The 56434-nt window shown below is 68.7% G+C and carries 49 protein-coding genes and 1 tRNA gene (2 of these 50 only partly in view); 10 read left to right on the top strand and 40 right to left on the bottom strand.

The genetic code is table 11. The features are described 5' to 3' along the window. The 4 genes from KF708C_RS22860 to ugpB form a co-directional block, all read right to left on the bottom strand. Positions 1 to 249 carry the 5' end (the start) of a sn-glycerol-3-phosphate import ATP-binding protein UgpC gene (locus tag KF708C_RS22860; RefSeq protein WP_020206344.1) on the bottom strand. 855 nt of this gene lie to the left of the window's left edge, so only the first 249 of its 1104 coding nucleotides appear in the window; the start codon lies at positions 247 to 249; the stop codon falls past the left edge of the window. A 118-nt stretch (positions 250 to 367) separates the two neighbouring features. Further along, positions 368 to 1216, bottom strand: a complete 849-nt coding sequence (ugpE, locus tag KF708C_RS22855; protein WP_029044306.1) for a sn-glycerol-3-phosphate ABC transporter permease UgpE — start codon at positions 1214 to 1216, stop codon at positions 368 to 370. Between the two features lie 12 nt (positions 1217 to 1228). Continuing rightward, complete coding sequence (gene ugpA, locus KF708C_RS22850) at positions 1229 to 2110, bottom strand: sn-glycerol-3-phosphate ABC transporter permease UgpA (protein WP_029044307.1); 882 nt, start codon at positions 2108 to 2110, stop codon at positions 1229 to 1231. A gap of 125 nt (positions 2111 to 2235) precedes the next feature. Next, a complete protein-coding gene (gene ugpB, locus KF708C_RS22845; protein WP_020206347.1) occupies positions 2236 to 3552 on the bottom strand; it encodes a sn-glycerol-3-phosphate ABC transporter substrate-binding protein UgpB in 1317 nt (438 codons plus the stop codon). Positions 3553 to 3729: 177 nt separating this feature from the next. On the opposite strand from ugpB, the gene KF708C_RS22840 reads away from it, so the two are divergent. Continuing rightward, a complete protein-coding gene (locus tag KF708C_RS22840; RefSeq protein WP_020206348.1) occupies positions 3730 to 4521 on the top strand; it encodes an HAD-IIB family hydrolase in 792 nt (263 codons plus the stop codon). Between the two features lie 141 nt (positions 4522 to 4662). On the opposite strand, the gene ntrC is transcribed toward KF708C_RS22840, so the two are convergent. The 4 genes from ntrC to KF708C_RS22820 all read right to left on the bottom strand — a co-directional run bounded on the left by ntrC (position 4663) and on the right by KF708C_RS22820 (position 9580). After that, the gene (ntrC, locus tag KF708C_RS22835) at positions 4663 to 6201 is read right to left on the bottom strand and encodes a nitrogen regulation protein NR(I) (RefSeq protein WP_029044308.1); all 1539 of its coding nucleotides are present in this window, start codon (positions 6199 to 6201) and stop codon (positions 4663 to 4665) included. A 110-nt stretch (positions 6202 to 6311) separates the two neighbouring features. Beyond that, complete coding sequence (gene glnL / locus KF708C_RS22830; protein WP_020206350.1) at positions 6312 to 7463, bottom strand: nitrogen regulation protein NR(II); 1152 nt, start codon at positions 7461 to 7463, stop codon at positions 6312 to 6314. A 4-nt stretch (positions 7464 to 7467) separates the two neighbouring features. Then, a complete protein-coding gene (locus tag KF708C_RS22825; protein ID WP_231401713.1) occupies positions 7468 to 7944 on the bottom strand; it encodes a DUF4124 domain-containing protein in 477 nt (158 codons plus the stop codon). A gap of 220 nt (positions 7945 to 8164) precedes the next feature. Further along, the gene (locus KF708C_RS22820; RefSeq protein WP_029044310.1) at positions 8165 to 9580 is read right to left on the bottom strand and encodes a 3-hydroxylaminophenol mutase; all 1416 of its coding nucleotides are present in this window, start codon (positions 9578 to 9580) and stop codon (positions 8165 to 8167) included. Positions 9581 to 10129: 549 nt separating this feature from the next. Between KF708C_RS22820 and KF708C_RS22815 the strand changes: the two genes are divergently transcribed. Beyond that, positions 10130 to 10594 (top strand): rhodanese-like domain-containing protein, encoded by a 465-nt coding sequence (locus tag KF708C_RS22815; RefSeq protein ID WP_020206353.1) that lies wholly within the window; start codon positions 10130 to 10132, stop codon positions 10592 to 10594. 297 nt (positions 10595 to 10891) lie between these two features. On the opposite strand, the gene KF708C_RS22810 is transcribed toward KF708C_RS22815, so the two are convergent. From KF708C_RS22810 to hrpA, 6 genes are all read right to left on the bottom strand, one after another. Beyond that, a complete protein-coding gene (locus KF708C_RS22810) occupies positions 10892 to 11725 on the bottom strand; it encodes a competence/damage-inducible protein A (RefSeq protein WP_059413370.1) in 834 nt (277 codons plus the stop codon). 12 nt (positions 11726 to 11737) lie between these two features. Beyond that, positions 11738 to 12610, bottom strand: coding sequence for an EI24 domain-containing protein (locus KF708C_RS22805; RefSeq protein WP_029044311.1), 873 nt, complete (start codon positions 12608 to 12610; stop codon positions 11738 to 11740). A gap of 94 nt (positions 12611 to 12704) precedes the next feature. Further along, positions 12705 to 13679: a sterol desaturase family protein gene (locus KF708C_RS22800; protein ID WP_059413369.1), complete on the bottom strand. Its 975-nt coding sequence runs from the start codon at positions 13677 to 13679 to the stop codon at positions 12705 to 12707. Then, a complete protein-coding gene (locus KF708C_RS22795; protein WP_059413368.1) occupies positions 13679 to 14560 on the bottom strand; it encodes a polysaccharide deacetylase family protein in 882 nt (293 codons plus the stop codon). The genes KF708C_RS22800 and KF708C_RS22795 overlap by 1 nt, the downstream gene beginning before the upstream one ends. Positions 14561 to 14651: 91 nt before the next feature. Continuing rightward, entirely contained in the window at positions 14652 to 15638 is a 987-nt protein-coding gene (locus KF708C_RS22790) for a YVTN family beta-propeller repeat protein (RefSeq protein WP_029044446.1), read from the bottom strand. A 163-nt stretch (positions 15639 to 15801) separates the two neighbouring features. Then, positions 15802 to 19782, bottom strand: coding sequence for an ATP-dependent RNA helicase HrpA (hrpA, locus tag KF708C_RS22785; RefSeq protein WP_059413367.1), 3981 nt, complete (start codon positions 19780 to 19782; stop codon positions 15802 to 15804). 197 nt (positions 19783 to 19979) lie between these two features. On the opposite strand from hrpA, the gene argA reads away from it, so the two are divergent. Together argA and KF708C_RS22775 are read left to right on the top strand one after the other, a co-directional pair. Beyond that, positions 19980 to 21425, top strand: a complete 1446-nt coding sequence (gene argA, locus KF708C_RS22780) for an amino-acid N-acetyltransferase (protein ID WP_059413366.1) — start codon at positions 19980 to 19982, stop codon at positions 21423 to 21425. A gap of 111 nt (positions 21426 to 21536) precedes the next feature. Further along, positions 21537 to 21812, top strand: a complete 276-nt coding sequence (locus KF708C_RS22775) for an oxidative damage protection protein (RefSeq protein ID WP_020205310.1) — start codon at positions 21537 to 21539, stop codon at positions 21810 to 21812. A gap of 97 nt (positions 21813 to 21909) precedes the next feature. On the opposite strand, the gene rpiA is transcribed toward KF708C_RS22775, so the two are convergent. Continuing rightward, positions 21910 to 22596, bottom strand: a complete 687-nt coding sequence (rpiA, locus tag KF708C_RS22770; protein WP_059413365.1) for a ribose-5-phosphate isomerase RpiA — start codon at positions 22594 to 22596, stop codon at positions 21910 to 21912. Positions 22597 to 22852: 256 nt separating this feature from the next. Here rpiA and tal point away from each other — a divergent pair, with 256 nt between their 5' ends. After that, positions 22853 to 23791, top strand: a complete 939-nt coding sequence (gene tal / locus KF708C_RS22765) for a transaldolase (RefSeq protein WP_020205307.1) — start codon at positions 22853 to 22855, stop codon at positions 23789 to 23791. A 10-nt stretch (positions 23792 to 23801) separates the two neighbouring features. On the opposite strand, the gene KF708C_RS22760 is transcribed toward tal, so the two are convergent. From KF708C_RS22760 to rnr, 5 genes are all read right to left on the bottom strand, one after another. Then, a complete protein-coding gene (locus KF708C_RS22760; RefSeq protein WP_059413364.1) occupies positions 23802 to 24212 on the bottom strand; it encodes a type II toxin-antitoxin system VapC family toxin in 411 nt (136 codons plus the stop codon). Beyond that, the gene (locus KF708C_RS22755) at positions 24212 to 24448 is read right to left on the bottom strand and encodes an antitoxin (RefSeq protein WP_020205305.1); all 237 of its coding nucleotides are present in this window, start codon (positions 24446 to 24448) and stop codon (positions 24212 to 24214) included. The genes KF708C_RS22760 and KF708C_RS22755 overlap by 1 nt, the downstream gene beginning before the upstream one ends. 111 nt (positions 24449 to 24559) lie before the next feature. Further along, positions 24560 to 25315 (bottom strand): SIR2 family NAD-dependent protein deacylase, encoded by a 756-nt coding sequence (locus tag KF708C_RS22750; protein ID WP_059413422.1) that lies wholly within the window; start codon positions 25313 to 25315, stop codon positions 24560 to 24562. A 4-nt stretch (positions 25316 to 25319) separates the two neighbouring features. Next, positions 25320 to 26063, bottom strand: a complete 744-nt coding sequence (gene rlmB / locus KF708C_RS22745) for a 23S rRNA (guanosine(2251)-2'-O)-methyltransferase RlmB (RefSeq protein ID WP_020205303.1) — start codon at positions 26061 to 26063, stop codon at positions 25320 to 25322. A gap of 73 nt (positions 26064 to 26136) precedes the next feature. After that, positions 26137 to 28725, bottom strand: coding sequence for a ribonuclease R (rnr, locus tag KF708C_RS22740; RefSeq protein WP_029044104.1), 2589 nt, complete (start codon positions 28723 to 28725; stop codon positions 26137 to 26139). A gap of 69 nt (positions 28726 to 28794) precedes the next feature. Between rnr and KF708C_RS22735 the strand changes: the two genes are divergently transcribed. From KF708C_RS22735 to KF708C_RS22725, 3 genes are all read left to right on the top strand, one after another. Next, a tRNA-Leu gene (locus KF708C_RS22735) sits at positions 28795 to 28881 on the top strand. 495 nt (positions 28882 to 29376) lie between these two features. After that, the gene (locus KF708C_RS22730) at positions 29377 to 29814 is read left to right on the top strand and encodes an Rrf2 family transcriptional regulator (protein WP_059413363.1); all 438 of its coding nucleotides are present in this window, start codon (positions 29377 to 29379) and stop codon (positions 29812 to 29814) included. A 145-nt stretch (positions 29815 to 29959) separates the two neighbouring features. Continuing rightward, positions 29960 to 30571 (top strand): NAD(P)-dependent oxidoreductase, encoded by a 612-nt coding sequence (locus KF708C_RS22725; RefSeq protein ID WP_020205300.1) that lies wholly within the window; start codon positions 29960 to 29962, stop codon positions 30569 to 30571. 44 nt (positions 30572 to 30615) lie between these two features. Here KF708C_RS22725 and oxlT read toward each other — a convergent pair whose 3' ends face one another. The 19 genes from oxlT to ndk form a co-directional block, all read right to left on the bottom strand. Then, positions 30616 to 31908: an oxalate/formate MFS antiporter gene (gene oxlT, locus KF708C_RS22720; RefSeq protein ID WP_059413362.1), complete on the bottom strand. Its 1293-nt coding sequence runs from the start codon at positions 31906 to 31908 to the stop codon at positions 30616 to 30618. Between the two features lie 162 nt (positions 31909 to 32070). Further along, the gene (locus KF708C_RS22715; protein ID WP_059413361.1) at positions 32071 to 33636 is read right to left on the bottom strand and encodes a gamma-glutamyltransferase family protein; all 1566 of its coding nucleotides are present in this window, start codon (positions 33634 to 33636) and stop codon (positions 32071 to 32073) included. A gap of 286 nt (positions 33637 to 33922) precedes the next feature. Beyond that, positions 33923 to 34672: a GntR family transcriptional regulator gene (locus KF708C_RS22710; protein WP_059413360.1), complete on the bottom strand. Its 750-nt coding sequence runs from the start codon at positions 34670 to 34672 to the stop codon at positions 33923 to 33925. Positions 34673 to 34690: 18 nt separating this feature from the next. Next, complete coding sequence (locus KF708C_RS22705; protein WP_059413359.1) at positions 34691 to 35254, bottom strand: phosphoribosyltransferase; 564 nt, start codon at positions 35252 to 35254, stop codon at positions 34691 to 34693. A gap of 142 nt (positions 35255 to 35396) precedes the next feature. Beyond that, positions 35397 to 36737, bottom strand: a complete 1341-nt coding sequence (locus KF708C_RS22700) for an adenylosuccinate synthase (RefSeq protein ID WP_029044102.1) — start codon at positions 36735 to 36737, stop codon at positions 35397 to 35399. Between the two features lie 154 nt (positions 36738 to 36891). Then, positions 36892 to 38055: an ATP phosphoribosyltransferase regulatory subunit gene (locus tag KF708C_RS22695; RefSeq protein ID WP_020205294.1), complete on the bottom strand. Its 1164-nt coding sequence runs from the start codon at positions 38053 to 38055 to the stop codon at positions 36892 to 36894. A 241-nt stretch (positions 38056 to 38296) separates the two neighbouring features. Continuing rightward, entirely contained in the window at positions 38297 to 39205 is a 909-nt protein-coding gene (hflC, locus tag KF708C_RS22690; protein WP_059413358.1) for a protease modulator HflC, read from the bottom strand. 11 nt (positions 39206 to 39216) lie between these two features. After that, positions 39217 to 40575, bottom strand: coding sequence for an FtsH protease activity modulator HflK (gene hflK / locus KF708C_RS22685; protein ID WP_059413421.1), 1359 nt, complete (start codon positions 40573 to 40575; stop codon positions 39217 to 39219). Positions 40576 to 40679: 104 nt separating this feature from the next. Further along, entirely contained in the window at positions 40680 to 41960 is a 1281-nt protein-coding gene (gene hflX / locus KF708C_RS22680; RefSeq protein WP_059413357.1) for a GTPase HflX, read from the bottom strand. A gap of 301 nt (positions 41961 to 42261) precedes the next feature. Then, the gene (gene hfq, locus KF708C_RS22675) at positions 42262 to 42501 is read right to left on the bottom strand and encodes an RNA chaperone Hfq (protein ID WP_017229727.1); all 240 of its coding nucleotides are present in this window, start codon (positions 42499 to 42501) and stop codon (positions 42262 to 42264) included. Between the two features lie 209 nt (positions 42502 to 42710). Next, positions 42711 to 44054, bottom strand: a complete 1344-nt coding sequence (gene der, locus KF708C_RS22670) for a ribosome biogenesis GTPase Der (protein WP_029044100.1) — start codon at positions 44052 to 44054, stop codon at positions 42711 to 42713. Positions 44055 to 44278: 224 nt separating this feature from the next. Further along, positions 44279 to 45457, bottom strand: a complete 1179-nt coding sequence (gene bamB / locus KF708C_RS22665) for an outer membrane protein assembly factor BamB (protein ID WP_020205289.1) — start codon at positions 45455 to 45457, stop codon at positions 44279 to 44281. Positions 45458 to 45554: 97 nt separating this feature from the next. Continuing rightward, on the bottom strand, positions 45555 to 46187 hold the full coding sequence (locus KF708C_RS22660; RefSeq protein WP_020205288.1) for a YfgM family protein: 633 nt from the start codon (positions 46185 to 46187) through the stop codon (positions 45555 to 45557). A 74-nt stretch (positions 46188 to 46261) separates the two neighbouring features. Beyond that, a complete protein-coding gene (gene hisS, locus KF708C_RS22655) occupies positions 46262 to 47548 on the bottom strand; it encodes a histidine--tRNA ligase (protein WP_231586560.1) in 1287 nt (428 codons plus the stop codon). A 151-nt stretch (positions 47549 to 47699) separates the two neighbouring features. Beyond that, entirely contained in the window at positions 47700 to 48992 is a 1293-nt protein-coding gene (ispG, locus tag KF708C_RS22650) for a flavodoxin-dependent (E)-4-hydroxy-3-methylbut-2-enyl-diphosphate synthase (protein ID WP_059413355.1), read from the bottom strand. Positions 48993 to 49053: 61 nt separating this feature from the next. Continuing rightward, the gene (locus KF708C_RS22645; protein WP_059413354.1) at positions 49054 to 50055 is read right to left on the bottom strand and encodes a RodZ domain-containing protein; all 1002 of its coding nucleotides are present in this window, start codon (positions 50053 to 50055) and stop codon (positions 49054 to 49056) included. After that, the gene (pilW, locus tag KF708C_RS22640; RefSeq protein WP_029044098.1) at positions 50048 to 50827 is read right to left on the bottom strand and encodes a type IV pilus biogenesis/stability protein PilW; all 780 of its coding nucleotides are present in this window, start codon (positions 50825 to 50827) and stop codon (positions 50048 to 50050) included. The genes KF708C_RS22645 and pilW overlap by 8 nt, the downstream gene beginning before the upstream one ends. Next, a complete protein-coding gene (rlmN, locus tag KF708C_RS22635) occupies positions 50824 to 51993 on the bottom strand; it encodes a 23S rRNA (adenine(2503)-C(2))-methyltransferase RlmN (protein WP_059413353.1) in 1170 nt (389 codons plus the stop codon). Before rlmN ends, pilW begins: the two co-directional genes overlap by 4 nt. 53 nt (positions 51994 to 52046) lie before the next feature. Beyond that, positions 52047 to 52472: a nucleoside-diphosphate kinase gene (ndk, locus tag KF708C_RS22630; protein ID WP_020205282.1), complete on the bottom strand. Its 426-nt coding sequence runs from the start codon at positions 52470 to 52472 to the stop codon at positions 52047 to 52049. 352 nt (positions 52473 to 52824) lie between these two features. Between ndk and KF708C_RS22625 the strand changes: the two genes are divergently transcribed. Further along, positions 52825 to 53526, top strand: a complete 702-nt coding sequence (locus tag KF708C_RS22625) for a Bax inhibitor-1/YccA family protein (protein WP_059413352.1) — start codon at positions 52825 to 52827, stop codon at positions 53524 to 53526. A gap of 884 nt (positions 53527 to 54410) precedes the next feature. Here KF708C_RS22625 and rlmD read toward each other — a convergent pair. Then, entirely contained in the window at positions 54411 to 55715 is a 1305-nt protein-coding gene (rlmD, locus tag KF708C_RS22620; protein WP_231401731.1) for a 23S rRNA (uracil(1939)-C(5))-methyltransferase RlmD, read from the bottom strand. A 356-nt stretch (positions 55716 to 56071) separates the two neighbouring features. Between rlmD and KF708C_RS22615 the strand changes: the two genes are divergently transcribed. After that, positions 56072 to 56434, top strand: partial view of an endonuclease/exonuclease/phosphatase family protein gene (locus KF708C_RS22615; protein WP_059413351.1) — the 5' end (the start) only. The gene runs 507 nt beyond the window's last position; 363 of the gene's 870 nt are visible here — the first part of the coding sequence; the start codon lies at positions 56072 to 56074; its stop codon lies beyond the right edge, outside the window.

Raw genomic sequence — 56434 nt, 5'->3', positions numbered from 1 at the left:
CTGGAACACCATCGCGATGTCCCGCTCGGCCGGCTCGAGCTTGTTGACGACCTTGTCGCCGATGTGGACCTCGCCGCCGCTGATGGCCTCGAGCCCGGCCACCATGCGCAGCAGGGTGGACTTGCCGCAGCCCGAGGGGCCGACGATGACGATGAACTCGCCGTCGGCGATCTCCATGTCGATGCCGTGCACGACCTTGACGTTGCCGGCGTAGGTTTTCTGTACGTTGCGAAGCGACAGTTTTGCCATTGCGATTCTTTCCTGCTGCGTGTGCGCTGCTTGTTCGCGGCGGCGCGCCGGTTGCGCGCCGCTCGTCCGCTATCGGGCATGGGCTGGCGCGTTCCCGCGCCCCGCCCTGCCCGCCCGCTTATTTCTCGGTCTCGACCAGGCCCTTGACGAACCACTTCTGCATCAGCATCACCACCAGCGCCGGCGGGATCATGGCCAGCATCACGGTGGCCATCACCAGGTTCCAGTCGGTGGCGGCGTCGCCCGAGCGCGAGATCATCTGCGTCACGCCCACCACCACCGGCGTCATCGACTTCTGCGTGGTGATCAGCAGCGGCCACAGGTACTGGTTCCAGCCGTAGATGAACTGGATCACGAACAGCGCCGCGATGCTGGTCCGGGACAGCGGCAGCACCACGTCCCGGAAGAAGCGCAGCGGCCCGGCGCCGTCGATGCGCGCGGCCTCGGCCAGCTCGTCCGGGATGGTCAGGAAGAACTGGCGGAACAGGAAGGTCGCGGTGGCCGAGGCGATGATCGGGATGGTCAGGCCGAAGTAGCTGTCGAGCATGCCGAGGTCCGACACCACCTTGTAGGTCGGCAGGATGCGCACCTCCACCGGCAGCATCAGCGTCATGAAGATCATCCAGAAGAACAGCTTGCGCAGCGGGAAGCGGAAGTACACCACCGCGAAGGCCGAGATGATGGAGATCGCGATCTTGCCCAGCGCGATGCCCAGCGCCATGATCAGGCTGTTGAGCATCATCGTCGAGACCGGCGAGGCGGCATTGCCCACGCCGTCGGCCAGCACCGTGCGGTAGTTCTCCAGCAGGTGGCTGCCCGGCAGCAGCGTCATGGGCGCCTGCAGCACCTCGTCGGCGGTCAGCGTCGAGGCGACGAAGGTCACGTAGACCGGAAAGGCCACCACCAGCACGCCGAGCACCAGCACGAGGTGCGAAAGAAAATCGAGAAAAGGGCGTCGTTCTACCATGTCAGCAATCCCTCAGTACTGCACCTTGCGTTCCACGTAGTGGAACTGCACCACCGTGAGGACCATCACGATCCCCATCAGCACGACGGACTGCGCGGCCGAGCCGCCGATGTCGAGCCCGCGGAAGCCGTCCTGGTAGACCTTGTACACCAGCGTGTTGGTGGCGTTCACGGGGCCGCCGTGCGTCACCGCGTCGATGATGGCGAAGGTGTCGAAGAACGCGTAGACCACGTTGATGACCATCAGGAAGAACGTGGTCGGCGACAGCAGCGGGAACACGATCGACCAGAAGCGCCGCCACGGGCCCGCGCCGTCGATGGCGGCGGCCTCGATCAGCGGCTTGGGGATGCTCTGCAGCCCCGCCAGGAAGAACAGGAAGTTGTAGCTGATCTGCTTCCACGCCGCGATCAGCACCACCAGCAGCATGGCCTGGTTGCTGTTGAGCAGGAAGTCCCAGTTCACGCCGAACGCGTGCAGGGCATAGGACACCACGCCCAGCGTCGGGTTGAACAGGAACATCCACAGCACCCCCGCCACCGCCGGCGCCACCGCATACGGCCAGATCAGCAGCAGCTTGTAGCCGCTCGCGCCGCGCACCACGCGGTCGGCGAAATACGCGAGCAGCAGCGACACCGACAGCCCGACCAGCGTCACGCCAACGGCGAACACCGCCGTCACGCGGAAGGAATTCAGGTACTGCGCGTCGCCGAACAGGTCCCTGAAGTTCTCCAGGCCGACGAACTGCAGGTCGATGCCGAACGCATCCTGCCGCAGCACCGACTGGTACAGGGCCTGCCCCGCGGGCCAGAAGAAGAACACCAGCGTGATCGCCATCTGCGGCAGCACCAGCAGATAAGGCAACCATGAAGATTGGAATACGACCCGTTTTTCCATCACGTATCCAGACCGCCGCCACGGGCGGGGAGTCATCCGTCGGGAACACCGCGGCCCTGGCGGGCCGCCCAAACCAAAGACGGAGGCAATGCCTCCGCCGTCCATCCACCCGATACCTCAGGCGCTCACTCGCGGGCCGTCTTCTGGAAGCGCTCGAGCAGTTCGTTGCCGCGCGCCACGGCCGAGTCCAGCGCCTCCTTGGGCTGCTTCTTGCCGGTCCACACGGCTTCGAGCTCTTCGTCGATCACGGTGCGGATCTGCGGGAAGTTGCCCAGGCGGATGCCGCGCGACTTGTCGGTGGTCTTGACGATCATCTGCTTGACCGCGACGTCGGCGCCCGGGTTCTTGTCGTAGAAGCCGGACTTCTTGGTCAGCTCGTAGGCCGCCGTGGTCACGGGCAGGTAGCCGGTCGACTGGTGCCAGTCGGCCTGCACCTCGGGGCGCGACAGGAACGTGAAGAACTTGGCCACGCCCTTGTATTCCGCGGGCTTCTTGCCGCCCATCACCCACAGCGACGCGCCGCCGATGATGGTGTTCTGCGGCGCGCCGGGCACGCCCTGCTCGTAGGGCAGCTGCGCCGCGGCGAAGTCGAACTTGGCGTTCTTGCGGATGTTGGCCAGCGCCGCCGAGGAGGCGGTCAGCATCGCGCACTGGCCGGCGATGAACTTGGCCTTGGGCTCGTCCTTGCGGCCGCCGTAGACGAAGTAGCCCTTCTGCTGCATGTCGAGCAGGTTGGCGATGTGCTTGACGTGCAGCGGCGAGTTGAACGTCAGGCGCGCGCCGGGGCCGCCGAAGCCGTTGTTCTCGGTGGCGAACAGCGTGTTGTGCCAGGCCGAGAAGCTCTCCAGGTGCACCCACGACTGCCAGTCGGTGGTGTAGCCGCAGGAGACGCCGGCGGCCTTGAGCTTGGCGGAGTCGGTCGCCACTTCCTGCCACGTCAGGGGCGGCTTGTTCGGATCCAGCCCGGCCTTCTTGAAGGCGTCCTTGTTATAGAACATGATCGTGGTCGAGCTATTGAACGGGAACGACAGCATCTCGCCCTTGTTCGACGTGTAGTAGCCGGCCACCGCGGGGATGTAGATCTTGGGGTCGAACTTCTCGCCGGCGTCCTTCATGACCGCCGCCACCGGCTTGATGGCGCCCTTGGCGCTCATCATGGTGGCCGTGCCCACCTCGAACACCTGCAGGATCGCCGGCGCGTTGCCCGAGCGGTAGGCCGCGATGCCCGCCGCCAGCGACTCGTCGTACTGGCCCTTGTAGACCGGCACGACCTTGTAGTCGGACTGGCTGTTGTTGAACTCGGTGGCGATCGCGTTCACCTTGTCGTTGAGCGCACCTTCCATCGAATGCCACCACTGGATCTCCACGGCAGCATGGGCGGAGCCCGCCACGGCCAGCATGGCGAAGGTGGCGAGGGTCAGCGCGGTACGTTTGATGGTCATGGGAAACTCTCCTGTTGTTCTATCGCGACGTGGGACAAAAATCGTCCGACTGTATGCAGTTTTTATGACAGCCGGATGTTACCCCGCCGGCCGCGATTGGAGAACCGGGCAATTCCACTAAATGACAATAATATGACAACGATTTGCCAATGCCTTGACAGGGTAGAATCCGGCACCATGCAAGCCATCCAGACCCTCTCCGCCCCGGCGCTGCGCCGGGTTCGCGGCGTGCTGACCGACATCGACGGCACCCTCACCACCGACGGCAGGCTGCCGGCGGCGACTTACCTGACACTGGACCGCCTCCGGCAGGCCGGCCTGCACGTGATCCCGGTCACGGGCCGCTGCATCGCCTGGGCCGAGATCCTCACGCGCCTGTGGCCGGTGGACGCCATCATCGGCGAGAACGGCGCGTTCTATTCCCACCTGCGCGCCGGCAAGCTGGCGACGCGCTACCTGGACGACGCCGCCACGCGCGCCGCCAACCTCGCGCGCATCCACGCGCTCGGCCAGCACATCGTGCAGGCGGTGCCGGGCTGCGCGCTGGCCTCCGACCAGGCCTGGCACGCCGCCGACCTCGCCATCGACCATGCCGAGGACGTCGCGCCGCTGCCCGCCTCGGAAGTGGCGCGGATCGTGGCGCTGATGCGCGCGGCCGGCATGACGGCCACGGTCAGCTCGATCCACGTCAACGGCTGGTTCGGCGCGCACGACAAGCTCAGCATGAGCCGGCTGTGCGCGGCCGAGCTGCTGGGCGCGGACCTCGACGCCGAGCGCGACCAGTGGCTGTTCATCGGCGACTCGGCCAACGACGCCACCATGTTCGCGCACTTCCCGCTGTCGGTCGGCGTGGCCAATATCCGCGACATCCTGCCGCAGCTGCCCGCCCTGCCCGCCTACGTGACCGCCGCCGCCGGCGGGGAAGGCTTCGCCGAGATGGCGGAGCTGCTGCTGGCCGCGCGCGGCTGACGCGCCGGCGCGGCAGACGAGACAAGCCAGGCGAAACAAGCAAGACAAGCGAAACGGGCGGGCCGGAGGCCGATCCTGTCGGATCGGCGCCCGGCCCGCCCGCCTCTTTTCCCGCGGCCCGGCGCGCAGCCGGCGCGCGGCTCAGTCGAAGCCCAGCTCCTGCAGCTTGCGCGTGATCGTATTGCGCCCGATGCCCAGGCGCGTGGCCGCCTCGACCCGGCGCCCGCGCGTCACGCCCAGCGCCGCCTCCAGCACCGCCTTCTCGAAGCGGCGCGTGAGCGCGTCCATCACCTCCGGCTGGCCCGATTCGAGCATCGCGCGCGCCTCGCCGGCCAGCAGGTTTTCCCAGCCCGCCATCGCGCCGGCCGACGCGACGCGGCCGGCAAAGGACAGCGCGCCGTCCGGCTCGGTGGTGATGACGCTCGGCGCGGCGCCGTAGTCCACCGCGTCGTGGCCGTCGGTGTCGTCGCGCGCCTCCGGCGCCCGCGCGATGCCGCTCGCCGTGCCGGTGCCGTTGCTGCCCGAGCCGCCGCCGATCATCTCGCGCGGCAGGTCCTTGACCTCGATGGTCTGGGCCGGCGCCATCACGGTCAGCCAGTTGCACAGGTTCTCGAGCTGGCGCACGTTGCCGGGGAACGGCAGCGTGCTGACGTAGGCCAGCGCCTCGTCCGACATGCGCTTGGGCTCCACGCCCAGTTCCTTGGCGCTCTTCTGCAGGAAATGGCGCGCCAGCAGCGTGATGTCCTCGGGCCGCTCGCGCAGCGGCGGCAGGCGCAGGCGGATCACGTTGAGGCGGTGGAACAAGTCCTCGCGGAACAGCCCTTCCTTGACGCGCGTCTCCAGGTTCTGGTGGGTGGCGGCGATCACGCGCACGTTGGCGCGCAGCGGATTGTGGCCGCCCACGCGGTAGAAATTGCCGTCGGACAGCACGCGCAGCAGGCGCGTCTGCAGGTCGAACGGCATGTCGCCGATTTCGTCGAGGAACAGCGTGCCGCCCTCGGCCTGCTCGAAGCGGCCGCGGCGCATGGTCTGCGCGCCGGTGAAGGCGCCGCGCTCGTGGCCGAACAGCTCGGATTCGAGCAGGTCCTTGGGGATGGCCGCGGTGTTCAGCGCGATGAACGGGCCGTTGGCGCGCGGGCTGTGCTTGTGCAGCGCCTGCGCCACCAGTTCCTTGCCGGTGCCGGACTCGCCGGTGATCAGCACGGTCACGTTGGACTGCGACAGGCGGCCGATGGCGCGGAACACGTCCTGCATGGCCGGCGCCTGGCCGAGAATCTCGGGCGCGTCGACCAGGCGGTCTTCCATCTCCTCCTCGCGCAGGCTTTCCTGCAGCGCGCGGCGGATCAGCTCGACCGCCTTGTCCACGTCGAACGGCTTGGCCAGGTATTCGAAGGCGCCGCCCTGGAACGCCGCCACCGCGCTGTCGAGGTCGGAGTAGGCCGTCATCACGATGACGGGCAGCCCCGGATGGCGCGCCTTGAGCGCCTGCAGCAGATCCAGGCCGGAACCGCCGGGCATGCGGATATCGGAGATCAGGACTTGCGGCTCGTCGTCTTCCAGCGCGGCGAGGACATCGCGCACGTTGGTAAAGCTGCGCGAGAGCAGGCTTTCACGGGCAAGGGCTTTCTCAAGAACCCAGCGGATTGATTGATCGTCGTCGACTATCCAGATCGGCTTCATGTGCGTCGCTTGTCTGCTCGGTGTCATTTGGTCTTCCGATCCTGCGTGCGCGCCGCCGGCGGGGCCGGTCGGCAGCAATCGTTGTGGCAAGGCCGCTTGCCGGCGCCGGGTCAATGCAGGGGCAGCAGGATACGGAAGTCGGTACAGCCAGGCCGGCTCTCGCATTCGATCAAGCCCTCGTGCTGCTGCACGAAGGTTTGAGCGAGTGTGAGACCGAGGCCGCTGCCGCCGTCCCTACCCGACACCAGCGGATAGAAGATGCGTTCGCGAATATCCTCGGGGATGCCCGGACCGTTGTCGATGACATGCAAGTCCAATGCCAGCTTGAACAAACGCTTGGCAATCGTCACCTGGCGGGCCACCCGCGTGCGCAGCACGATCTGCGCGTCGCCGCGCGCGATGCGCTCGGCGAGCGCCTGCGCGGCGTTGTGGACGATGTTGAGCACGGCCTGGATCAACTGCTCCATGTCGCCGCGCAGGTCGGGCAGGCTGGCGTCGTAGTCGCGCACGATGTCCAGCCCCGTGGGGAATTCGGCCAGCACCACCGAGCGCACGCGCTCCAGCACCTCGTGGATGTTGAGGTCGGACACGATATGCGGGTGGCGGTGCGGCTCCAGCAGCCGGTCCACCAGCGTCTGCAGGCGGTCCGACTCCTTGATGATGACCTGGGTGTACTCGCGCAGCGAGCGGTCCGGCAGCTCGAATTCCAGCAACTGCGCCGCGCCGCGGATGCCGCCCAGCGGGTTCTTGATCTCGTGGGCGAGATTGCGGATCAGCTCCTTGTTGGCCGAGGTCAGGTCGAGGATGCGCTCCTCGCGGTCGCTGCGCACCTTCTGCTCGTTGGGCAGCATCTCCACCAGCACGGTGTCGGGATTGGCTTCGAGCGCGCCGATCACCACGTGCACGTGCATCGGCTCCTGCAGCGGCGGGTGCAGCACCACGTCCTGCCGGCGCGCGTCGAACTGGCGCGACAGCACCGTGTCGATCATGCTGTCGAGCTCCTCCGAGGCGCCGAACAGGTCGCCCAGCGACAGCTCCAGCATCGCCTTGCGCGACAGCGCGAAGCTGGCCTCGGCGGCCGGATTGGCGTAGACCACGCGCATGCCCGGCTGGCGCACCAGCAACACCGGGTTGGCGATGACGTCGAGGCCCTGGTGGTAGGACACGTCGCCCAGGGGCAGCACCACGGCTTCGCCCTCGGGCGGGTTGCCGGCTCCGGCCGAAGCCACTTTGCGGGAGACGCTGCGGATCAGGCGACGCATGAGACTAGTCCTTCAGGTTGGAGAGTTCGCGCCGCAGCGATGCGGCGTTGGCCTCGCCGCGCGCGATGTCGTCGCGCAGCGTGGCGGTGCGGTCGAGATACTTCTGGTAGTTGCGCTCGTTGCCCTGGCGCTCCGGCTGGCCGTCGTTGTACTCGGCGCGCAGCGCGGCCAGCTTGGCTTCCTCGCTCTGCAGCTCCTGCTCGAGCACGGCGCGGCGCTCGCCGTCGCGGCTCTTCTGCGTGGCGCTGTCCACGCGCGGGAACGCCGCCGGCGCGGCGGCCGGCGCGCCGCCCCTGGCGCCGCCGCCGGACACGCGCGTGCCCGGCACGGTAGTGACCTCGGGCAGGCTGAGCCGCTTGCAGTTCTTGCCGCCGCTGCCGTTGCGGTACTCCGGCACGCCGTTGGCGCCGGTGCACAGGTAGATGTCGCCCGACTGCGCCGGCGCCGGCCGGCTCCAGCCGAGCAGCGCCAGCGCCAACATGGCGCACAACGCCGCCGATGCGTGCCAGCGAGCACCAAAGCGGGGCACGGGCCGGAGCGAGGAAAGCAGGGAATCGAGCGCGTCCATTGATTTCAGCAAGGGAGGTGGGAAAGGAGCCTCATTCTAGCCATCAATGCAGGCATCAAAACAAAAAGGGACAGCCGAGGCCGCCCCTTCCTGGTGCAACTGTTGCCCGGTCACAACCTGGCAACGTCCCGCCTTACAGCGAGTAGTACATCTCGAACTCGACCGGGTGCGTGGTCATGCGGAAGCGGGTGACTTCTTCCATCTTCAGCTCGATGTAGGCATCGATCATGGAGTTGGAGAACACGCCGCCGCGCGTCAGGAACTCGCGGTCGTTGTCGAGGTATTCCAGGGCCTGGTCGAGGCTCGAGCAGACGGTCGGGATCTTTGCATCCTCTTCCGGCGGCAGGTCGTACAGGTTCTTGTCGGCGGCTTCGCCCGGGTGGATCTTGTTCTGCACGCCGTCCAGGCCGGCCATCAGCAGCGCCGAGAAGCCCAGGTACGGGTTGCACAGGGGATCGGGGAAGCGCGTTTCGATGCGGCGGCCCTTCGGGTTCGCGACATACGGAATGCGGATCGAGGCCGAGCGGTTGCGGGCCGAGTAGGCCAGCTTCACCGGGGCTTCGAAGCCCGGCACCAGGCGCTTGTACGAGTTCGTGCCCGGGTTGGTGATGGCGTTCAGCGCGCGTGCGTGCTTGATGATGCCGCCGATGTAGTACAGCGCGAATTCCGACAGGCCGGCGTAGCCGTTGCCCGCGAACAGGTTCTGGCCGTCCTTCCACACGGACTGGTGCACGTGCATGCCCGAGCCGTTGTCGCCGACGACCGGCTTCGGCATGAAGGTGGCGGTCTTGCCGTAGGTGTGGGCGACGTTCTGGATCACGTACTTCTGCAGCTGGGTCCAGTCGGCGCGCTGCACCAGCGTGCTGAACCTGGTGCCGATCTCGTTCTGGCCCTGGCCGGCCACTTCGTGGTGGTGGACTTCCACGGGGATGCCGAGCGATTCGAGGATCAGGCACATTTCCGAACGGATGTCCTGGAAGGTGTCGATCGGGGCGACCGGGAAGTAGCCGCCCTTCTTGCCCGGACGGTGGCCGCTGTTGCCGTGCTCGAATTCCTTGCCCGACGACCACGGTGCTTCTTCCGAGTTGATCTTGACCGAACAACCCTGCATGTCGACGTTCCACGTCACGCCGTCGAAGATGAAGAATTCGGGTTCCGGACCGAAGTAGGCGGCGTCGCCCAGGCCGGTGCTCTTCAGGTAGGCCTCGGCGCGCTTGGCGATCGAACGCGGGTCGCGGTCGTAGCCCTTGCCGTCCGACGGCTCGATCACGTCGCAGGTCAGCACCAGCGTCGGCTCTTCGTAGAACGGATCGATGTTGGCGGTAACCGGATCCGGCATCAGCAGCATGTCCGAAGCCTCGATACCCTTCCAGCCGGCGATCGACGAGCCGTCGAAAGCGTGGCCGCTTTCGAACTTGTCTTCGTCAAAGTGCGACACGGGCACCGACACGTGTTGCTCCTTGCCTTTGGTATCGGTGAAGCGGAAATCGACGAACTTGACGTCGTTTTCCTTCACCAGCTTCATCACATCTGCAACGCTGTGGGCCATGCCTATCTCCTGGAAATTCGGCTGAAGTCTAGAAAGCCATTCTTGCGTCGATCTCCGCACCGGCCGCCCTGCTCGGGGGCATCGGCGCGGCACGAGGATCGCCGCGAAAGGGACGAGGAATGTTAGCAGAAAGCATGCCAAGGGAAGACCCCAATTCCACCCCCGTTCCCGAAAAAAGTGCAGCCCGGCAGCCGCATGCGTCTCTTCCGCCCGGCGATGGGTGCCGCATGTGGCATATGCGGAACGGCACCGCGGCGAACGGCGCGCACGCGCCCCGCGACTGCGCATGCGGGCCACGCGCCGGAAACACCAAAACAGTGCCACGCCTTTTCATTGCGCACTATTTTCGTGCCAATGCGGTGTCATGCATATTTTTGGTGCATTCCCGCCAGCACCACCTCTCCGCCCGCCTTCGTTCGCCGGCAGCACCGTCCGAACGCACCGGCGCCGGGCCGCGGCGCGCTAGAATAGTTGATGGCGTCCCCGCTGCGCGATGGGCGGACAGACGGACGCCATTCCCATCCCCCAAGATCCTGCCACCCACCCCCGATGACCACCCGAGACGATCTCCTCCAGGCCGCGCGCCAGCGCCAGCAGCAAGACCAGCTTCCCTATTTCGGCGCCCTCTCCCCGCAGGAAGCGTTCGCGCTGCTGCAGAACGACCCCCGCGCCGTGATGGTCGACGTGCGCACGCAGGCGGAGCTGGACTGGATCGGCGGCCCGGACCTGCCGGAAGCGCAGTCCGCGCACGTGGAATGGATGAGCTACCCGGGCGGCGCGCAGAACGCGGCCTTCCTCGAACAGCTCAAGGCGCGCGTGGCGCCCGACGTGCCGGTGCTGTTCCTGTGCCGCAGCGCGGCGCGCTCCAAGCATGCCGCGCGCGTGGCCACCCAGGCCGGCTACCAGTTCGCCATCGACGTGCTCGAAGGCTTCGAGGGCAACCGCGACGAGCACCATCACCGCAAGACGGTCGAAGGCTGGTGCGTGCGCGGCCTGCCGTGGCATGGGGCGTGAGGGTGGCGGGATAACCCGGCGCAAACAAGAAGGGACAGCGGCGCCGTCCCTTCGGATATTGGTGCCATGCCATCCGCTGCCAACGGTTTGCTCCCCTCTCCCATGAAATGGGAGAGGGGCCGGGGGAGAGGGCAAGCGCTGGCGAATGGCGAAGGCACTCACTTCGTGGAAACGCCGCCCCTCTCCCCCGCCCCTCTCCCGCAGGCGGGAGAGGGGAGACCACAAACGGCAAGCCGGCTTTGTCGGCAATTCCGCGGGACGACACCATCCCGCTTCAGTCCCTGAACGCGCCGCGCCCTAATCCCCCGCCGGATCCCCGGGCCGCCGCGAGCCCACTTCCACCAGCTCGAACCCCATCGCGCGCACGCCGTCGCGCAGCATCGCGTAGGCCGGCTCGACCAGATCGACCACGCCTTTCACGCCGAGGTCGATGTGCCGCCGCGCATAGAGCTCGCCGCGCGTGGCGTCGCCCACCGACGGCAGGCTGAACACGCGCACGCCGTCGAACGCCGCCTCGACCCGCTCCATCAGCGGGGTCAGCGTCGACTCGGGCGCCTCGAACACCAGGAACGAGCGCTCTTCCTGCACCGACATATGGAACAGGTGCGGGTAGTAGTGGTCGAGCACCCATTCCATCATCGGCCACGCCATCACCGGGAAGCCGGGCATGAAGTGGTGGTCGGCCACGGAGAAGCCGGGAATGCGGTTGTAGCTGTTGGGGATGATGCGCGCGCCGGCCGGGAATTCGCCCATCTTGAAGCGGTGCTGGTTCTCGGGCAGGTTCAGGTCGCCCTTGACCGGGTCGCCGGCGGCGGTCTCGGCGATGCGCTGGGCGATCAGCTCGCGCGCCTCGGGATGCAGTTCCAGCGGCACGCCGAGCGCGGCCGCCGCGCACTGGCGGGTGTGGTCGTCCGGCGTAGCGCCGATGCCGCCGGTGCAGAACACCACGTCGCTGCCGGCAAGCGTGCGGCGCAGCGTGGCGGTGATGCGCGCGCGCTCGTCGCCGACGTACTCGGCCCAGTCCAGCGCCAGCCCGCGCGCCGCCAGCAGCTCGATGGCACGGCGCATGTGCTTGTCCTCGCGCCGCCCAGACAGAATCTCGTCGCCAATGACGATCAGGCCGAAACCCATGATGCCCTCGCTTCAGGAATGTTCAATGCGCCGCACGTCGGACGGCGCGAGATCGATGACGTCCAGCGCCGGCGCTGCCGCCGCGGCGGCGGCGCGCTCGGCGCGCAATTGCTCCAGCGCGCGCAGGCAGAAATGCCCGAACCACAGCGCCGAGAAGATGAAGATCAGCACGTACAGCCACAGCGTGCCCGCCAGCACGAACGGGAACAGGAAGATCAGCGCCGCGGAGGAAACCCAGATCAGCGTCGGCGCCGAGCCCAGCAGGCCGACCACCACGCCGATGGCGAGCAGCGGCATGCGGTGGCGCTTCATCAGGGTCCGGCGCTCCTCGGCGGTGGCATGCTCGGCGAGCGCGTCGTAGGTCATGACGCGATAGGTCAGCCAGCCCCACAGCAGCGGCGGGATCAGCGCGAAGAACAGCGGGAACAGCCACAGCGGCAGGGTCACGATCACCAGCACCAGGAACAGGCAGGTGCTGCCCAGCGTCTGCAGCACGCTGCCGGCCACGCTGCCGCCCCGGGCCCGCTCCAGGCCGGGATAGCTGCGCTCGAGGTGCCGCACCACCGCCGGCACCGAGAACAGGCTGATGAAGATCAGCATGGAGGCGATCACCAGCGGCACCATCAGCGCGATCACGAACAGCGGCGCCACCACCGCGTGCAGCGACTGCATGCCCAGCCACGCCAGCCCGGCGTAGATCCAGCTGGTCAGCACCGAGGTCTCGAGCATGCCGCGCGCGGTCGCCATGATGGGTTCCCAGCCCCACAGCAGCAGGCCGCCCCACAGCGCCGTGGCGAGCACGAAGGGGATGACGGTGAGCATCAGCATGCGCGGATGCAACTGGCTCATCAGGGCACGGGCGAGCGCGCGGAAAATGTCGTTCATGCAGGCAAGAGGAGGATCGCGCGACTACCGCGCAAACGGGGACGGATAGACTAGCACACGTCACCGGAACGGGCTGCCGGGCCCGCGCGGGCGCTCATCCGCGCCGCAGCAGCCGCCGGATGCCGTACCACTGCTGCGACAGGAAGCCGGCGCCGTAGTCGCGCCCCTTGCCCGCCGGGGGCGGCATCTGGTCGCGGATGCCGGTGGGATGGTAGGCATCGGTAAACACGGCGGTGCGGAACAGCATGTCCCACCAGGGGAAGATCACGCCGTAGTTACAGCCGCCGAGCCGGCCCGGGCGGCCCTGCGTCTCGTGCCCCACGCCCACCGCGTGATGGGTGCGGTGAAAGCGCGGCGACACCAGCAGGCGCTCGCCGAGCGCGCCGAAATGCAGGCGCAGGTTGGCGTGCTGCAGGCTCTGCAGCAGTTGCGACAGCGCCACCAGCAGCACGTACTGCGACGGCTCCACGCCGACCGCCAGCGCGGCGGTGGCGAACACCAGGTCGCGCAGCATGTCGTCGAGCAGGTGGTTGCGGTTGTCGCTCCACAGCGTCATCTGGCGCTGGCTGTGATGCAGCGCATGCAGGCTCCACCACCAGCGGTAGCTGTGCGACAGCCGGTGGTACCAGTAGTCGAGCAGGTCGAACAGCAGCAGGTAGACCACGAAGCTCACCAGCGGGATCGAGGTCACGCCGGGCCACCAGTCCTCCACGTTGACGCGCTGCCAGCCGAGCAGCCGGAGGTGCCCTTCCAGCGCGTCCATGACCGGATCGAGCAGGAAGAACATGGCCAGGCGGAACAGGCCGAGCCGGTGGATGACCGTGTAGAGGATGTCGGTGCGGATCGCGGCGCGGTCGGTCACGGCCTCGACCGGGCGCAGCTTTTCCAGCGGGCCGAGGATCAGCACCATCACCACGATCTGCACCAGCCCCACCAGCAGCCATTCGGTGCCGGTGAAGGCGTCCTCGGCATAGCCGCCCAGACCGAGCTGGTACACCACCGGCAGGATCACGTCCTGGAACAGCGTCGCCTCGACCTGGCCGACCCAGGCATTGAAGGTGTCCAGCATCACGGCCTCCCCGCACCCCCGGCCGCGACCGTGGCCGCCTGCGCGCGGAACCACTCGCGGTAGGCCGGATGCTCGCGCAGCGTGGCGAAGCAGAAGCCCTTGCGCTCCAGGCCGCTGATGAGCGGCTCGAGCACGGCCGGCGCCCACGGATCCTTGCGCGACCAGATGCCGAGGTGCGCCATCGTGATGTCGCCGTCGCGCAGGTCGCGCAGCGCGCGCGCCAGCAGCGCCTTGTTCGGGAAGCGCTCGGACGACAGTTCGTCGCCGAGGAAACCGGCCGGCGCCCAGCCCACATGCTTGAAGCCGCACTGCTCGGCCCATTGCAGCGTCTGCGGCGCGGTATGGCCGCCCGGCGCGCGCCACAGCGGCGACATGGTGGCGCCGCTCAGGCTATGCAGCGCCTGCGCGCTGCGCTTGAGTTCGGCGCAGAAGCCCTGCTGGTCCATCGCCACGTCCTGCCCGGCCTGCGCGCCGAACTGCGGGCGCATCGTCACCTTGCCGTCGCGCGTGCCGCGCAGGTAGACGTGGTCGAAGGTATGGCTGCCGAACACGTGGCCGTCCGCCGCCAGCGTCTTCCAGTACGGCGCCCAGCCCGGGTCGAGCGAGCTGTCCTTGTTGACGGTGGGCTCGTTGGCGAGAAAGAAGGTGGCCTTGACGTGGTGGCGGCGCAGCGTGTCGGCGATCAGCGCGGCCTGGCTCATGCTGCCGGTGTCGAAGGTCAGGTAGAGCGTGCCGGCGCGGCACGACTGCGCGCCGGCACCGGCGGCGGCGGGCGCGGCGGCGCCGGCCAGCCCCGCGGCGAGCGCCAGCCCGGCCGCGGCAAGCCCCGCCGCCGCGCGGATCGCCGCGCGGGCCGGGCGGGGCCGCGAAATCTTGCTCATGATGCCTGTCCTGTTGACCTGTGACTGCATTGGAGTAGCGACAGCCATGCTAGTTCGATTGCCCTGTCCGCCGCGGCGTTCCGCGCCGCGCTCAGTACAGCGGCGCGCGCGTGCGGAAGTAGATGCCGTGCGGCGAGCGGCCCACGCGGATGGTCTTGACCAGCTTGCGGCTGGCCACGTCGATCAGGCCGACCGAGCGCGCCCAGCGGAAGCTCACCCACAGCGTCTTGCCGTCGGCGGTCAGTTCCATGTCGTCCGGGCCGGGCGGCAGGCCGGTGATGTCGCCGACCTTGGTCAGGGTCTGCTGGTCGACGATGCTGATGGTGCCGGACACGCGGTTGGACAGGAACAGGTGGCGCTTGTCGCCCACCGCGCGGAAATTGTGCGCGCCCTTGCCGGTCGGGATCTGCTTGACCACGGTGCGGGTATGCCAGTCGATCACGGCGACGTAGTCGGCGCCGGTCATGCCCACCAGCAGGTACTTCTGGTCGGGCGTGACCCACACGCCGGCCGGCGCCGAGCCGGCGTCCATGCGCCACATCACGCTCTGCGTGGGCAGGTCGATGGCGACCACCTCGTTGGAGTCCTGCAGCGTGACGAAGGCCACGCGGCTGTCCGCGGTGAAGGCGATGTGGCTCGGTGTCTTGGCCAGCGGCAGCTGCTTGGCCAGCTTGAGCGCCTTGCCGTCCCAGCGGTACAGGTCGACGCGGTCGAGGCGGTTGCCGGTGGTGACGAACCACTTCTGGTCGGGCGAGAAGCCGATCTGGTAGGGATCGTCGATGTTGGGAACGCGCTGCTGGACCTTGCCGGTGACGGGGTCGAGGAAGACCAGGTCGTTGCCCACCGCGTTGGCGACGATCAGCGATTTGTCGTCGGGCGTGGCGATCAGGTGATGGGGCTCCTTGCCGATCGGGAAGGTCTCCAGCACCTTCTGCGTGTCCTTGTCGATCAGGGTGACGGTGGCATCACCCGAATTGAGGACCACCACGACTTCCGCCGAGGCCGGCGCCGCTGCCATCCCCAGGGCCAGGGTGCCGAGCATGGCAAACCCGGAAACTACACGACGCAATGCGAGCATAAGACCGTTAGGCAAAAGACTGAATCGGGCATTCTAACGTTTCAGGGCCGCGATCCGATGACCTGAAGCAACAAACTAACACTTCGTCACAATGTCGCAAGGTGCACCGGCCCGCACACGGAAAGCCGCGGGGAAAGCCTCGGCTTTCCCCGCCGTCCAACGCTCACCGCTGCATGGATTCCCACACCTTCTGCAGCCGCTTCACCGACATCGGCACCGGCGTGCGCAGCTCCTGCGCGAACAGCGCCACGCGCAGCTCTTCGAGCATCCAGCGGAACTCGTCCAGGCGCGCGTCCTCCACGCCCCGGCCCTGCTGGCGCAACTGTTTCTCGGCGCGCTGCCACTGCTGCAGCAGCGGCGTCATGTCCTGCAGGCGCTGGGCGTCGCGCGCGGGATCGCCCTTGATCTTGTCGATGCGCATGGCGATGCCCTTCAGGTAGCGCGGGAAATGCACCAGCTGCTGGTAAGGCGTGTCCGTCACGAACTGCTTGCCCATCAGCCGCACCAGCTGCGCTTCCATGTCGGCGTGCGCGGCGGCGAACGGCCTGGCCTGCACCAGCTTGCGCGGCAGCGTGGCGTACTCGGCCAGCACCGCGCCCACCAGCCGGGCGATCTCCTGCGCCAGCAGGTTCAGGCGCGAGCGCCCTTCTTCCTTGCGCGCAGCGAACTCGGCCTCGTTGCGCGGCAGCGGCGCCTGCAGGCAGGCCCGCTCCAGCGCCACCGTGACGATCTGGTCGCGCAGCATTTCCTGCGTGCCCAGCGTCATGTACTGCATGGCCATCTGCTGCAGGCCGGGAATGTTCTTTTCCAGGAACTTCACCTGCTCGCGCAATTGCAGCGCGAACAGGCGGCGCAGCCCGGCGTGGTGCACGCGCACCGCTTCCTGCGGATCGTCGAACACTTCCACGTCGCAATGCGCGCCGTGGTCGACCAGCGCCGGATAACCGAACAACGTCTGGTTGCCCTTGCGGATCTCCAGCAGTTCCGGCAGCTCGCCGAACGACCAGCTGGTCAGGCCTTCGTACTGGCCCGGCTCGGCCGCCGGCGCCTGCGAGGCGGACTGCGCGGCGATGCTCTGGAACGACTGCTGCGCCTGCCCGCCCAGCTCGGCGCGCAGCTGCGCCAGGTTGCGGCCCATGTCGAGCTGGCGGCCGTGCTCGTCGATGACCTTGAAGTTCATCGCGTGGTGGGCCGGCAGCGTCTCCAGCTTGAAGTCCGCGCGCCTGACCAGCGTGCCGGTCTGCGCGCGGATGTCGGCGATCAGCACGTCGAGCAGCTCGCCCTCGCCGAACGGGTTGCGCTCGACGAAGCCGGCCGCGTAGTCGGGCAGCGGCACGCAATGCCGGCGCAGCTTCTGCGGCAGCGACTTGAGCAGCAGGTGCACCTTCTCCTTGACCATGCCCGGCACCAGCCAGTCGGCCCGCTCGGGGCGCACCTGGTTGAGCGCGTACAGCGGCACGGTCAGCGTCACGCCGTCGCGGTGGCTGCCGGGCTCGAAGTGGTAGGTCAGCGCCATGTCCACGCCGGCCACCGGCAGGATCTTGGGGAACAGGTCGGTGGTGATGCCGGCCGCCTCGTGGCGCATCAGCTCTTCGCGGTTCAGGTAGAGCAGCTTGCGGTCGCGCGCGCTCTCGGCCTGGTACCACTGCTCGAAGGTGGCCTGCTGGTGGATGTCGGCCGGGATCAGGCGGTCGTAGAACGCGAAGATCAGCTCGTCGTCGACCAGCACGTCCTGGCGGCGCGCCTTGTGCTCGAGATTCTCGATCTCGCGCGTGAGGCGCTGGTTGTGCGCGAAGAACGGCAGCCGGGTGTCGAACTCGCCTTCCACCAGCGCGCGCCGGATGAACAGCTCGCGCGCCTCGGCCGGATTCATCGGCCCGTAGTGCACGCGGCGGTGCTGGTAGACCACCAGCCCGTACAGCGTGGCGCGCTCCATCGCCATCACCTGGCCCGACTTCTTCTCCCAGTGCGGATCGCTCCAGCTCACCTTGAGCAGGTGGCGGCCCACCTGCTCCAGCCATTCCGGCTCGATGCGCGCGAGCGTGCGCGCGAACAGGCGGCTGGTCTCGATCAGCTCGGCGGCGATGATCCAGCGGCCCACCTTGCGCGCGATCAGCGAGCCGGGCCACAGGTGGAACTTGATACCGCGCGCGCCCAGGTATTCGCGCCCGCGGCCGTCGGCCTCGTCGAGCTTGCAGCCGACGTTGCCAAGCAGGCCGGTCAGCAGCGCCTTGTGCACCTGCTCGTAGGTCGGCTCGCTCTCGTTGAGGCGCCAGCCCTGCTCCGTCACCGTGGTCAGCAGCTGCGAATGCACGTCGCGCCATTCGCGCAGGCGCACGTGCGAGAGGAAATTGGCGCGGCACTGGTCCTGCAACTGGCGGTTGGTCTTCTTGTGCGCCACCGCTTCCTCGAACCACTTCCACAGCTTGACCCAGCCGAGGAACTCGGACTTCTCGTCCATGAACTTGCGGTGCGCCTGGTCGGCGGCTTCCTGCGCCTCCTGCGGACGGTCGCGCGGGTCCTGCACCGACAGCGCGCTGGCGATGATCAGCACCTCGCGCAGGCAGTGATGCTCGCGCGCGGCCAGGATCATGCGCGCCACGCGCGGGTCCAGCGGCAGGCGCGCGAGCTGGCGGCCGGTCTGGGTCAGCGCGTTGGCGTCGTCGCCCGCGCTCTCGACCGCGCCGAGCTCCTGCAGCAACTGGTAGCCGTCGGCGATGGCGCGGCCCAGCGGCGGCTCGATGAACGGGAACTGCTCGATCGCCGTCAGCCTGAGCGCCTTCATGCGCAGGATCACCGCAGCCAGCGAGGAGCGCAGGATTTCCGGATCGGTGAAGCGCGCGCGGCCGATGAAGTCCGATTCCTCGTAGAGCCGGATGCAGACGCCGTCCGCCACCCGGCCGCAGCGCCCGGCGCGCTGGTTGGCGGCGGCCTGCGAGATCGCCTCGATCTGCAGCTGCTCGACCTTGTTGCGGTACGAGTAGCGCTTGACGCGCGCCAGCCCGGTATCGACCACGTAGCGGATGCCGGGCACGGTCAGCGAGGTCTCGGCCACGTTGGTGGCCAGCACGATGCGGCGCGCGTTGGACGGGCGGAACACGCGCTCCTGCTCCTGCACCGACAGCCGCGCGAACAGCGGCAGTATCTCCGTGTGCGGCGGATGGTGCTTGCGCAGCGCCTCGGCCGCCTCGCGGATCTCGCGCTCGCCGGGCAGGAACACCAGCACGTCGCCGGGGCCGAGCCGGCACAGCTCGTCCACGGCCTCGACGATGCCGTCGAACAGGTCGCGGTCCTTGCTCTGCGCCGACTTGGGCGCGCCGTCGGCCGGCGCGTCCTTCTCGATCGGGCGGTAGCGGATCTCCACCGGGTACAGCCGCCCGCTCACCTCGATCACCGGCGCCGGCCTGCCGCGCTGCGCGAAATGCTCGGCGAAGCGGTTGGCGTCGATGGTGGCCGAGGTGATGATGAGCTTGAGGTCCGGGCGCTTCGGCAGGATCTCCTTGAGGTAGCCGATCAGGAAATCGATGTTGAGGCTGCGCTCGTGCGCCTCGTCGATGATGATGGTGTCGTAGGCGCGCAGCAGCGGGTCGGTCTGGGTTTCCGCCAGCAGGATGCCGTCGGTCATCAGCTTGACCGAGGCGCCCGGCGACATGGTGTCGTTGAAGCGCACCTGGTAGCCCACGTGCTCGCCCAGCGGCGTGCCGATCTCCTGCGCGATGCGCTTGGCCGTGGAAGTGGCGGCGATGCGGCGCGGCTGGGTATGGCCGATCAGCCCGCCGCCGCCGTCCGTGCCGGGGCCGCGCCCGATCGACAGGCAGATCTTGGGCAGCTGGGTGGTCTTGCCGGAGCCGGTCTCGCCCGAGACGATCACCACCTGGTGGTCGCGCAGCGCCTGCGCGATCTCCTCGCGGCGCGCCGACACCGGCAGCGCCTCGGGGAAGGTCAGCGGCGGCAGCGGCGTGGCGACGCGGCGCGGGCGGGCGGCGGCTTCCGCGCGCGGCCGGCCCTCGCGCGGCGGCCTGGGCGGGCGCGGCCCGGCCGGCGCGGCGGCGTCCACCGGCTTTGGCCGGCGCCCGTCCCCGCGCGCCGGCGCGCGGCCTTCCGGCGCGCCGGCGGGCATGGCGGCGGACGCGGCGGCGGACATAGCGGCGCCCGCGCGCGCGCCGCCGGGCGGCCCGGCATGACCGGGCCGCCGCCCCTGCTGGGCGGCAGGCCGGGCGGGCGTCTGGACGGGTGCGGGAGCGGCCTTGGGCGCGGGCTGGCCGGCCTCGGTTTTCCGATCCGGCGGCAAAGGTTTGGCGGGGCGTTGTGCTGACATTGGCCGGGATTATAATCCGCGGCATGAATGCAAGAACCGACTCGCTAGCCGACGCGCCCGCGCCGTCCGAAAAGGACGAGCCCCTGCCCGTCCCCGACCCCTCCGCGCCCCCGGCCGCGCCGTTTTCCGCCCCCGCCTCCGAGGCGGCCGAGCGCGGCGCGCCGGACCACCAGCAGTTCGTCGACTGGCTGCGCGCGGTAGCCCCCTACATCCACGCGTTCCGCGGCAAGACCTTCGTGATCGCCTTCGCCGGCGAGCTGGTCAAGGCCGGCACGCTCAATGCGCTGGTCAACGACGTCGCGCTGCTGCACGCGATGGGCATGCAGATCGTGCTGGTGCACGGCTCGCGCCCGCAGGTGGAAGAGCAACTGGCGCTGCGCCACGTCGAGTCGCAGTTCGCCGATGGCGTGCGCATCACCGACAACGCCGCGCTCGAATGCGCCAAGGAAGCCGCCGGCGAGCTGCGCCTGGACATCGAGGCCGCCTTCAGCCAGGGCCTGCCCAACACGCCGATGGCCGGCGCCCAGCTGTCGGTGATTTCCGGCAACTTCGTCACCGCGCGCCCGGTCGGCATCGTCGAAGGCGTGGACTACCAGCACACCGGCCTGGTGCGCAAGATCGACGGCGAGTCGATCCGCATGTCGCTCTCGCACGGCAAGGTCGTGCTGCTCTCGCCGCTCGGCTTCTCGCCCACCGGCCAGGCCTTCAACCTGTCGATGGAAGACGTGGCCAGCGCCACCGCCACCGCCATCAAGGCCGACAAGCTGGTCTTCATCACCGAGGTGTCCGGCGTGCAGGACGCCACCGGCCGGCTGATGCCGGAAATGTCGCTGCGCACCGCCGTCGAGCGGCTGCAGAACAACCACCTGCCGCCCGAAGTGGCCTATTACCTGGAACACCTGGTCAAGGCCCTCAAGGGCGGCGTGCCGCGCGCCCACCTGATCCCGTTCGAGCTGGACGGCTCGGTGCTGCTGGAGCTGTTCCTGCACGACGGCGTCGGCACCATGATCTCGGACACCGACCTCGAAAGCCTGCGCGAAGCCACGCTCGACGACGTCGGCGGCATCGTCCAGCTGATCGCCCCGCTCGAGCAGGACGGCACGCTGGTGCCGCGCGGGCGCCACCTGATCGAGCGCGACATCGCCAACTTCTCGGTGATCGAGCACGACGGCGTGCTGTTCGGCTGCGCCGCGCTCTACCCCTACCCGCGCGAAGGCATGGCCGAGATGGCCTGCCTGACCGTGTCGGCCGAGGCGCAGGGCACCGGCGACGGCGAGCGCCTGCTCAAGCGCATCGAGCGCCGCGCGCGCAGCCTCGGGCTGGACCGCCTGTTCGTGCTCACCACGCGCACCGAACACTGGTTCCTCAAGCGCGGCTTCGTCCATGCCAACGTGGACGACCTGCCCGAAGACAAGCGCAAGCTCTACAACTGGCAGCGCAAGTCGATGGTACTGATGAAAAAACTGTGACGACCGTGGGGGTAGCCGGAAGGCGCGCCCCCGCTTCGCTACAATAGCGCCCTGCAATGGCGCGGCGCGCCCGCCGCGCCGGCCACATCACACGACTACAAGGAGTTCCCCATGGCCCGCATGGTCCAATGCGTCAAGCTCAACAAGGAAGCCGAAGGGCTCGACCTGCCGCCGCTGCCTGGCGAACTCGGCAAGAAGATCTGGCAAAGCGTGTCCAAGGAAGCCTGGGCCGGCTGGCTCAAGCACCAGACCATGCTGATCAACGAAAACCGCCTCAACATGGCCGACACGCGCGCGCGCCAGTACCTGCTCAAGCAGACCGAGAAGTATTTCTTCGGCGACGGCGCCGACCAGGCCCAGGGCTACGTGCCGCCGCCGCAGGCGTGATGGCGGCTGCCCGCGGCCAGGTGCCGCGGCAGTGAAGCGCAAAAAAGGGTGCCGCGAGAGGCACCCTTTTTGTCGGCCGGAAATCCTGGCGCGCGGCTCAGAAATCGCTGCGCTTGACCCCTTCCGGCGTGCCCAGCAGCAGCACGTCCGCGCCGCGCAGCGCGAACAGGCCCACCGTCACCACGCCGGGCACGTGGTTGATGGCCTCTTCCAGGCCCTTCGGGTCGGCGATCTTCAGGCCGGCCACGTCGAGGATCACGTTGCCGTTGTCGGTCTTGTAGATGCCGCCTTCCTTCGTCATGCGCAGGCGCGGCTGGCCGCCCAGCGCGGCCAGCTTGCGCGCCACCGCGGCGCGTGCCATCGGAATCACTTCCACGGGCAGCGGGAACGCGCCCATCACTTCCACCAGCTTGCTGCCGTCGGCGATGCAGACGAAGCGCTGCGCCACCGAGGCCACGATCTTCTCGCGCGTGAGCGCGCCGCCGCCGCCCTTGATCATGGCGCCGCTGGCGTCGATCTCGTCGGCGCCGTCCACGTAGACGGGGATTTCGTCGACCTCGTTGAGGTCCAGCACGTTGAAGCCATGCTGCTGCAGGCGGCGGGTGGATGCCTCCGAGCTGGAGACCGCGCCGGCGAAGCGTCCCTTGAACGCCGCCACCGCATCGATAAAGAGGTTGGCCGTGGAGCCCGTGCCCACGCCGAGCACCGCGCCGGCCGGCACTTCCTTCTCGACATAGTCCGCCGCGGCTTGCGCCACCAGCGCCTTGAGTTCATCCTGAGTCATGACAACAGCCCGTCTGCTTGGGGGAAACCGCATAGTGTACCGGAATGCCGTGGCATCGCCGGAGGCGGCGCGGGGCGGCGGTACAATGGCTGCGAGGCCGGCGCCCGGCCCCCGCACGACGGCTCCGGGCGCCGGCCAAGGCATTGCGCCTTGCACCGCCCTCCCCTGCCGGGAGCGCAACGATGTACGGCGGCACGCGCGGCCCGGCATGCCGGCCGCGGCGCCATCCACCCTCTCTAACAGCGACTCACCGACCATGAACCAGCTCGATCAGCTCAAGCAGTTCACCACCGTCGTGGCGGACACCGGCGATTTCCAGTTGATGAAGCAGTACACGCCGCAGGACGCCACCACCAATCCCTCACTGATCCTCAAGGCCGTGCAGAAGGCCGAGTACCGCCCGCTGCTGGACCAGGCCGTGCGCGACAACGAAGGCCGCGACGCCGTCATGGACGCGCTGCTGATCGGCTTCGGCTGCGAGATCCTCGCGATCGTGCCGGGCCGCGTCTCCACCGAGGTCGACGCGCGCCTGTCCTTCGACACCGAGGCCACCGTGGCCAAGGCGCGCCACCTGATCGCCCTCTACGAGCAGCGCGGCATCGCGCGCGAGCGCGTGCTGATCAAGATCGCCTCCACCTGGGAAGGCATCCGCGCCGCCGAGGTGCTGCAGCGCGAAGGCATCCGCTGCAACATGACGCTGCTGTTCTCGCTGGCCCAGGCGGTGGCCTGCGCCGAAGCCGGCGCGCAGCTCATCTCGCCCTTCGTCGGCCGCATCCTCGACTGGCACAAGCAGAAGGCCGGCGACAAATGGGACGCCGCCGCCAACGCCGGCGACGACGATCCCGGCGTGCGCTCGGTGCGCCAGATCTACGACTACTACAAGAAATTCGGCTACGCGACCGAAGTGATGGGCGCCAGCTTCCGCAGCACCGGACAGATCCTCTCGCTGGCCGGCTGCGACCTGCTGACCATCAGCCCCGACCTGCTCGAAAAGCTCGCCGCCACCGAAGGCCAGGTCGAGCGCAGGCTGTCGGTGGACCAGGCCCAGGCCGCCAACATCGCGCGCATCGAATGCGGCGAAGCGGCCTTCCGCTGGCAACTCAACGAGGACCAGATGGCCACCGAGAAGCTGTCCGACGGCATCCGCCTGTTCGCGGCGGATGCGGTCAAGCTGGAGGCGCTGATCGCGCGCTGAGCGTGGCGGCTCAGGCCGCCGGCGGCACCGACCAGTCTTCGACGCTGACACCCGGGTAGGCGGCGAAATCGCGCACGTTGTTGGTCACGACGATGGCGCCCTCGGCCAGCGCGTGCGCCGCGATCAGCTTGTCCAGCGCGTCGGCCTTGCGCTCGCGCGTGGCCGCGCGGATCGGACCATAGGCGCGCGCCGCCGCGCTCGTCAGCGGCAGCACCGGCACGCGCGCCACCAGCGCCGCCAGCGCGCGGCGGGCCGCTTCCGGCTCCCGCGACATGGCGATGCCGTATTCCAGTTCCGCCAGCGTCACCGCCGACAGCACCACATCCCCTTCGAAGCACGCTTCCAGCCGCTGCGCCACGTGCGGCGGCTGGTTCTTCATCAGGTAGATGCACATATTGGTGTCGAGCATGTACCTGGCCATCAAAGCCCGTCCCGTTCGGCCTGCTCCTGCCGTTCGCGCCCGCCGGCGAGGAAATCCTCGGGAAACGCCGCGAACACGTCCAGCAGCCCGGTCAGGCGCTTGCGCGCCGGGCGGATGCGCAACTCGTCGCCAACCCGCTCGATCTCGAGCGGCATGTCGCTGTCCGGATAGGCAAGGTCGGCGGGAATCCGTATCGCTTGCGAATTCCCGTTGCGGAAGATGCGGGTGTGGTGCATGGCAGCCCCCTGATAAGCACTGGATGCAGGAAGTCTAGCACGGCGGCGGGCGATGTACATCCGGGATGTACATCGCCTTACACGAACCCGATCGGCTTGCCGCCGGCGCGCTCAGGCCGGCGCCGCGGCCTCGTCCCACAAGCGCGGCAGCACCACCCCGGCCGGCCCGCGCAGCACGATGTCGGCGGTCTGGTCCAGCGCCGAGGGCTGGGGGTTGACCACGATGACGTGCGCGCCGTGGTCCCTGGCGACACCGGGCAGGCCGGCGGCCGGGTAGACCAGGCCGGAGGTGCCCACCACCAGGCACAGATCGCAGGTTTCGGCGGCGTGCTCGGCGCGATAGCGCGCCACGCGCGGCAGTTCTTCGCCGAACCACACCACGCCGGGCCGCATCATGGCGTTGCACAGCCCGCAGCGCGGCGGCGTGCCGGGGATGGCGGTGACCGGGTCGCAGCGGCCGCAGCCGTCCAGCCATTTGTCGGCGAACAGGTTGCCGTGCAGCTCGATCACGTCGCGGCTGCCGGCGCGCTGGTGCAGGCCGTCCACGTTCTGCGTGACCAGCGTGACCTTCTTGCGCGCGGCGAGCGCGGCCAGCGCGAGATGGGCGGGGTTGGGATGGGTGGCGGCGACCAGTTCGCGCCGGTGCAGGTACCACGCCCAGACCAGCGCGGGCTGGCGCCGGTAGGCGTCTTCCTGCGCGAGCTCCTCGGGGTCGAAGCGCGACCAGAGGCCGGTCATGGCGTCGCGGAACGTCGGCACGCCGGACTCCGCCGATACGCCGGCGCCGGTCAGCACCATGATGCTGGCGGCATCGGCGACCAGGCCGCGCGCGGCCGCCAGCGACTGCGCGTCGCGTTCCGCCGTCATGGCGTCAGCGCGGCAGGCGGCGCTGGCGCACCGCTTCATACAGGCACACGCCGCTGGCCACCGAAACGTTGAGGCTTTCCACGCCGCCGGCCATCGGGATGCCGACCAGTTCGTCGCAGGTCTCGCGCGTGAGGCGGCGCATGCCTTCGCCTTCGGCGCCCATTACCAGGGCGATGGGGCCCTTGAGGTCGGCGTCGTAGACGGTCTTGTCGGTGCCGTCGGCGGTGCCGACCACCCAGATGCCGCGTTCCTGCAGTTCGCGCAGGGTGCGGGCGAGGTTGGTGACGGTGATGTAGGGCACGGTCTCGGCCGCGCCGCTGGCGACCTTGGCCACGGTGGTGTTGAGGCCGACGCTGCGGTCCTTGGGCGCGATCACGGCGTGCGCGCCGGCGCCGTCGGCCACGCGCAGGCAGGCGCCGAGGTTGTGCGGGTCGGTGACGCCGTCGAGCACCAGCAGCAGCGGCGTGCCTTCGATGCCGTCGAGCAGTTCGTCGAGGTTGAGCGCGAGCGCCACGTCTTCGGCGCGGGCCACCACGCCCTGGTGGCGGTCGGTGCCGGCCATGCCGCGCAGGCGCTCGGCATCGACCGGATGCAGGCGCACCTTGAGGCTCTCGGCCAGGCGGATGAAGTCCTGCATGCGGCGGTCGCGCCGCGCGGATTCTACGTAGACATCGGTGACGCCGGCGGCGTCCTGGCGCAGGCGCGCGGTGACGGCGTGAAAGCCGATCAGGAGTTTTTGTTTAGCCATGACGGGATTGTACCCGCCGGCACCCGCCGGGCGTTCGCGGCGGGGGCGCCGGTGATGGCGCCCCCGCCGTGCATCAGCGCTTGCGCGCCGCGCGGCTGCTCTTGCCGGCCGGTTTGCCGCCGCCCTTGGGGCCCGAGCCGAGATGCGCGGGCTTGGGCTTGGCGGCACGCTTGGCCGGCTTGCCGGCGGGCTTGGCGCCCTGTCCGGGGCGCGCCTTGACCGGCGTGATGACGGCCTCGAACACCGGCTGCTCCTCGATCACGCGGTCGAGCGTCTCGTCGAACGATTCTTCCGGCTTGGAGGTGCCGCCGAGCAGCGCCGCCAGCTGGCGGCCCTTCTTGCGCGCCGGCACGGCGTGCGCGGCGGGCACGCGCGGCTGGGCTTCGGTGACCGGCGCGCGGGCGCGCAGGTTCTTGGCCGACGGCTCCTGCACCAGGCGGAAGTCGATCTTGCGCGCGTCCAGGTCCACGCGCGAGACCTGCACGCGCACGCGGTCGGTGAGGCGGTAGCGGATGCCGGTGCGCTCGCCGCGCAGTTCGTTGCGCGCCTCGTCGTACTGGAAGTAGTCGCTGCCCAGTTCGGTGACGTGCACCAGGCCTTCGACGTAGAGCTCGTCGAGCTGCACGAAGATGCCGAACGACGTGACCGAGCTGACCGTGCCCGAGAACTCGCTGCCGAGCTTGTCGCGCATGAAGTAGCACTTGAGCCAGGCTTCGACGTCGCGCGAGGCTTCGTCGGCGCGGCGCTCGTTGGCCGAGCAGTGCAGGCCGAGCTCGTCCCAGATGGCTTCGTTGCGCTTGGCGCGCGCGGCGCTCAGCTCGGCCTTGGCGGCGGCGTCCTTGGCCTGCAGGCGGCGCGCCTTGGGCGCGATGGCGGTGTTCAGCGTCGTGCCGGGGGCGAACGCCGGCTGATACTTGGTGTGCGCCAGCACGGCCTTGATCGCGCGGTGGACCAGCAGGTCGGGGTAGCGGCGGATCGGGCTGGTGAAGTGGGCATAGGCCTCGTACGACAAGCCGAAGTGGCCGATGTTGTCCGGGCTGTAGACCGCCTGCTGCATCGAGCGCAGCAGCATGGTCTGCAGCATGGGCGCGTCGGGACGGCTCTTGATCTTGTCCATCACGTCGGCGTAGTCGGCCGCCTGCGGCTTGTCGCCGCCGGCCAGCGACAGTCCCACGGTCTTGAGGAACTCGCGCAGGTTCTTGAGCTTTTCCTCGCTCGGGCCGGCGTGAATGCGGTACAGCGTGGGATGCTTGAAACGCTCGAGGAAGTCGGCCGCGCACACGTTGGCGGCCAGCATGCATTCCTCGATCAGGCGGTGCGCGTCGTTGCGGGTGCGCGGCAGGATCTGCTCGATCTTGCCCTGCGCATTGCAGACGATGTAGGTCTCGGTGGTGTCGAAGTCGATCGCGCCGCGCTCGCGGCGGGACTTGAGCAGGACCTGGAACAGCTCGTACAGGTTCTGCAGGTGCGGCACCAGGTCGGCGCGCTTGTGCGCCTCCGGACCCTTGGTGTTCGACAGCACGGCCCAGACCTCGTTGTAGGTCAGGCGCGCGGCCGAATGCATCACGGCCGGATAGAACTGGTAGGCCTTGAGCTCGCCCTTGGCGGTGATGACCGCGTCGCACACCATGCACAGGCGGTCCACCTGCGGGTTGAGCGAGCACAGGCCGTTGGAGAGCTTCTCCGGCAGCATCGGGATCACGCGTCGCGGGAAATACACCGAGGTGGCGCGGTCGAGCGCGTCGGCGTCGAGCGGCGTGCCGGGACGCACGTAGTGCGACACGTCGGCGATCGCCACCACCAGGCGCCAGCCCTTGGCGCGGCCGATCTTGACCGGCTCGCAGTAGACCGCGTCGTCGAAGTCGCGCGCGTCCTCGCCGTCGATGGTGACCAGCGGCACGTCGCGCAGGTCGATGCGGTGGTCGAGGTCGGACTCGCGCACCACGTCCGGCAGCGCGGCGGCTTCCTTGGCGCAGGCATCGGAGAACTCGTGCGGCACGCCGTACTTGCGCACCGCGATCTCGATCTCCATGCCGGGGTCGTCGATGTCGCCCAGCACTTCCACCACGCGGCCGACCGGCTGCACGTAGCGGTCGGGATAGTCGATGATCTCGACGCTGACCACCTGCCCCACGCGCGCCTTGCCCTGCGACTTGGGCGGGATCAGGATGTCCTGGCTGATGCGCTTGTCTTCCGGCGCCACCACCAGCACGCCGCCTTCGCTGAGCAGGCGGCCGATCACGTAGCGGTTGGCGCGCTCGATGATCTCGACGATCTGGCCTTCGGGCCGGCCGCGCCGGTCGTAGCCGATCACGCGCACCTGGGCGCGGTCGTTGTGCATCGCCTTCTGCAGCTCGCGCTCGGGCAGGAAGATGTCGTCGTCGCCGTCGTCGCGGATCAGGAAGCCGAAGCCGTCGCGGTGGCCCTGCACGCGCCCGGTCACGAAGTTGGGCTGGTGGGCCAGCTCGTAGCGGCCCTTGCGGTTGAGTTCGATCTGGCCGTCGCGCTCCATCGCGGCGAGGCGTTTCTGGAATCCGTCGTGCTCCTTGCGCGTGACGGCCAGCGCCTTGGCGATGTCGCCTGCCGACAGGGGCGACCCGGACGTCCTCAGGACGCCGAGGATTTCTTCCCGGCTAGGGATCGGATAGTTATTTTGATTCAATTTTTATGGATAGTATTTGACAAACGTATTGCGGTCGCTATAATGAGCGCTTCGGTTGTTTCGACGCCCGCCCAGGTGGCGAAATTGGTAGACGCACTAGGTTCAGGTCCTAGCGGTGGCAACACTGTGGAGGTTCGAGTCCTCTCCTGGGCACCAGATCAAACGGAAAACCCGCAGCGCTTTCGAGCCTTGCGGGTTTTTTGTTTTCCGTCCTGTTCTCCGGCATCTGATCCGACAACTTGCTGCTCCCGATTCGATTTTTTCGATTTTCTTCGCGACCGCGCGACTGAATAAAAAGATAAGCACGGCGGCGGTTCCGGCCTGCGCTGCGCCGCCCTCGGGCGGCCCTTCCTGGGGACTGCCGTTCACATGAACGGCAGCGCGCGGCCCGGATCACCCGCTGCCTGGCGCCGACTGCTGCGCTGCGGGTGAGTGTATCAGTTTCAGTGCCGATACCGGCATTCTTCCGCTGCCTGCGGGCCAGAATGTCGCGTTTTGCGCAGGTTTCCCGCGATTTTTCAATATGAACGCCACTGTCGCGGCACGCGGCCGGCCTGCCTCGCCACCCGCGCGCCGGCGAGCCGCGGCTTGACAGTCGCCCGCATCTGTAACTATGATGGTTTCACATCGCGCTTCGGATTGCGCTCCCCCATGACCACCAGCAGCCGCTTCGCCGTCGCCGTCCATATCCTCACCTTGCTGGCCAGCGCCGACGCGCCGCTGCCGTCGTCGCTGATCGCCGGCAGCGTGGGCACCAACCCGGCGCTGATCCGGCGGCTGATCGGGCAACTGGCCGAAGCGGGGCTGGTGAGCACCGCGATGGGCAGCACCGGCGGCGCCTCGCTGGCGCGCGCGGCGGCGTCGATCACGCTGCTCGACGTGTTCCGCGCGGTGGAGTCGACCGCCCTGATCGCCCTGCACCACAGCGCGCCCAACCCGGCGTGCATGGTGGGCCGGGAAATCACCGGCGCGCTGAAGCACGCCGCCGACCGCGCGCAGGCGGCGATGGACGGCGCGCTGGCGGAGATCACCATCGCCGGCATGCTGGCGGACGTGGAGCGCGCCGCCGGGGAGCGCCGCAAGCGCTGATTTTTTTGCGCCGATATGTAACTGAACTGGTTTCATATCGGCGATTGGCGCCCGCGCCTTGCGCGGGCATGACTATGCTGTGAGACACACAGCGGTGCAGCAGTCCCGAGCCACAAACAGCAGGCAACCAAGCCAGGAGTTGAACATGAAGATCGCAATCATCGGCGCCACCGGCCGCGTCGGCACCCGCCTCGTCGACGAAGCGCTGCGCCGCGGCCACACCGTGACCGCCGTCGCGCGCCAGGCCGGCAAGCTGCCGGCGCAGCCGAACCTGACCACGCGCGACGCCGACGCGGCGGATACCAAAGCGCTCGCTGCCGCCATCGCCGGCAGCGACGTGGCCATCAGCACGGTGCGCTTCGAACACACCAGGGCCGCGCAGATCGTCGGCGCAGTCAAGGCCGCGGGCGTGCCGCGCCTGCTGGTGGTGGGCGGCGCCGGCAGCCTCTACGTGGCGCCCGGCGTGCAACTGGTGGATACGCCGGGATTCCCCGACGCCTACAAGCCGGAGGCGCTGGCCGGGCGCGATTTCCTCGATGCCCTGCGCGCCGAGACCGCGCTCGACTGGACCTTCCTGTCGCCGGCCGCGCTGTTCGAGCCGGGCACGCGCACCGGCACGTGGCGCACGGGCGGCGACACGCTGCTGTCCGACGCCGCGGGCAAGAGCTGGATCTCGATGGAGGACTACGCCATCGCCATGCTCGACGAGGTGGAAAAGCCGGCGCACCCGCGCCAGCGCTATTCGGTGGCTTACTGAGCGATGCCTCGGGGCGGCGCGCTGCCGCCCCGCCCGCTCGCTTCTCAGCCGGCCGGCCGCGCGAGGTAGCTGCGCCGCGCCGGCTTGAGCACCGCGATGGCCAGCAGCGCGGTCGCGATGTCGAGCGTGATCGCCACGCCGAAGACCGGCATCCAGCTACCCAGCCGCTCGTGCATCAGCGCGGCCAGCGGGCCGCCGAAGATCGAACCGATGCCCTGCGAGATGTACAGCCAGCCGTAGTTGGTGGTGGCGAAGCGCGTGCCGAAGGTATCGGTCAGCGTGGAGGGAAACAGCGAGAAGATCTCGCCCCAGCCCAGGAACACCACGCCCGACAGCAGCACGAACAGCACCGCGTTCTCGCGCGTCAGCAGCCACAGCGCCATCGCCACGCCTTCCAGCGCGAAGGCCAGGCACATGGTGTTCTCGCGTCCCCAGCGGTCGGAGACCCAGCCGAACAGCGGGCGCGTGAGCCCGTTGGTGAAGCGGTCGAGCGTCAGCGCCAGCGGCAGCGCCGCCATGCCGAGCACGGTGGCGCCGGTGACGCCGAAATCCTTGGCGAAGGCCGCCATCTGCGACGTCACCATCAGGCCCGAGGTGGACATCATGGTCATCATGCCGAACAGCAGCCAGAACAGCGGCGTGCGCAGCATCTGGCGCGTCGGCACGTCGGCCACGGCGCGCGCGGCGCTGCCTTCCCGGCCATGCGCCGGCGCCGCCGCCGCGTGCGCCGCGGGCGCGCGCAGCCCCTGCGAGGCAATGAAGCCGATCACCGCGAACAGCAGGCCGAACTGCCACAGCGTGGTTTCCAGCCCCTTGCCGGCCAGCGCCGAGGCGATCGGGAAGGTGGTGACGATCGCGCCCATGCCGTAGCCAGCCGCGACCATGCCCACGGCGAAGCCGCGGCGGTCCGGGAACCAGCGCACCATCTGGCCCACCACGCCGACGTAGACGATGCCGGTGCCCAGGCCGCCCACCACGCCGTAGCACAGGTAGAGCATGCCCAGGCTCTGCACCTGCGACGCCAGCACCCAGCTCAGCCCCGACAGCACCGTGCCGAGCGCGATCAGCCGGCGCGGCCCGAAGCGCTCGATCAGCGCGCCCTGGAACGGCGAGAAAAAGGTCTGCAGCACGATCAGCAGCGAGAAAGTGACCTGCAGCTCGGACAGCGGCACGCCGAGCTTGGTGGCGAGCGGCTTGGTAAACAGGGTCCAGACGTATTGCGGGCTGGAGATCGCCATCATGCACGCCACGCCCAGCGCGAGCTGGATCCAGCGCGTGCGCGCCAGTGGCAAGGCGGGCGCCAGGCCGAGTACTGCGTCATCTGCAACGGAACGCATCGAACCACTCCTTGAACGGACTTCGGGGAAAACCGGCGCGCGCAAAGCGCGCCGCCGGTGCGCAGGCCCCGGGACGGCCGGCGCGGCCGGCGCGCCATGCGGCCGGGAGCCGCGAAAAAAACGGGCGGCGCCGCGGCGCGCGCCCCATGCCTTGCGCCGCGCCTACCAGCCGGCCACGCTGCCGTCGCTGCGCGGATCGGAGCCGCCTTCGTAGAGGCCGTTCGGGTGCAGCAGGATGGCGCCCGCGTGTCCCATCGTCTCGTCGTAAGGCCTGAGGATTTCCACGTCGTGGCCGAGCTGGCGCAGCGCGTCGCTGGTGGCGGCGGGAAAGCGCGCCTCGAGCTTCAGGGTGTCGCTGGTCTGGCCCCAGGTCCGGCCCAGCAGCCAGCGCGGCGCGTCGATGGCGGCCTGCGGGTTCATGCCGAAATGCGCGATGCGCGAGAACACCGCGCTCTGCGACTGCGGCTGGCCGTCGCCGCCCATGTTGCCGTAGACCAGCGTGCGGCCGTCGGCCAGGCGCGCCAGCGCCGGGTTGAGCGTGTGGAACGGCTTGCGTCCCGGCGCCAGCGGATTGCGCGCGGCGGGGTCGAGCGAGAAGCTGCAGCCGCGGTTCTGCCAGTTGACGCCCGAGGCCGGCAGCACCACGCCGCTGCCGAACTCGTGATAGATGCTCTGGATGAAGCTGACCGCCACGCCGTCGCCGTCGATCACGCCCATCCACACGGTGTCGGCGGGCCCCAGGCCATTGCCCCACGGCAGTGCGGCGTCCGGGCGGATGCGCGCCGCGGCCGTGTCCAGCCAGTCCGGCGTCAGCAGGTCGCGCGGATCGATGTCCATGTGGAGCGGATCGGTGATATGGCGGTCGCGCACGCCGAAGGCCTGCTTGGTCGCCTCCACGCAGGCGTGGACGAAGGGCGCGCCGAGCGGGTCCATGCCGCTGTCCAGCAGGCGGTCGAGCTGGCCCAGGATCAGCAGCGAGACCAGACCCTGCGTGGGCGGCGGCATGTTGTAGACGGTGCCGCGCGAATGCGCCAGCGCCAGCGGGGTCTTCCACACGGCGCGGTGCGCGCGCAGGTCGTCGAGCGTCAGCGGGCTGCCCACGGCGGCGAGGTCGCGCGCCATGCTGTGCGCGAGGTCGCCCTGGTAGAAATCGTCCAGCCCGACGCGCGCGAGTTGCTCCAGCGTCGCGGCCAGGCGCGGCTGGCGGAAGCGGCTGCCGGTCGCCGGCACGCCCTCGGCAAGGAAGGTCTCGGCAAAACCCGCGATGCCGGCCAGTTCGGCCTGCTTGGCCGCCACGCAGGCCGACTGGCTTTGCGTGACGGGCACGCCGTCGCGCGCATAGGCGATGGCGTCGGCCAGCAGGCGCGACAGCGGCAGGCGCCCGCCCAGCGCTTCCTGCGACCACGCCCGCGCGGCGTTCCAGCCGGAGACGGTGCCGGCCACGGTGTTGGCCGCCAGGCCGCCGCGGAACGGGATCGTGGCCAGGCCGGCCTCGCGGTAGCGTTCGATGGTGGCCGCGCCGGCCGCCGCGCCGCAGGCCTCCAGGCCGCGCGGCGCTTCGCCGGGCCGGGCGATCAGCCAGAAGCTGTCGCCGCCGATGCTGTTCATGTGGGGATAGGCCACCGCAATGGTGGCCGCCGCGGCGATCATCGCCTCGACGGCATTGCCGCCTTCGCGCAATACCGCCAGCGCGCTCTGCGAAGCCAGCGCGTGCGGCGCGACGGCCATGCCGCGGCTGCCGCGGATCGGATTCAGGTGAGAACTCATCGTGTCCTGCAATTTATGTATACATAAACGGATTCGCAGGAGACGTTGCAACATGCGTGCCACGGCGGACAGAACGCAGGCCCGGATGCACAAACATGGCGCGAGCGCGGCCATGGCGCGGCCCGCAAAGCGTCAGCGGGCGCGCCAAGACCGCGTGGCGGGCGTGTTGGGAGAGGTCCAGGGGAAGGTGCCGGGCGGCGGGCCCGGGCGTGGCCGCCGTCCGGCGACCGGCAAGGAAAGCCCGGCGTCAGCCGAAGCGCCTGCGCCGCGGCGGTGCGCCCGGCGGCACCGGCAGCACAAGGCTGGTGCGGATCCGCTCGAGGCGCTCGGTGGTCAGGCGGCTCACTTCGGCGCGGCCGTCCTCGATATGCGAGGCCAGCAGCGCGACGGCGCGCGCGCTGTCGCGCGCGGCCACGGCATCGAGAATGCCGGCGTGCTCGTCATAGGTCAGTTCGACGCGGTCGCCGTAGGCGAAGTCCAGCCGGCGGATGATGCGGATGCGGTCGGTCACCTGCTGGTGAACCGCGGCGGCCTCCGGGTTGCCGGCCGCGTGCATCAGCGCGAGGTGGAAACCCTCGTCGAGCCGCGCCACCTCGTTGCCGTCGGCCAGGCGCTGCGCGCGCGGCACGCGCCAGATGGCGTCCTGCCGCGCCAGGCTGGCGAGGTCGACGTGGCGCGCGGCGGGCTGCTGGCACAGCCGCGTCACCGCGTGGGTTTCCAGCACGGTGCGCAGTTCGTAGAGCGCTTCGAAGCGGCCCAGGTCGAGCGGCACCACTTCCCAGCCGTTGCGGTAGTGGCCGCGCACCAGGCCGTCGCCCTGCAGACGCTGCAGCGCCTCGCGCACGGGCGTGCGCGAGATGCCGAGCCGCTCGGCGACGTCGTTCTCGGTGAAGCGGTCGCCAGGCAGCAGGCGGAAGGCGAAGATGTCGTCGCGCAGGCTGTGATAGGCAGCCTGCGAGCGCGAGGCCCGCGTGGCGACGCCGCCCTGCCCGCTCATGTGCGCGCGCCCCGCGGATCAGGCCTGCGGGCCGCCGTCGGCCGCGCGCTTGCCGCGCTTGAGCCAGGCCGCGAGGTTGTGCGGGCGCAGCGTGTCGTACTCTTCGAACGGCTGGTGGATCCAGGGATTGGTCGGCAGGAAGGTCACGTGGTAGTCCGGCTTGACCTTGGAGCACGCCTTGTACCAGAGCACCGCCGAGCGGACTTCCGTCACCGCCGGATAGCGCTCCTTCAGGTGGCGGCCCACGCGCTCGAGCGTGACGCCGGAATCCACCAGGTCGTCGACCAGCAGGATCTTGCCCGACAGCTCGCCGCGGGTCATGGTGATGTACTGCGCGATGTCGAGCTCGCCCTGCTGCGTGCCGGCCGCCTCGCGGTAGCTGCTGGTGGCGAGGATGGCCAGCGGCACGTCGAAGATGCGCGACATCTGGTCGCCCACGCGCAGGCCGCCGCGCGCCAGGCACAGGATCTTGTCGAACTGCCAGCCCGATTCGTGGACGTTCAGTGACAGGCGTGCGATCAGGCTGTGGTAGTCATCCCAGGAAATCCACAGGTTCTCGTCGTCGTTCGATGGCAGGTTCATGGTTCTTGTCGCCTATTCCGGCGCTTCGGCTTGTGGTCTGTCGACCGGGAATGCTTCGGCCCGCTTGCGCGGGCCGATTTGCTATTGTGCTGCGGACGCCTTGCCGGCGCCATGCCATGCGCGCCCTCGCGGGCGCCCGGCGTCACGCCACGTACGGGTGGCGCAGCAGGATGGTTTCGTCGCGGTCCGGGCCGGTCGAGATCATATCGATCGGGATGCCGACCACTTCCTCGATGCGCTTGAGGTAGACGCGTGCCTGCTCGGGCAGCGCGTCCCAGGCCTTCACGCCGAAGGTGGACTCGTTCCAGCCCGGGAATTCCTCGTACACCGGCACGCAGCGCGCCACCGCATCCGAGCCGCGCGGCAGGATGTCGACGGTCTTGCCGTCGAGCTGGTAGCCCACGCACAGCTTGATGGTCTCGAGGCCGTCGAGCACGTCGAGCTTGGTCATGCACAGGCCCGACACGCCGTTGATCTGCACCGAGCGCTTGAGCGCGGCGGCGTCGAGCCAGCCGGTGCGGCGCGGACGGCCCGTGACCGAGCCGAATTCCTTGCCGACGTTGGCCAGGCGCACGCCGACCGCGTCCTGGCGGGCGGGGTTGTCGTTGTCGTACAGCTCGCTGGGGAACGGGCCCGAACCCACGCGGGTGCAGTAGGCCTTGGTGATGCCCAGGATGTAGTTCAGGCGGCCCGGGCCGACGCCGGCGCCGGCGGCGGCCGCGCCGGCCACGCAGTTGCTCGAGGTGACGAACGGATAGGTGCCGTGGTCGACGTCGAGCAGCGTGCCTTGCGCGCCTTCGAACATCAGGTTGTCGCCGGCGGCGTTGACCGCGTACAGCTCGGCGGACACGTCGGCCACCATCGGCGCCAGGCGCGGCGCGTAGGCCAGCATTTCGTCCAGGGTCTGCTGGAAGTCCACCGCTTCGGCGCCCAGGTACTGGGTCAGCATGAAGTTGTGCAGGTCCAGGTTCTCGCGCAGGCGCTCGGCGAAGGTCTTGGGATCGAACAGGTCCTGCACGCGCAGCGCGCGGCGGGCCACCTTGTCTTCGTAGGCCGGGCCGATGCCGCGGCCGGTGGTACCGATCTTGCCGGCGCCGCGGCGCGCTTCGCGCGCCTTGTCGATGGCGATGTGGTACGGCAGGATCAGCGTGGTCGCTTCGGAGATGCGCAGGCGGTTCTGCACCTGCAGGCCGGCGCCTTCCAGCTCCTCGATCTCGCGGAACAGCGCCTCGGGCGACAGCACCACGCCGTTGCCGATGTAGCAGACCGTGCCGGCGCGCATGATGCCCGAGGGAATCAGCCGCAGGATGGTCTTCTTGCCGCCGATGATGAGGGTGTGGCCCGCATTGTGGCCACCCTGGAACCGCACCACGCCCTTTGCATGATCGGTAAGCCAATCGACGATTTTCCCTTTGCCTTCGTCACCCCACTGGGTGCCGATCACGACGACATTGCGTCCCTGGCTTACTGCAGAAGCGGACATGTTGATTTGGTCAGAAGGTTAAAAACGTATTTTACTCTCGTTGCCGGACAACACCCCGTTTTTGGGGAGCCGGCCGGCAACGGGCCGAAAGCGGGCGCGGCAGGCGCCGCGGCGCTGCCGGCCCATGCGCGCGAGCCGCGCGAAAAAAGGGCGCCTACGCCCCGGCGCCGCGCGGCACCACCACCCAGCCGCCGTCCTGGCGCACCAGCTGGCGGTCGCAGTTGAATTCGTCGAGCTGGTGCGTGTGGCCCGGCAGCGACTGGATCACGATCTCGCCGTCGGCGCGCAGCGCGGCAATCGCGGCGCGCAGCTCGGGATCCGCATCCCACGGCGCGAAGATGGCGAAAGCCCGCACTTCCAGCGGCGACAGCGCGGCAACCTCGCGCAGATCGAGCGAGAAGCCGGTGGCCGGCCGCGCGCGGCCGAAGGCTTCGCCGACCTTGTCGTAGCGCCCGCCGCGGGCCACGTAGTTGGGCAGGCCGGCGACGTAGGCGGTAAACATCACGCCGCTGTGGTAGTGGTAGCCGCGCAGGTCGGACAGGTCGATGTTGACGCTCGCCCCGCTCACCGCGGCCGCCAGCGCGGCCAGCTCGTCGAGCGCGCGCGCGATGGCCGGGCTGGCCGGCAGCGTGGCGCGGGCGCGCTCCAGCACGTCCACCCCGCCGTACAGCGTGGGCAGCGCCAGCAGCGCCTCGCGCTCGGCCTGCGGCATGCCTTCGGTCAGCTCGCGCAGCGCCGGCACGTCCTTGGTCTCGAGCGCGGCGAACAGCGCGTCCTCGATCTTGCGGCTCGACGGCAGGCCGTCGAGCAGCGCCTCCAGGATGCCCGCGTGGCACAGGTCCAGGCGCACGTCGGTCAGCCCCGCGACCTGCAGCGCGGCCAGCATCAGCGACTGGATCTCGACGTCGGCCTCGAGGCCGGCGTGGCCGTAGATCTCGGCGCCGACCTGGATCGGTTCGCGCGTGGCGCGAAAGCCCGCCGGGCGCGCGTGCAGCACGTTGCCGGCGTAGCACAGGCGGGTCACGCCGGAGCGGTTGAGCAGGTGCGCGTCGATGCGGGCGACCTGGGGCGTGATGTCGGCGCGCAGGCCCAGCGTGCGGCCGGAGAGCTGGTCGACCAGCTTGAGCGTGCGCAGGTCGAGGTCATGGCCGGTGCCGGTCAGCAGGGACTCGAGGTATTCCAGCATCGGCGGCATGACGAGCTCGTAGCCGTAGGTGCGGAACAGGTCCAGCATGCGGCGGCGCAGCTCTTCGATCTTGCGGGCCTCCGACGGCAGCACGTCGGCGATGTTTTCAGGCAGAAGCCAGTGGTTGGACATGGTCAATCTCTTCACGTCGGTTGCCGGGCATCCGCGGGATGCCCGTTGAATTGGGTTCGCGCCGGCGGCGGCCGGACCGGCAGCGCCGCGCCGCCGTCACCCGGCGCGCCCGCCGTGCGGCGGCCGAGGCGCCCGGCCGGCGCGCGCATCGCGCCGCCCCAGCCGGACAAAACCCCGGCAAGCCGGGGTTTTGTCCTGGCGCCCGGCGGCCGTGGCCGCCGGGCGTGGCGCTTGGTGGCGCTCAGCGGCGTCCCGCCGCGGGCGCCGGCGCCGGGGCCGGCGCGCCGTTCGGCGAGCGCATGTAGCGGAAGAAGTCCGAGTTGGGCTCCAGCACCAGCACGTCGCGCTTGTCGCGGAAGGTATTGCGGTAGGCCTCCATGCTGCGCCAGAACTGCGCGAACTGCGGATCGCGGCCGAACGCGTCGGCGTAGATCTGCGAAGCCTGGGCATCGCCGTCGCCCTTGATCTTCTGCGCGTCGCGGTAGGCCTCGGCCAGCACCACCTCGCGCTGGCGGTCGGCGTCGGCGCGGATCTTCTCGCCCTCGGCCGCGCCGGTGGAGCGCAGCTCGTTGGCCACGCGCTTGCGCTCGGCCTCCATGCGGCGGTACACCGATTCGCTGATCGCGGGCAGCAGGTCCACGCGCTTGAGGCGCACGTCGATGATCTCCACGCCGACCGACTGCGCGTAGTCGGCCATCGCCGAGCGGATGTTCTGCATGACCTTGTCGCGCTCGCCGGCGACCACGTCGGCCACCGTGCGCTTGCCGAATTCCTCGCGGGCGACGGAATCGATGCGCTGGGTCATGCGGTCCTGCGCGCTGCGGATGTTGCCGTTGAAGGCGACGAAGAACTTGCGCGGATCGGTGATGCGCCACTTGACGAACCAGTCCACCACCATGCTCTTCTTCTCGGCGGTCAGGAAGCGCTCGGACGCGGCCACGTCGATGGTCAGCAGGCGGCGGTCCATGAAGACCACGTTCTGCAGCGGCGGCGGCAGCTTGAAGTGCAGGCCGGGCTCGCGCACCACCTGCTTGATCTCGCCGAAGGCGAACACCACCGCGTACTGGCGCTGGTCCACCACGTACACCATCGAGGAGCCAATCGCCAGCACGATGAAGAGGCCGATGACAATCGAAATCAGTCGGTTCATGTCAGGGCTCCTCAGCGCGAATCGCGGTCACGGTTGCGCAGCAGTTCGCGCGACCGGTTGTCGCCGCTGGCGTCGGGCGCCGGCGCGGGAGCGCTGCCGGCGGCGGGCGCCTGCGCGGCGCCGGCGGCCGGCGTGCCGGACTGCGCCTGCGACATCAGCTTGTCCAGCGGCAGGTAGAGGAGATTGTTGCCCTGGCGCGAGTCCACCAGCACCTTGGTCGAATTCGTATAGATCTGCTGCATGGTTTCAATGTAGAGGCGGTCGCGCGTGACCTGCGGCGCCTTGGCGTATTGCGCCTGGACCTGCTGGAAGCGCGCGGCGTCGCCCTCGGCCTGGTTGACCACGCGCGACTTGTAGGCCAGCGCCTCCTCGTTCAGGCGCGCGGCGGTGCCCTTGGCGCGCGGGATCACGTCGTTGGCGTAGGCCTGGCCTTCGCTGATGGCGCGCTCGCGGTCCTGGCTGGCCTTGTTGACGTCGTCGAAGGCGGCCTGCACCTGCTCGGGCGGCTGCACGCTCTGCACGTTGACCGAGATCACGCGGATGCCGGTCTTGTAGGCCGAGAGGATGGACTGGATCGACTTGGCGAGGTTCTGCGCGATCTGCTCGCGGTTCTCGTACAGCACCGCATCCATCTTGTTGCGGCCGACGATCTCGCGCACCGAGGTCTCGGCGGCCTGCGTCACCAGCTCTTCGTCGCCGCCGCGGTCGGTCTTGTTGTAGAACAGGAATTCCTGGGCGTCCTGGATGTCGTACTGCACCGTGAAGCGGACGTCGATGATGTTCTCGTCCTGCGTCAGCATCGACGCGTCCTTCAGGTTGCTGTCCTTGATCGAGGTCGAGCGGCCCACTTCCACCGAACGCACGCTCGACAGGTTGACGATCTCGGCCGACTGGATCGGGTACGGCAGGCGCCAGTTGATGCCGGGGCCGGTGGTGTACTTGAACTTGCCGAACTGCAGGATCACCGCGGTCTGGCCTTCCTGCACCATGAAGAAGCCGCTGGCCAGCCAGATGCCGATGGCGGCGATCACCACCACGCCGGCGCCCACGCCCGAGCCCTTGCCCGGCGTGCGCGCGCCGCCGCCAAAACCCTGGTTGCCGCCGCCACCGTTGTCCTTGCGGCCGAGCAGGCCGTTCAGGCGGCGGTTGAAGTCGCGCCACAGCTCGTCCAGGTCGGGCGGGCCGTCCTGGGGCGGCCGCTGCTGCTGCTGGCGGTTGTTGTCCTTGTCCTTATCCTTGTCTTCATCATCGCCCCGACCCCAACGTGGATCGTTCAACGACAGGATCGCGCGCAAACGCTGCCACGCCGACCGCGACGGGGCGCCGCCGAAGGCATGGCTCGATTCAGGATTCCGGGGAAACTGGGGCATGAAGTGCACGGGTCCGGGATAGTTGGAACAGAGGGATTCTAACAGTCATCGACGCCACATTTGCCTATTTGGGGCAATCTGGCACCGATTTCCGCCGAACCGGCTTACAGCGTGTCGGGTTCTTCCGGAGCGGCGTCATCGCCGCCGTCCTGGCCGCCGTCCCCGCCGACACCCCGGTCATCGTCCGTGGTGTCGTCGTGGGCATCGTCCACGCGACCGTGCCCGTCGGCGAAGCGCGGGTCGAGCGGCGCCGGCCCGGCCGGCCGCTCGGCCAGCCAGCGCGCCGCTTCCACCACCGCCTCGCGCAGCGCGTCCAGGCCGATGCCGTCGCGCGCGCTGACGAACACGCGCACCGGCACGCCTTCTTCGTTGCGCTCCACGCGCGGGCCCTGCTCCAGCAGCTCCGGCGCGGCGTCGATCTTGTTCATCACGACGATCTGCGGGATGTCGTCGGCATTGATTTCGGCCAGCACGCGGTTGACCTGCTCGACCTGCTCGTGGCGCACCGGGCTGGAGGCGTCCACCACGTGCAGCAGCAAATCGGCGTGCACGGTTTCCTCCAGCGTGGCGCGGAACGCGGCCACCAGTTGCGTGGGCAGGTCGCGGATGAAGCCGACCGTGTCGGACAGCACCACGTTGCCCAGGCCTTCCAGGTAGAGCCGGCGCGAGGTGGTGTCGAGCGTGGCGAACAGCTGGTCGGCGGCGTAGGCGCGCGCCTTGGTCAGCGCGTTGAACAGCGTCGACTTGCCGGCGTTGGTATAGCCGACCAGCGAGATGCTCAGCGTGTCGTTGCGCGCCCGCGCGCGGCGCTGGGTGCTGTGCTGGCGCTGCAGCCGGGACAGGTCCGACTTCAGGCGCTTGGCGCGCTCGTCCAGCAGGCGGCGGTCGAGCTCGAGCTGGCGCTCGCCCGGGCCGCCGCGCATGCCGATCCCGCCCTTCTGCCGCTCCAGGTGGCTCCATGCGCGGACCAGCCGCGAGGCCTGGTACTGGACCTGGGCCAGCTCGACCTGCACCTTGCCGACGTGGCTCTGCGCGCGCTGGCCGAAGATGTCCAGGATCAGGCCGGTGCGGTCGATCACGTGGCGCTTGAGGAAACGCTCGAGGTTGCGCTGCTGGGCCGGGCTCAGCGTGTGGTTGAACACCACCACGTCCGCGTCGAGCGCGTCGGCGGCCTCCTTGAGTTCCTCCGCCTTGCCCGAGCCGATGAACAGCGCCGGGTCCGGGCGCGAGCGCCGGCCGGTCAGCATGTGCACCGGCGTCGAACCGGCGGTGGACGTCAGCAGCGCCAGCTCGCTCAGGCTTTCCTGGAAGTCGTGCTTGCCGAAATCGACGCCGACGAGGATGGCGCGGGAGGACTCGGAATTGGAGGTAGCTCTAGATTGCAAACGGGAGGATCGCGAAACGCGAAAAGGAAAACGATGGAAACCGGCCGGGGGCGTGGCGGGTGCCGCGAGGCAAGGGCCCTGTCCCGGTTGGCGCGCGGCGGCGGAGATGGTCCGCGGCGGCATGCACCAGGGTAAGGCATCGTGCGCGGCATAACCATATGCATGCCCGCGGTGCGACCGGATGGCCGGTGTCGTTGCTGGCGTCGCGCCGGGATTTCAGGCCCCGGCGCGGCACCGGTTCGCGGTGGCCTTGCCGCAATGGCGGCGGGCCAGCCGTGAACATGGGAATAACGGTAAAGGATCAGCCCTCGGCCGTATCGTCCACGCGGAAATTCACGGCGCGCGCGGGCACGACGGTGGAAATCGCATGCTTGTAAACCATCTGCGTCACGGTGTTGCGCAACAGGACGACGTACTGGTCGAACGACTCGATATTGCCTTGCAGCTTGATGCCATTGACGAGGTAGATTGAAACCGGCACGTGCTCTTTGCGCAGCGCGTTCAGGAACGGGTCTTGTAGCAATTGCCCTTTGTTGCTCATGGCACACTCCAAAATTATAGATTTAGTGATGGATGATGGGGACGTTCATCCCCGATTCAAGTCGAGCGGCGCAAACCGCGCCAAAAAAAGATCAAAAACGGTACCAAGCCAGCATCGTCTCGCGGGGAACCCCCCGCTACCGAGAATTTAGCCTCAGTTCCAAACGAACGCAAACGAAACTTGCCCGCCAGGCTGCCCCGCTGCCCGACTCAATCCTTCGAGTCCGCATACGGGTTTTTGTTCGTGCGAAATTCGATGCGCAGCGGCGTGCCCTTGAGCTTGAAGGCCGTGCGGAAGCGATTTTCGAGATAGCGCCGGTAGCTGTCCGCGATGCCCGACAATGAATTGCCGTGCACCACGATGATCGGCGGATTGGAGCCACCCTGGTGCGCGTAGCGCAGCTTGGGGCGGGTCGCGCCGACGCGGCGCGGCTGCTGGAACTCCACCGCTTCCTGCAGGATCCGCGTGAGCTGCGGCGTCGGCAGCTTGACCATCGCCGCGGCGTAGGCCTCGTCCACCGAGCGCAGCAGCGCGCCGATGCCGGTGCGCTCGCGCGCCGACACGAAGTGGAAGTTGGCGAAGTCGAGGAACTGCAGCTTGCGCTCGAGGTCGTGCTTGATGCGGTCGCGCGCATGGCCGTCGAGGCCGTCCCACTTGTTCACGCCGACCACCAGCGCGCGGCCCGATTCCACGATGAAGCCGGCGATGTGCGCGTCCTGCTCGGAAACGTCCTGCTGGGCGTCGAGCAGCAGCACCACCACGTTGGCGTCGGCGATGGACTGCAGCGTCTTGACCACCGAGAATTTCTCGATCGCCTCGAACACCTTGCCGCGCTTGCGCAGGCCGGCGGTGTCGATCAGCGTGTAGGGCTTGCCGCCGCGCTCGAACTCCACGTAGATGGCGTCGCGCGTGGTGCCGGGCATGTCGAACGCGATCACGCGCTCTTCGCCGATCAGCGTATTGACCAGCGTGGACTTGCCCACGTTGGGGCGGCCCACGATGGCGATCTTGACGCCGCGCTGCGCGTGCTCGTCTTCCTCGGCCAGCTCCGGGCGCTCCTTGACCGCCAGCTCCAGCGCCTCGTCGACCAGCTCGCGCACGCCGTCGCCGTGCGTGGAGGAGATGGCATAGGGGTCGCCCATGCCGAGCTCGTAGAACTCCGCCGCCACGGTGGTGTACTTCATGCCCTCGGCCTTGTTCACGGCCAGCATGACGCGGCGCCCGGTCTTGCGCAGGTAGTCCGCGATCACGCGGTCCTGCGGCGCCAGCCCGAGGCGGCCGTCGACGAGGAAGATCACCACGTCGGCCTCGACCACCGCCTGGCGGGTCTGCTTGGCCATCTCGGCGACGATGCCGTCCTTGGCCACCGGCTCGAAGCCGCCGGTGTCGATGGCGATGAACGGGCGCTCGCCGATGCGGCCCTCGCCGTAGTGGCGGTCGCGCGTGAGCCCAGGCAGGTCGGCGACGAGGGCGTCGCGCGAGCGGGTCATGCGGTTGAATAGCGTCGACTTGCCCACATTGGGACGGCCGACCAGAGCGATAACTGGTTTCATGCAATAAACGGAAATGGGGGCCGGCAGATGCCGCCCCCCAGGAACTCCGGAGTGATGTGGGTCCGACGGCCGGGCGCCGCGCGCCTGGCCACGTTTCCTGTCGGGCAACCGGGCTGGCCTTGCCACCCGGCCTCGTTCACCTGCACGATCCGCCGGATCATGCTACCGGATCGGCGCGGCCCGTGCCGACAGGTGCACGGGCGCGCCCTCATCGTCGCGGCGCCTCAGTCCGGCACGAAGCCGTAGAGGTTGCCGTCGCGCGTCTGCACCACCATCGACGCGCCCGCCACCACCGGCGCGGCGGTGATCTCGCTGCCGTCGGTCTTCAGGCGGGCCAGGAACTGGCCGTCCTCGCGCGAAAGAAAATGCACGTAGCCTTCATAGTCGCCCATCACCACCGAGCGGCCCAGCGCCAGCGGCGCGCCCAGGCGGCGGTACAGCAACTGGTCGTTCTTCCAGCGCTCGTTGCCGTTCTGGCGGTCGAACGCATGCACCACCGAGCGCTCATCGCTGGCGTACAGCGAGGTGTCGTCCTGCGTCGGGCCGGTCGGCGACGAGAAATCCTTGCCCCACTGGGGCTGGCCGTTGGCCAGTTCCAGGCACGCCACGCGGCCCTGGAAGGTGGTGGCGCAGACCTGGCGGCCGTTGACCGCCGGCTGGCCGGTGACGTCGTTCAGGCGCTCGATCTCGGACACGCCCTTCGGGTAGGACACCGTGCTTTCCCAGCGCAGCACGCCGTTGCCCGGCGCCAGCACGCCGAGCTTGCCGCCCGGGAAGCCCATCACGATGCCGTCGCCGGCGAACGTCATGCCCATCGCCGCGCGCAGGTTCAGCGGCGTCTGCGAGCGCTGGTAGATCCAGCGGCGCTCGCCGGTCTGCGCGTCCAGGCCCAGCACGCGGGTGTCGGTGGTGCGCACCACCACCAGGCCGTTGCCGACCAGCGGCGCGGACAGGACCTCGCCGTTGACCTGCTTCTTCCAGATCTGCTTGCCGCTGTTGTCGAAGGCGAACACGGCGCCCTTCTCGCCCGCCACCGCCGTCACCGAGCCGTCGCTGCCGGGGCCGCTGGTGAGGTCGATGTCGGTGCGGGCCTCCCACAGCGTGCGGCCGGTGGTGCCGTCGAAGGCCATCACCTTGCCGCCGTTGGAGGACGCGTAGACCGTGCCGCCGGCCACGGCCGGCTGCAGCGTGTACGGGCCGCTCTTGCCGACGCTGGCGCGCCAGGCCTGGCGCACCGACAGGGTCTGGGTGATCGGCTTGAGATCGACCGGCGTGCGCTTGTCACTCTTGCTGAACAGCGAGCAGCCGCCAAGGGTGGCGGCACAAGCGGCGGCCACCACCAGGGCGCGGACGAAATTGCCGTGTTGCTGGTTCTTGGCCGTGCCGGGAAACGATGACGTCATGGGGTTCCGATCCTGAATTGGGTTGAAACGCAAAACCGCGGACCCGCCCGCCCCCGGGCGGCGGGTCCGCGCGCCGGCGCGCCGGAAAGCGCCGCCCTCAGGCGGTGCCCAGCGCGTCGAGCTTGAACTGGATGATCTGGCGCATGGCCGCGTCGTTGGCACTGAGCTTGTCGAGCGCCAGCCGGTACGCCGTGCGCGCGTCGGCGCGCTTGTCCTGCGCGGCCAGCAGGTCGCCGCGGCGGTCGGCATACAAGGCCGCGAACGATGCCGGCGGCTCGTCCTTGAGCAGCGCCAGGCCCTGGTCGTAGGCCTTTTCGTCGAGCAGCACGCCGGCCAGGCGCACGCGCGCGAGGTGGGCATATTCGCTGTCGCCGTGGTCGATCGCCCACTGCAGCTGGGTCTTGGCACCGGCCAGGTCGCCCGCATCGTACAGCACCTTGGCCGCCATCAGCGCGGACATCGGGCCGTAGGCGGTCTTGCCGAACTTCTGCTCGAGGTCGCCGGCGGCGCGCTTGACGCGCTCCGCGTCGCGGCCTTCGGCGGCCTTGATGACCTGCTCGTACAGCAGCGCGGCCTCGCCCGACTGCTTGCGCTGCCAGTAATTCCAGCCGCTCCAGGCGGCAAAGGCCAGCAGGCCGGCGATCAGCACCCACGTCACGGCATTGCCGTACTGGCGCCACCAGGCCTTGAGGCTCTCAAGCTGTTCCTGTTCTTCTAGATCGTAAGCCATGTCGAGGGATCCACCCGCGTGTGTTGGTATGAGCGGGGCCGCGCCGCGGCCCCTGGTCGTGCTGTCCGGCGGCCCTATTCGCTCGCGCCCACCATCGCGTCGATGATGTGGTCGACCAGCGCCTGCGCCGGCACCGTCCTCTGCGCGCCGGCGTCTCCCGGTCCGCCCTGCGCGCCCTGGCGCAGATCCTTGACCTGAGCCGTGCCGGCCGCCACTTCGTCGTCGCCAATGATAACGGCATAGGCCGCGCCGCTGGCATCGGCGCGCTTCATCTGCGACTTGAAGCTGCCGCTCTTGCCGTCCGGCGTGGCGTGCAGCAGCACGTCGAGGCCGGCGTCGCGCAGGCGCTCGGCGGCGATCATGGCCTGCTCGGCGGCCGCCTCGCCCTGGTGCACCAGGTAGACGTCGCAGCCCTCGGCCTCGGGCACCAGGCCTTCCTCGCGGATCAGCTCGATGATGCGCTCGATGCCCATCGCCCAGCCGCAGGCCGGCGCCGGCTTGCCGCCCATCTGCGCGATCAGCGGGTCGTAGCGCCCGCCGCCGGCGATGGTACCCTGCGCGCCGAGCTTGTCGGTGATCCACTCGAACACGGTCAGGTTGTAATAGTCCAGCCCGCGCACCAGGCGCGGGTTGATCTTGAACGGGATGTTGTTGGCCTTGAGCAGGCGCTGCACGCCCTCGAAGTGGGCCAGCGACTCCTCGCCCAGGAAGTCGATCAGCTTGGGCGCGTTGGCCGCCATCTCCTGCAGCGCCGGGTTCTTGGTGTCGAGCACGCGCAGCGGGTTGGTGTAGAGGCGGCGCTTGCTGTCCTCGTCGAGGATGTCCTGGAAGCCTTCCAGGTACTTGATCAGCTCCTCGCGGTGGGCGGCGCGCTCATGCGCCTGGCCCAGCGAGTTCAGCTCCAGCCGCACCCCGACCAGACCCAGGTCGTCCCACAGGCGCTGGCACATCAGGATGATCTCGGCGTCCACGTCCGGGCCGGCGAAGCCGAGCGCCTCGGCGCCCAGCTGGTGGAACTGGCGGTAGCGGCCGCGCTGCGGGCGCTCGTGGCGGAACATCGGGCCGGTGTACCACAGGCGCTTGGGGCCGTCGTACAGCAGGTTGTGCTCGATGGTGGCGCGCACCGCGGCGGCCGTGCCCTCGGGGCGCAGCGTGAGCTGCTCGCCGTTGAGCGAATCGGTGAAGGAATACATTTCCTTCTCGACGATGTCGGTCACTTCGCCGATGCCGCGCACGAACAGTTGCGTGTGCTCGACGATCGGCGTGCGGACCTGCTGGTAGCCGTAGGCGCGCAGCATGGCGCGCGCGGCGTTCTCGAAATGCTCCCACAGCGGCGCGTCGGCGGGCAGCATGTCGTTCATGCCCTTGACGCCCTGCAGGGCCTTGGCGGCCTTGGCCTTGTTATCGGCCTTGCTGTCGGCTTTGTTGTCAGCCCGGCCTTCGCCGGCCGCCGGATTCACGGGTTGATTCATCTTCTGTTGTCTTTCCCTGTGTCGCCCTGTCCGCAACGGATCAGGCCGCCACCTCATTGCCTGCGCGCCCGGCGTTGCTGCCATAGTGGGTGCGCACGTAGTCGTCGACGATCGCCTGGAACTCCTCGGCGATGCGCTCGCCGCGCAAGGTCTTGACCTTGACGCCGTCGACGAACACCGGCGCCGCCGGCGATTCGCCCGAGCCCGGCAGCGAGATGCCGATGTTGGCGTGCTTGCTTTCGCCCGGGCCGTTCACGATGCAGCCCATCACGGCCACGTCCATTTCTTCCACGCCGGGGTATTCGGTCTTCCACACCGGCATCTGCTCGCGCAGGTAGCCCTGGATGCTGGCCGCCAGTTCCTGGAACGTCGTGCTGGTGGTGCGCCCGCAACCCGGGCACGCGATCACCATCGGGGTGAAGTTGCGCAGGCCCATCGTCTGCAGGATTTCCTGCCCCACGTAGACTTCCTTCTCGCGCGGCGCGCCCGGTTCCGGCGTCAGCGAGATGCGGATGGTGTCGCCGATGCCTTCCTGCAGCAGCACCGACAGCGCCGCGGTGGAGGCGACGATGCCCTTGCTGCCCATGCCGGCCTCGGTCAGGCCCAGGTGCAGCGCGTAGTCGCAGCGCCTGGCCAGCTCGCGGTACACCGCGATCAGCTCCTGCACCTGCGAGACCTTGCACGACAGGATGATCTGGTCGCCCGACAGGCCGATCTCCTCGGCCTTCTTCGCCGACTCGATGGCCGAGGTGATCAGCGCCTCGACCATCACGTTCTGCGCCGGCCACGGCCGCGCGCGCTGCGCGTTCTCGTCCATGATGCGCGCCAGCAGCGACTGGTCCAGGCTGCCCCAGTTCACGCCGATGCGCACCGGCTTGCCGTAGCGGATGGCCATCTCGATCATCTGCGCGAACTGCGTGTCGCGCTTGGCGCCCTGCCCCACGTTGCCGGGATTGATGCGGTACTTCGACAGCGCCGCGGCGCACTCGGGATAGTCCTGCAGCAGCTTGTGGCCGTTGTAGTGGAAGTCGCCCACCAGCGGCACGTCGACGCCCATGCGGTCGAGCTGCTCGCGCACGGCGGGCACCGCGGCCGCGGCCTCGGGCGTGTTGACCGTGATGCGCACGATCTCGGAGCCGGCGCGCGCCAGCTCCTTGATCTGGATCGCGGTGCCGATGGCGTCCACCGTGTCGGTGTTGGTCATCGACTGCACGCGCACGGGCGCGCCGCCGCCGATGGTGACCACGTTGTCGCCCCACACCACGCGCGCCTGGCGCGTCTTGCGGCGGGGTAGCGGGCCGGGCAGTACCGGCATGGAGTCCTGTTGATTCATAGCATTACCACCTTCATCTTGCCTGGCCCCGCGTCTTGCGCGAGGCCGGGAGAAACGGCATTCAGGGCAGCGTCAGGCGCGCCACGTTGTTACGGTTCGAGGCCGCCAGATCGACCGGCGTGCCGTTGCGGGTCAGCGATTCGACACCCTTCACGTTGCCGATCACGACCTTGTAGGGAGGCGTGCCGCCACCGCTCAGGTCCTCGCCGGCGCGCGCGGTACCGCCGAGGACGACCTTGCCGCTGCGGTCGCGGATCTCGTACCAGGTCTCGGCGGCGAAGCGGATGCGCAGCTCGCCGCCGCCCGCGGCGGCCGGCGCCGCGGGTACGACGGGCGCCGCAGCCACCGCCGGCGCCGGGCTGGCGGCGACGGGCGCGGCAGGCGTCGGCGTCACCGGCGCGGCAGGTGTCTCGGCAACCACCGGGCCGCTGGCGGGCAGCGCCTCGGACGGCGCGGGCGCGTCCGAGGCCGCCATCACCGGCGGCAGCGCCGCCGTGACGGTGCCGGGCTCGCCGCCCGGCTGCGCCGTGGCTTCCACGGCCGGCGGCGCGCTCAGGCCTTCCTTGCGCGCCTCGAGCCATTGCTTGAAATGATCCAGCCCGAACAGGGCGCCGCCGCCGATCAGGGCCACCACCAGGGCCAGCCAGATCCAGCGCCCGCCCGAGCTGCTGGAGCCGAAGCGGTTGCGGTCGTCGAAACTCTCGTTGAGGCCGCCTTCGCGGCGCATGCCGATTTCCACCACCGGCACCGCCTGCGCGTGGAAGCGCGCGAGCAGCGCGTCGATGTCGATATGGAGCATGCGGGCATAGGCGCGCATCACGCCCTTGGCGAAGGTCACGTCCGGCAGCGCGGCAACGTCGCCCTGCTCGATCGCGGCCAGCTTGTGCGCCGCCACCTTCAGCCGCGCGCTGACGTCTTCCAGCGAAAAACGCTGGTCCTTGCGCGCCTGCGCCAGGCGCTCGCCAATCTCGCGCGCCACCGCCTCGCGGCCAGCGTCGGCGGCCACGCCGCCCACGTGCCCGGTCGCCGCAGTCTGGCTTTCGGCGCGCTCTTGCTCACTCATCCCATGCTCCTTGTTCGTATGCGGTCAACTCACGCGAGTCGGGGAAACGGCTGCGCAACTGGCCCACCAGGGCATTCTGCGTCGCGGCGTCGCCCTGGCGGCGGGCAATGCGCGCGCCCAGCCAGAGGGATTGCGCGCTGACGAAACTGCTGTTGTTGACCCGCGCGGCGTACTCCTTGGCCCGCGCGTAGTCGCCGCGCTGGTAATAAAGCAGCGCGAGGTTGCTGTTCGCTTCCGGGTTGTTGCGGTCGTAGCGCAGCGCGCCGAACAGGCTCTTCTCCGCGGCTTCGCCGTCGCCGTTGCGCAACTGGCAGGCCCCCAGGCTGGTCAGCGGCTTGGCCGGGCCGCTCGCCGACGGCGCCGAGACCGCGCGCTCCAGGTAAGGCACCGCTTCCCGGTAACGGCCGTTCAGGCACAGGAACCAGCCGTAGTTGTTGAGCACGTCGCCGTCGTCGGGGCGCATCGACAGCGCGCTGCGGAAGCTGTCCTCGGCCAGCGCGCGCTCGTTCATGTTCATGTAGACCAGCGCGCGGATATGGTACGCGTCGACCAGGGTCGGGTCGATGGCGATGGCCTGCTTGGCCTCGTCCAGCGCCACGCTGTACTGCCCCGCCGACAGGTAGCTGGTGGCCAGCTGCAGGCGGATGGTGGCGCGCCGCGTGCGATCGGTCTGGTCAGACGCGGTCTGCAGGTCCGGCTTCGCCGGGGGCGGTAGCTGGCAGGCGGACAGCATCACCAGCCCGGTCAGGACTGCGACTATCAGACGCGTCATGCAGGGCGAGCCTCCCGCGGCTGGCCGGCGCCCGGCGCGCTCGCCACCGGCGCGGCGACGATCGGCGTGATCTTGCCGAACTTGCCGCGCTCGGCCAGCCGGGTGCGGTCCTTGACCTCGCCGGCAAGCTGGCCGCAGGCCGCGTCGATGTCGTCGCCGCGCGTCTTGCGGATGGTGGTGACGATGCCGGCGTCCATCAGGACCTGGGCAAAGCGGCGGATCTGCTCGTTGTTCGAGCGCTTGAGACCCGATTCCGGGAACGGGTTGAACGGGATCAGGTTGAACTTGCATGGCACGTCGGCCACCAGCTTCAGCAGTTCCCGCGCATGCTCGACGCCGTCGTTGACGCCGTCCAGCATGCAGTATTCGAAGGTGATGAAATCGCGCGGCGCGAACTCGAGGTAGCGGCGGCAGGCCGCCATCAGTTCCGCCAGCGGGTACTTCTTGTTGAGCGGCACCAGCATGTCGCGCAGCGGATCGTTCGATGCGTGCAGCGATACCGCCAGTGCGACCGGCAGGTCTTTCGAGAGCCGGTCCATCATCGGCACCACGCCGGAGGTGGACAGCGTCACGCGCCGGCGCGACAGCCCGTAGGCGTTGTCGTCCAGCATCAGGCGCATGGCCGGGACCACCTGGTCGTAGTTCAGCAGCGGCTCGCCCATGCCCATCATCACCACGTTGGAGATGACGCGGTCGTCCTTGGGGCCGCGGCCGAGCTGGGTGCGCATGGCGAACTCGGCCATCCACAACTGACCGATGATCTCGCCGGTGGTCAGGTTGCGCGAGAAACCCTGCTTGCCGGTCGAGCAGAAACGGCAGTTGACGGCGCAGCCGGCCTGCGAGGACACGCACAGCGTGCCGCGCGTCTCCTCGGGGATGTACACCGTCTCCACCGCGTCGCCGGCGCCGACGTCGAGCAGCCACTTGCACGTGCCGTCGGCCGACAGGTGGTCGGTGATGACGGCCGGCGAGCGGATCTCGGCGCGCGTGGCGAGCTTTTCGCGCAGCGACTTGGCGAGATCCGACATGGCGTCGAAGCGGCTGGCGCCGAACTGGTGGATCCAGCGCTGCAACTGCCGCGCACGAAACGGCTTCTCGCCGAGCTCGCCGCAATAGGCGGTGAGCGCGTCCGCATCCAGATCGAGCAGGTTGACGAGAGGGTTCATGACGGCAGTATCGACTTCAGAAGCAGTCTAGTCTTGTGAAATAGACCAGACAATCAGCGGCTGTAAACGTTCATGCCGGGGAAGAAGAAGGCGATTTCGACGGCAGCCGTTTCCGCCGCGTCCGAGCCGTGCACGGCGTTGGCGTCGATGCTGTCGGCGAAGTCGGCGCGGATGGTGCCCTTGTCGGCCTTCTTCGGGTCGGTGGCGCCCATCAGGTCGCGGTTGGTCAGGATGGCGTTTTCGCCTTCCAGGGCCTGGATCATGACCGGGCCGGAAACCATGAAGTCCACCAGGTCCTTGAAGAACGGGCGGGCCTTGTGCACGGCGTAGAACTGCTCGGCTTCGCCGCGCGACAGGTGAACCATCTTGGCAGCCACGATCTTCAGGCCGGCGGCCTCGAAGCGAGCGTAGATCTGACCGATGACGTTCTTGGCCACGGCATCCGGCTTGATAATGGACAGGGTGCGTTCGATCGCCATAAAAACTCCGAAAAATGAAGGGGTTACAATTGGAATAAACGTGCAATTCTAGCACGAGACAGTTATGGTTTCGAGAACGACTCCGCTGCCGGCGCACTGCCCCCGGCCACCGGCGACGCCATCCGCCTCACGTGACCATCGCGCCACTTTATTTCTGTTCGGCGTGGAGGGAACGCCTGTCGCGGCCGATAATCGAATGAACGTTGGCCACGCGCGAGGCGAGATTACACCTTGATGACAAAGTGGCGATTACGTTTCACAAGCCCTTGCAATTCGCCCGGTGCGATGCCACATTGGCGTTGTGCCCGTCCGGGTCAGCGCGGCGCCTCACCGTTTTGAAACAGGAGTCACCATGGACAACAAGCTGAACACCTACAGTTTCGGCAGCGGCACCGCAACCAGCGACGTTGTGGTCCGCAATCGGGTAATGCGCAACACCTACTGGCTGCTCGCCATCTCGATGATCCCCACCGTGCTCGGCGCGTGGATCGGCGTGACCAGCGGCTTCAGCCTGATGCGGGGCAGCCCCGGCCTGTCGCTGATCCTGTTCCTGGGCATCGCGTTCGGCTTCTTCTTCGCCATCGAGAAGACCAAGAACAGCAGCATGGGCGTGGTCCTGCTGCTGGCCTTCACGTTCTTCATGGGCCTGATGCTGTCGCGCCTGATCGGCTCCGTGCTGCAGTTCTCCAACGGACCGGCGCTGATCATGTATGCCTTCGGCGGCACCGCGGCGGTATTCGGCGCGATGGCGACCGTCGCCACGGTCAGCAAGCGCGACTTCTCCGGCCTGAGCAAATTCCTGTTCGTCGGCGTGATCCTGCTGATCCTGGCCAGCGTCGCCAACATCTGGCTGCAACTGCCGTCGCTGATGATCACCGTGTCGGTGATCGCCATCGGCATCTTCTCGGCCTACATCCTGTTCGACGTGCAGCGCGTGCTGAATGGCGGCGAGACGAACTACATCACGGCCACGCTGGCGATTTACCTGGATGTGTATAACGTGTTTGCCAACCTGTTGGCGCTGTTGGGGATCTTTGGCGGCAATCGCGATTGAGGTGGGCGGCCGGGCCGCCCTGTCCCTCCCCTCCTGAAACGAAAAAGCCAGCGCAATCCGTGCTGGCTTTTTCTTTTCTTAACGGCTTAACGTCGAAGTCAACTGCTGAATGTCAACGGCTGAACGTTAAAGTCAAAGGCTTTCGCTCCCCCGGAGCGACCTACTTTCTTTTCCCCGAAAAGAAAGTAGGCAAAGAAAGCGGGCTGCCTGGCCGGCAGGGGCAGAAACGTTGGGGTTTCCCTTGTTGGTGGTTTCGTGGTGGGGGCGGTGGTTCTGCTGGCATCCTGCCGGTACCGGTTCGACTCGCCACGATCTGGCTAGCGGTATGGGTTGCGGGGTCAGACCTATGATGGCGGGCGGACTGCTGGTTCGGACATCTGCCGTTACCGGTTTGAGCCGCCACGACATAGCATCCTCGTGGTTTCGTGGTGGGCGTGGTGGACCCAGCGCGGGTGTGCTGGGTTGCTTTGAATCGGATTGCCTCTCAAGCCAAATCGTTCGGTACTGAGATCAAACAGGGGCCACCGCGCCCACCACGAATCCAGCACCGTCCCTATGCCGCACCCATCCGCCCCGGTCGCGGCAGCAGCCTGAAGGGCCTGGACCAACGCCATCATGCAGCGCCACCACGAATCCAACGCCCCCCGAGAGAGCGTGGCCACCAAAACCGGTACCGGCAGAATCCCAGCAGAACCACCGCCCCCACCACGAAACCACAAACCCCAAGTAACACTGTTCGGCTCTGCCCCTGCCGGCCAGGCAGTCCGCTTTCTTGGCCTACTTTCTTTTCGGACAAAAGAAAGTAGGTCGCTCCGGAGGAGCGAAAGCCTTTGACTTTGATGTTGATTTTAGGCAGTTGACTTTGAAGTCAAGCCCCTTACCTCTTACCCCCGATCAAACACCGCAATAGACTCCACATGCGAAGTATGCGGAAACATATTAACCACCCCCGCCCCCGACAACCGATAACCCGCCTCATGCACCAGCAGCCCCGCATCCCGCGCCAGCGTCGCCGGACTGCATGACACATAGACGATCCGCCGGGGCAGCACATCGCTGCCAGCCTGGGCCAGCTCGCCGAGCGCCTTGCACACCGCCAGCGCACCCTCGCGCGGCGGGTCGACCAGCCAGCGGTCGAAGCGGCCCAGCGCGGCGATGTCCTCGGCGCCGACCTCGAACAGGTTGCGGCAGGCGAACTCGGTCTTGTGGTCGAGCCCGTTGCGGGCGGCATTGGCCAGCGCCCGCGAGGTCAGCAGTTCGCTGCCTTCGATGCCCATCACCGAGCGGCCGCGCGTGGCCAGCGGCAGCGTGAAGTTGCCGATGCCGCAGAACAGGTCGAGCAGGCGGTCTTCCGGGCGGGCGTCCAGCAGGCGCAGCGCGCGGCCGATCAGCACGCGGTTGATCTGGTGGTTGACCTGGGTGAAGTCGGTCGGCTTGAACGGCATGCGGATGCCGAACTCCGGCAGCGTGTAGGCCAGCTCGCGGTCCAGCGGGTAGAACGGCGCCACCGTGTCCGGGCCCTTGGGCTGCAGCCAGAACTGCACGCCGTGCCGGTCGGCGAAGGCGCGCAGCAGATCTTCGTCCGCGGCGGTGAGCGGCTCCAGGATGCGCAGCACCAGCACGGTCACGTCCTGGCCCACGGCCAGCTCGATCTGCGGCAGGCGGTCGCGGATCGACAGCCCCGTCACCAGCTCGCGCAGCGGCACCAGCATGGCCGAGACATGCGGCGGCAGCACTTCGCAGCGCGTCATGTCGGCGACGAAGCTGCTCTTGCGCTCGTGGAAGCCCACCAGCACCCCGCCCTTCTTGGCCACGTAGCGCACCGTGAGGCGGGCGCGGTAGCGGTAGCCCCAGTCGGGGCCGGCGATCGGGCGGAACACCACGTCCGGGCGCAGCTTGGACAGGTGCCAGAGATCGTCCTCGAGCACGCGCTGCTTGATCGCCAGCTGCGCGCGCGAGTCCAGATGCTGCATCGAGCAGCCGCCGCACACGCCGAAATGCTGGCAGCCGGGCTTCACGCGCATCGGCGTGGCGTGCTTGATCTCGACCAGCGATGCCTGCTCGAAGCTGGCCTTGCGCTTGAAGCTGCGGTAGCTGACGGTCTCGCCGGGCAGCGCGCCCTCGACGAAGATGACCTTGCCGGGCGTACCGTCCTCGTTGACCAGCCGGCCGACGCCGCGCGCCTCCATGTCGAGGCTGTGGATCTGCACCACCGGCAGCGCGGCGTCCGGGGAAGCCGGAGGCACGGCAGGAACGGGCGCGGAAGCAGGAACAAAGGCGGGAACAGAAGCGGGCACGGAAGCCGGCGATGCGGCTTGCACGCCATTTCCTGGCGCCGGTTGGGCTTGTGGTCGAGTCACGGCTTGGGACACCTGGGGAACTGTCATATTGTTTTGCGAAAGCGCGATTGTAGTCCAGACGCGGCCGCGTCCGGCCACGATGGCGGCGCCCGGCCGGCCTGAAACCAGCACGGGACAAGCGCTGCCGATTGGCGCAACATGGATGCTGCGCGCAAACCCGGGCCGGCAGCCGAGCAGGAGACGACATGGAACTGATCTCGTGGAACATCCAGTGGGGCCGCGGCGCCGACGGGCGCGTCGACCTCGCCCGCACCGTGCGGACCCTGCGCGCCATCGCCGACGCCGACGTGCTGTGCCTGCAGGAGGTGACGCGCGGCTACGCCGAACTCGCGGGCGGCCCCGGCGCCGACCAGGTGGCGGAGCTCACGGCCCTGCTGCCCGGCTACCGCATCCTCTACGCGCCCGGCGTGGACCGGCTGGGCGCCGACGGCTCGCCACGCCAGTTCGGCAACCTGATCGCCACCCGGCTGCCGGTGCGCGAGGTGTTCCGCCATACCCTGCCCTGGCCCGCCGACCCGACCGTGCCGTCGATGCCGCGCGTGGCGCTG

The sequence above is a fragment of the Cupriavidus basilensis genome (assembly GCF_000876015.1).
Taxonomy (GTDB): domain Bacteria; phylum Pseudomonadota; class Gammaproteobacteria; order Burkholderiales; family Burkholderiaceae; genus Cupriavidus; species Cupriavidus basilensis_B.
This window is presented reverse-complemented; position numbering and strand designations above follow the sequence as displayed.

Excerpts from the sequence above, each read along its gene's own strand:
- ugpE (WP_029044306.1), bottom strand. The coding sequence starts at position 1,216 with ATGGTAGAACGACGCCCTTTTCTCGATTTTCTTTCGCACCTCGTGCTG.
- ispG (WP_059413355.1), bottom strand. The coding sequence starts at position 48,992 with ATGAATCAACAGGACTCCATGCCGGTACTGCCCGGCCCGCTACCCCGC.
- hisS (WP_231586560.1), bottom strand. The coding sequence starts at position 47,548 with ATGAACGACATGCTGCCCGCCGACGCGCCGCTGTGGGAGCATTTCGAG.
- ugpA (WP_029044307.1), bottom strand. The coding sequence starts at position 2,110 with ATGGAAAAACGGGTCGTATTCCAATCTTCATGGTTGCCTTATCTGCTG.
- bamB (WP_020205289.1), bottom strand. The coding sequence starts at position 45,457 with ATGACGTCATCGTTTCCCGGCACGGCCAAGAACCAGCAACACGGCAAT.
- rpiA (WP_059413365.1), bottom strand. The coding sequence starts at position 22,596 with ATGACTCAGGATGAACTCAAGGCGCTGGTGGCGCAAGCCGCGGCGGAC.
- KF708C_RS22840 (WP_020206348.1), top strand. The coding sequence starts at position 3,730 with ATGCAAGCCATCCAGACCCTCTCCGCCCCGGCGCTGCGCCGGGTTCGC.
- KF708C_RS22805 (WP_029044311.1), bottom strand. The coding sequence starts at position 12,610 with ATGAACGACATTTTCCGCGCGCTCGCCCGTGCCCTGATGAGCCAGTTG.
- KF708C_RS22660 (WP_020205288.1), bottom strand. The coding sequence starts at position 46,187 with ATGGCTTACGATCTAGAAGAACAGGAACAGCTTGAGAGCCTCAAGGCC.
- KF708C_RS22815 (WP_020206353.1), top strand. The coding sequence starts at position 10,130 with ATGACCACCCGAGACGATCTCCTCCAGGCCGCGCGCCAGCGCCAGCAG.
- KF708C_RS22760 (WP_059413364.1), bottom strand. The coding sequence starts at position 24,212 with ATGGCCAGGTACATGCTCGACACCAATATGTGCATCTACCTGATGAAG.
- ugpB (WP_020206347.1), bottom strand. The coding sequence starts at position 3,552 with ATGACCATCAAACGTACCGCGCTGACCCTCGCCACCTTCGCCATGCTG.
- KF708C_RS22790 (WP_029044446.1), bottom strand. The coding sequence starts at position 15,638 with ATGCTCGCATTGCGTCGTGTAGTTTCCGGGTTTGCCATGCTCGGCACC.
- KF708C_RS22645 (WP_059413354.1), bottom strand. The coding sequence starts at position 50,055 with ATGAGTGAGCAAGAGCGCGCCGAAAGCCAGACTGCGGCGACCGGGCAC.
- hflC (WP_059413358.1), bottom strand. The coding sequence starts at position 39,205 with ATGAACCGACTGATTTCGATTGTCATCGGCCTCTTCATCGTGCTGGCG.
- KF708C_RS22820 (WP_029044310.1), bottom strand. The coding sequence starts at position 9,580 with ATGGCCCACAGCGTTGCAGATGTGATGAAGCTGGTGAAGGAAAACGAC.
- pilW (WP_029044098.1), bottom strand. The coding sequence starts at position 50,827 with ATGACGCGTCTGATAGTCGCAGTCCTGACCGGGCTGGTGATGCTGTCC.
- glnL (WP_020206350.1), bottom strand. The coding sequence starts at position 7,463 with ATGCGTCGCCTGATCCGCAGCGTCTCCCGCAAAGTGGCTTCGGCCGGA.
- KF708C_RS22705 (WP_059413359.1), bottom strand. The coding sequence starts at position 35,254 with ATGAACCTGCCATCGAACGACGACGAGAACCTGTGGATTTCCTGGGAT.
- KF708C_RS22730 (WP_059413363.1), top strand. The coding sequence starts at position 29,377 with ATGACCACCAGCAGCCGCTTCGCCGTCGCCGTCCATATCCTCACCTTG.
- ntrC (WP_029044308.1), bottom strand. The coding sequence starts at position 6,201 with ATGAAGCCGATCTGGATAGTCGACGACGATCAATCAATCCGCTGGGTT.
- KF708C_RS22695 (WP_020205294.1), bottom strand. The coding sequence starts at position 38,055 with ATGTCCAACCACTGGCTTCTGCCTGAAAACATCGCCGACGTGCTGCCG.
- KF708C_RS22710 (WP_059413360.1), bottom strand. The coding sequence starts at position 34,672 with ATGAGCGGGCAGGGCGGCGTCGCCACGCGGGCCTCGCGCTCGCAGGCT.
- KF708C_RS22750 (WP_059413422.1), bottom strand. The coding sequence starts at position 25,315 with ATGACGGCGGAACGCGACGCGCAGTCGCTGGCGGCCGCGCGCGGCCTG.
- oxlT (WP_059413362.1), bottom strand. The coding sequence starts at position 31,908 with ATGCGTTCCGTTGCAGATGACGCAGTACTCGGCCTGGCGCCCGCCTTG.
- KF708C_RS22755 (WP_020205305.1), bottom strand. The coding sequence starts at position 24,448 with ATGCACCACACCCGCATCTTCCGCAACGGGAATTCGCAAGCGATACGG.
- KF708C_RS22715 (WP_059413361.1), bottom strand. The coding sequence starts at position 33,636 with ATGGCCGTCGCGCCGCACGCGCTGGCTTCGCAGAGCGCGCTGGCGGTA.
- KF708C_RS22775 (WP_020205310.1), top strand. The coding sequence starts at position 21,537 with ATGGCCCGCATGGTCCAATGCGTCAAGCTCAACAAGGAAGCCGAAGGG.
- rlmB (WP_020205303.1), bottom strand. The coding sequence starts at position 26,063 with ATGGCTAAACAAAAACTCCTGATCGGCTTTCACGCCGTCACCGCGCGC.
- ndk (WP_020205282.1), bottom strand. The coding sequence starts at position 52,472 with ATGGCGATCGAACGCACCCTGTCCATTATCAAGCCGGATGCCGTGGCC.
- rlmD (WP_231401731.1), bottom strand. The coding sequence starts at position 55,715 with ATGGAGGCGCGCGGCGTCGGCCGGCTGGTCAACGAGGACGGTACGCCC.
- KF708C_RS22810 (WP_059413370.1), bottom strand. The coding sequence starts at position 11,725 with ATGGGTTTCGGCCTGATCGTCATTGGCGACGAGATTCTGTCTGGGCGG.
- der (WP_029044100.1), bottom strand. The coding sequence starts at position 44,054 with ATGAAACCAGTTATCGCTCTGGTCGGCCGTCCCAATGTGGGCAAGTCG.
- KF708C_RS22825 (WP_231401713.1), bottom strand. The coding sequence starts at position 7,944 with ATGTTGGCGCTGGCGCTGCTCGGCTGGAGCCGGCCGGCGCCGGCGCAG.
- rlmN (WP_059413353.1), bottom strand. The coding sequence starts at position 51,993 with ATGAACCCTCTCGTCAACCTGCTCGATCTGGATGCGGACGCGCTCACC.
- hrpA (WP_059413367.1), bottom strand. The coding sequence starts at position 19,782 with ATGTCCGCCGCCGCGTCCGCCGCCATGCCCGCCGGCGCGCCGGAAGGC.
- KF708C_RS22800 (WP_059413369.1), bottom strand. The coding sequence starts at position 13,679 with ATGCTGGACACCTTCAATGCCTGGGTCGGCCAGGTCGAGGCGACGCTG.
- hflK (WP_059413421.1), bottom strand. The coding sequence starts at position 40,575 with ATGCCCCAGTTTCCCCGGAATCCTGAATCGAGCCATGCCTTCGGCGGC.
- KF708C_RS22700 (WP_029044102.1), bottom strand. The coding sequence starts at position 36,737 with ATGTCCGCTTCTGCAGTAAGCCAGGGACGCAATGTCGTCGTGATCGGC.
- tal (WP_020205307.1), top strand. The coding sequence starts at position 22,853 with ATGAACCAGCTCGATCAGCTCAAGCAGTTCACCACCGTCGTGGCGGAC.
- hfq (WP_017229727.1), bottom strand. The coding sequence starts at position 42,501 with ATGAGCAACAAAGGGCAATTGCTACAAGACCCGTTCCTGAACGCGCTG.
- KF708C_RS22725 (WP_020205300.1), top strand. The coding sequence starts at position 29,960 with ATGAAGATCGCAATCATCGGCGCCACCGGCCGCGTCGGCACCCGCCTC.
- argA (WP_059413366.1), top strand. The coding sequence starts at position 19,980 with ATGAATGCAAGAACCGACTCGCTAGCCGACGCGCCCGCGCCGTCCGAA.
- KF708C_RS22625 (WP_059413352.1), top strand. The coding sequence starts at position 52,825 with ATGGACAACAAGCTGAACACCTACAGTTTCGGCAGCGGCACCGCAACC.
- KF708C_RS22795 (WP_059413368.1), bottom strand. The coding sequence starts at position 14,560 with ATGAGCAAGATTTCGCGGCCCCGCCCGGCCCGCGCGGCGATCCGCGCG.